Annotated in this window: 42 protein-coding genes and 2 pseudogenes; 24 read left to right on the top strand and 20 right to left on the bottom strand. The window is 69.5% G+C overall.

Translation table 11 applies throughout. The annotated features are described in order from the left end of the window. The first annotated feature begins 897 nt into the window (after positions 1–897). Both NOD94_RS19715 and lepB read left to right on the top strand, forming a co-directional pair. Positions 898–1359: a hypothetical protein gene (locus NOD94_RS19715; protein ID WP_281207301.1), complete on the top strand. Its 462-nt coding sequence runs from the start codon at positions 898–900 to the stop codon at positions 1357–1359. 398 nt (positions 1360–1757) lie between these two features. Further along, positions 1758–2474: a signal peptidase I gene (gene lepB / locus NOD94_RS19710; RefSeq protein WP_281207300.1), complete on the top strand. Its 717-nt coding sequence runs from the start codon at positions 1758–1760 to the stop codon at positions 2472–2474. Positions 2475–2689: 215 nt separating this feature from the next. On the opposite strand, the gene NOD94_RS19705 is transcribed toward lepB, so the two are convergent. The 3 genes from NOD94_RS19705 to NOD94_RS19695 form a co-directional block, all read right to left on the bottom strand. Further along, complete coding sequence (locus NOD94_RS19705; RefSeq protein ID WP_281207299.1) at positions 2690–3148, bottom strand: hypothetical protein; 459 nt, start codon at positions 3146–3148, stop codon at positions 2690–2692. 884 nt (positions 3149–4032) lie between these two features. Then, positions 4033–4680 (bottom strand): hypothetical protein, encoded by a 648-nt coding sequence (locus NOD94_RS19700; RefSeq protein ID WP_281207298.1) that lies wholly within the window; start codon positions 4678–4680, stop codon positions 4033–4035. Between the two features lie 375 nt (positions 4681–5055). Continuing rightward, entirely contained in the window at positions 5056–5550 is a 495-nt protein-coding gene (locus NOD94_RS19695) for an HIT family protein (protein ID WP_281207297.1), read from the bottom strand. Between the two features lie 390 nt (positions 5551–5940). On the opposite strand from NOD94_RS19695, the gene NOD94_RS19690 reads away from it, so the two are divergent. Further along, positions 5941–6243: a hypothetical protein gene (locus tag NOD94_RS19690; protein WP_281207304.1), complete on the top strand. Its 303-nt coding sequence runs from the start codon at positions 5941–5943 to the stop codon at positions 6241–6243. 42 nt (positions 6244–6285) lie between these two features. Here the strand turns inward: NOD94_RS19690 and NOD94_RS19685 are convergent. Continuing rightward, positions 6286–6393, bottom strand: a pseudogene (locus NOD94_RS19685) (IS5/IS1182 family transposase); the annotation flags it as partial. Positions 6394–6505: 112 nt separating this feature from the next. On the opposite strand from NOD94_RS19685, the pseudogene NOD94_RS19680 reads away from it, so the two are divergent. The 4 genes and pseudogenes from NOD94_RS19680 to NOD94_RS19665 all read left to right on the top strand — a co-directional run. Further along, positions 6506–6601 (top strand): annotated as a pseudogene (locus NOD94_RS19680) (DNA-binding response regulator); the annotation flags it as partial. Positions 6602–6758: 157 nt separating this feature from the next. Continuing rightward, positions 6759–7412 (top strand): DUF6357 family protein, encoded by a 654-nt coding sequence (locus tag NOD94_RS19675; protein ID WP_281207296.1) that lies wholly within the window; start codon positions 6759–6761, stop codon positions 7410–7412. Positions 7413–7484: 72 nt separating this feature from the next. Further along, positions 7485–8747, top strand: coding sequence for a DUF6357 family protein (locus NOD94_RS19670; RefSeq protein WP_281207303.1), 1263 nt, complete (start codon positions 7485–7487; stop codon positions 8745–8747). A gap of 63 nt (positions 8748–8810) precedes the next feature. Continuing rightward, positions 8811–9119: a hypothetical protein gene (locus NOD94_RS19665; protein WP_281207295.1), complete on the top strand. Its 309-nt coding sequence runs from the start codon at positions 8811–8813 to the stop codon at positions 9117–9119. Positions 9120–9288: 169 nt separating this feature from the next. Here NOD94_RS19665 and NOD94_RS19660 read toward each other — a convergent pair whose 3' ends face one another. Next, positions 9289–10329: an AraC family transcriptional regulator ligand-binding domain-containing protein gene (locus NOD94_RS19660; protein ID WP_281207294.1), complete on the bottom strand. Its 1041-nt coding sequence runs from the start codon at positions 10327–10329 to the stop codon at positions 9289–9291. A 321-nt stretch (positions 10330–10650) separates the two neighbouring features. Here NOD94_RS19660 and NOD94_RS19655 point away from each other — a divergent pair, with 321 nt between their 5' ends. From NOD94_RS19655 to NOD94_RS19645, 3 genes are all read left to right on the top strand, one after another. After that, a complete protein-coding gene (locus tag NOD94_RS19655; protein WP_281207293.1) occupies positions 10651–11187 on the top strand; it encodes a hypothetical protein in 537 nt (178 codons plus the stop codon). 362 nt (positions 11188–11549) lie between these two features. Then, complete coding sequence (locus NOD94_RS19650) at positions 11550–11864, top strand: hypothetical protein (RefSeq protein WP_281207292.1); 315 nt, start codon at positions 11550–11552, stop codon at positions 11862–11864. Between the two features lie 689 nt (positions 11865–12553). Then, complete coding sequence (locus tag NOD94_RS19645) at positions 12554–14065, top strand: SpoIIE family protein phosphatase (protein WP_281207291.1); 1512 nt, start codon at positions 12554–12556, stop codon at positions 14063–14065. Positions 14066–14288: 223 nt separating this feature from the next. On the opposite strand, the gene NOD94_RS19640 is transcribed toward NOD94_RS19645, so the two are convergent. Next, positions 14289–14654 (bottom strand): helix-turn-helix domain-containing protein, encoded by a 366-nt coding sequence (locus NOD94_RS19640; protein ID WP_281207290.1) that lies wholly within the window; start codon positions 14652–14654, stop codon positions 14289–14291. A 91-nt stretch (positions 14655–14745) separates the two neighbouring features. On the opposite strand from NOD94_RS19640, the gene NOD94_RS19635 reads away from it, so the two are divergent. Together NOD94_RS19635 and NOD94_RS19630 are read left to right on the top strand one after the other, a co-directional pair. Further along, positions 14746–15585: an NAD(P)H-binding protein gene (locus NOD94_RS19635; RefSeq protein ID WP_281207289.1), complete on the top strand. Its 840-nt coding sequence runs from the start codon at positions 14746–14748 to the stop codon at positions 15583–15585. 511 nt (positions 15586–16096) lie between these two features. Next, on the top strand, positions 16097–17524 hold the full coding sequence (locus NOD94_RS19630) for a PHB depolymerase family esterase (RefSeq protein WP_281207288.1): 1428 nt from the start codon (positions 16097–16099) through the stop codon (positions 17522–17524). 140 nt (positions 17525–17664) lie between these two features. Here the strand turns inward: NOD94_RS19630 and NOD94_RS19625 are convergent, their stop codons facing one another. Then, complete coding sequence (locus NOD94_RS19625; protein WP_281207287.1) at positions 17665–18021, bottom strand: hypothetical protein; 357 nt, start codon at positions 18019–18021, stop codon at positions 17665–17667. A 201-nt stretch (positions 18022–18222) separates the two neighbouring features. On the opposite strand from NOD94_RS19625, the gene NOD94_RS19620 reads away from it, so the two are divergent. Genes NOD94_RS19620 through NOD94_RS19605 form a run of 4 tightly spaced genes read left to right on the top strand, consistent with a single transcriptional unit; the run spans position 18223 to position 20917 of the window. Beyond that, the gene (locus NOD94_RS19620) at positions 18223–18738 is read left to right on the top strand and encodes a hypothetical protein (RefSeq protein ID WP_281207286.1); all 516 of its coding nucleotides are present in this window, start codon (positions 18223–18225) and stop codon (positions 18736–18738) included. Further along, positions 18735–19079, top strand: coding sequence for a transcriptional regulator (locus NOD94_RS19615; RefSeq protein ID WP_281207285.1), 345 nt, complete (start codon positions 18735–18737; stop codon positions 19077–19079). Before NOD94_RS19620 ends, NOD94_RS19615 begins: the two co-directional genes overlap by 4 nt. Further along, entirely contained in the window at positions 19076–20026 is a 951-nt protein-coding gene (locus tag NOD94_RS19610; protein WP_281207284.1) for an ABC transporter ATP-binding protein, read from the top strand. Before NOD94_RS19615 ends, NOD94_RS19610 begins: the two co-directional genes overlap by 4 nt. Before the next feature lie 12 nt (positions 20027–20038). Beyond that, positions 20039–20917, top strand: coding sequence for an ABC transporter permease (locus tag NOD94_RS19605; protein ID WP_281207283.1), 879 nt, complete (start codon positions 20039–20041; stop codon positions 20915–20917). Positions 20918–21514: 597 nt separating this feature from the next. Here NOD94_RS19605 and NOD94_RS19600 read toward each other — a convergent pair. Next, a complete protein-coding gene (locus NOD94_RS19600) occupies positions 21515–21856 on the bottom strand; it encodes a hypothetical protein (protein WP_281207282.1) in 342 nt (113 codons plus the stop codon). 304 nt (positions 21857–22160) lie between these two features. On the opposite strand from NOD94_RS19600, the gene NOD94_RS19595 reads away from it, so the two are divergent. Both NOD94_RS19595 and NOD94_RS19590 read left to right on the top strand, forming a co-directional pair. After that, entirely contained in the window at positions 22161–23513 is a 1353-nt protein-coding gene (locus NOD94_RS19595; protein WP_281207281.1) for a GAF domain-containing SpoIIE family protein phosphatase, read from the top strand. A gap of 28 nt (positions 23514–23541) precedes the next feature. After that, entirely contained in the window at positions 23542–24177 is a 636-nt protein-coding gene (locus NOD94_RS19590; RefSeq protein ID WP_281207280.1) for a DUF4240 domain-containing protein, read from the top strand. Positions 24178–24373: 196 nt separating this feature from the next. Here the strand turns inward: NOD94_RS19590 and NOD94_RS19585 are convergent, their stop codons facing one another. Beyond that, a complete protein-coding gene (locus NOD94_RS19585) occupies positions 24374–24952 on the bottom strand; it encodes a fasciclin domain-containing protein (RefSeq protein WP_281207279.1) in 579 nt (192 codons plus the stop codon). 759 nt (positions 24953–25711) lie between these two features. On the opposite strand from NOD94_RS19585, the gene NOD94_RS19580 reads away from it, so the two are divergent. Continuing rightward, positions 25712–26389 carry a methyltransferase domain-containing protein gene (locus tag NOD94_RS19580; RefSeq protein ID WP_281207278.1) on the top strand — a complete coding sequence of 226 codons (678 nt, stop codon included), beginning with the start codon at positions 25712–25714 and terminating at the stop codon, positions 26387–26389. Here the strand turns inward: NOD94_RS19580 and NOD94_RS19575 are convergent. After that, on the bottom strand, positions 26359–26898 hold the full coding sequence (locus tag NOD94_RS19575; RefSeq protein WP_281207277.1) for a hypothetical protein: 540 nt from the start codon (positions 26896–26898) through the stop codon (positions 26359–26361). The two genes, NOD94_RS19580 and NOD94_RS19575, sit on opposite strands and share 31 nt — an antisense overlap. Next, complete coding sequence (locus NOD94_RS19570) at positions 26895–28166, bottom strand: molybdopterin-dependent oxidoreductase (RefSeq protein WP_281207302.1); 1272 nt, start codon at positions 28164–28166, stop codon at positions 26895–26897. The genes NOD94_RS19575 and NOD94_RS19570 overlap by 4 nt, the downstream gene beginning before the upstream one ends. 505 nt (positions 28167–28671) lie before the next feature. Between NOD94_RS19570 and NOD94_RS19565 the strand changes: the two genes are divergently transcribed. Together NOD94_RS19565 and NOD94_RS19560 are read left to right on the top strand one after the other, a co-directional pair. After that, the gene (locus NOD94_RS19565) at positions 28672–28911 is read left to right on the top strand and encodes a chaplin (protein WP_281207276.1); all 240 of its coding nucleotides are present in this window, start codon (positions 28672–28674) and stop codon (positions 28909–28911) included. Between the two features lie 432 nt (positions 28912–29343). Then, complete coding sequence (locus NOD94_RS19560; protein ID WP_281207275.1) at positions 29344–29487, top strand: hypothetical protein; 144 nt, start codon at positions 29344–29346, stop codon at positions 29485–29487. 901 nt (positions 29488–30388) lie between these two features. Here NOD94_RS19560 and NOD94_RS19555 read toward each other — a convergent pair. From NOD94_RS19555 to kdpF (NOD94_RS19515), 9 genes are all read right to left on the bottom strand, one after another. Continuing rightward, complete coding sequence (locus tag NOD94_RS19555) at positions 30389–31660, bottom strand: APC family permease (protein ID WP_281207274.1); 1272 nt, start codon at positions 31658–31660, stop codon at positions 30389–30391. Between the two features lie 191 nt (positions 31661–31851). Next, positions 31852–34398: a sensor histidine kinase KdpD gene (locus NOD94_RS19550; protein ID WP_281207273.1), complete on the bottom strand. Its 2547-nt coding sequence runs from the start codon at positions 34396–34398 to the stop codon at positions 31852–31854. 38 nt (positions 34399–34436) lie between these two features. Further along, positions 34437–35126, bottom strand: coding sequence for a response regulator (locus tag NOD94_RS19545; RefSeq protein WP_281207272.1), 690 nt, complete (start codon positions 35124–35126; stop codon positions 34437–34439). Positions 35127–35248: 122 nt separating this feature from the next. After that, positions 35249–35965 carry a potassium-transporting ATPase subunit C gene (locus NOD94_RS19540; protein WP_281207271.1) on the bottom strand — a complete coding sequence of 239 codons (717 nt, stop codon included), beginning with the start codon at positions 35963–35965 and terminating at the stop codon, positions 35249–35251. Between the two features lie 6 nt (positions 35966–35971). Beyond that, positions 35972–38077, bottom strand: coding sequence for a potassium-transporting ATPase subunit KdpB (gene kdpB / locus NOD94_RS19535; RefSeq protein WP_281207270.1), 2106 nt, complete (start codon positions 38075–38077; stop codon positions 35972–35974). Further along, entirely contained in the window at positions 38074–39738 is a 1665-nt protein-coding gene (gene kdpA / locus NOD94_RS19530; protein WP_281207269.1) for a potassium-transporting ATPase subunit KdpA, read from the bottom strand. Before kdpA ends, kdpB (NOD94_RS19535) begins: the two co-directional genes overlap by 4 nt. 8 nt (positions 39739–39746) lie before the next feature. Further along, the gene (gene kdpF / locus NOD94_RS19525; RefSeq protein ID WP_037633766.1) at positions 39747–39836 is read right to left on the bottom strand and encodes a K(+)-transporting ATPase subunit F; all 90 of its coding nucleotides are present in this window, start codon (positions 39834–39836) and stop codon (positions 39747–39749) included. 239 nt (positions 39837–40075) lie between these two features. Beyond that, a complete protein-coding gene (locus tag NOD94_RS19520; protein ID WP_281207268.1) occupies positions 40076–40354 on the bottom strand; it encodes a hypothetical protein in 279 nt (92 codons plus the stop codon). Between the two features lie 34 nt (positions 40355–40388). Beyond that, a complete protein-coding gene (gene kdpF, locus NOD94_RS19515) occupies positions 40389–40478 on the bottom strand; it encodes a K(+)-transporting ATPase subunit F (RefSeq protein ID WP_267724319.1) in 90 nt (29 codons plus the stop codon). Positions 40479–40722: 244 nt separating this feature from the next. Between kdpF (NOD94_RS19515) and NOD94_RS19510 the strand changes: the two genes are divergently transcribed. The 3 genes from NOD94_RS19510 (at position 40723) to NOD94_RS19500 (ending at position 47083) form a co-directional block, all read left to right on the top strand. Then, the gene (locus NOD94_RS19510) at positions 40723–42627 is read left to right on the top strand and encodes an APC family permease (protein ID WP_281207267.1); all 1905 of its coding nucleotides are present in this window, start codon (positions 40723–40725) and stop codon (positions 42625–42627) included. A 221-nt stretch (positions 42628–42848) separates the two neighbouring features. Beyond that, positions 42849–44999 (top strand): potassium-transporting ATPase subunit KdpB, encoded by a 2151-nt coding sequence (gene kdpB, locus NOD94_RS19505; protein WP_281207266.1) that lies wholly within the window; start codon positions 42849–42851, stop codon positions 44997–44999. A 146-nt stretch (positions 45000–45145) separates the two neighbouring features. Beyond that, positions 45146–47083, top strand: a complete 1938-nt coding sequence (locus NOD94_RS19500) for an amino acid transporter (protein ID WP_281207265.1) — start codon at positions 45146–45148, stop codon at positions 47081–47083. Positions 47084–47188 lie beyond the last annotated feature (105 nt).

Raw genomic sequence — 47188 nt, 5'->3', positions numbered from 1 at the left:
CGGCATCTCCCAGATGCAGATCTCCCGCATCCTCACCCGCACCCTGACCCGGCTCAGGGAAGGCATGCTCGCCGACTAGTACTCCCGCCAGGATTTCGCTTTCCGACCTGGTCTTTCGCCGGGTGGCGGGGGTGTAGCGGCACCTGGGGCGTGCGGGGGCGGTCTCATGGCGACCACCCCTCGATGAGCAGCTGACCTCGCCGGCCGCCGGCTCGGTGCTGATCCTCGGAGAGGGCGGGCAGACGGGCCGGTACGCGCAGTTCCCGCAGAGTGGCGAAAGGGTGGAGGCCGCACAGGTCGGCGATCACCACCTCGACCCTGTGCCGCGCGCCGGCGAAGCGGGCTGGCGGCTGACCGCCGAGGCGGGCTGGCGGCCCGCCCGAGGACACCGTCCACGGCCACAACTGGTGGACCGAGCTGCACTGGCCGTCGTCATCGGTCGCCTACCGCGAACCGGCGGGGATGATGGTGGCAGGACTGCGTGACGGCCTACGGATCGCCGGCGAGTCCCGCGCGTCCGGCCATCCGCAGGCGCTGGTCCACCAAGCAGGTGAGGGCGCAAGGGCGATCGTCCCCAGACCTCGCCCCTCCTGGGCCTCACTGCGCAAGGCTGACGAAGGGCGGCGAGCGACGGTATGTCCGTACAGGACGCGACAGCGCAACTGCTTCCCGACGCCCAGCCCTCAGCTCCACGAGCCCACTCTGCTCCGGGCCTGCGTCACGCTCGGCGACTCGCTCGGGGCGCCGGCGGCGGACCGGCTGCGCGGGATGTTCCGCGAGGCGCTGAGCAGGAAGCCGGCACGCTGGTCGGATGCGCCGAGGGGAGCCGTGGAACGGGCTCGGGCGCTATGGCGGGTCACGGGTGACCCAAATGAAGTCCTGCCCGGACTATGGGAGTTGACGGCACGCAGCGCAATCGAAGCCTTCCGGACCCCGGGAAGCGTCGAGGTCGTGGTGCTGCTCGCCGAGATAGCCGCCACCCATCCGCCCACCGCGGAACGCGCCGCGCAGCAGCTCGCTGCCACCGCCGGGGAACGAATCAGGCACCTCAACCACGTCGACGCGATGAAGTGTGTCCAGTACCTCTGGCAGCTCACCTCGGACCCCCGGCAAGTAGTCCCCGCCCTGATCGACCTCGTCCGGATCTCCCCGCCACCCGGCAGCCCCAGGCCCGGGCCCACGATCCTCGCCCCCCCCTGCAACTCCTCGCCGAAGTCGCCGCCACCGACCCGGCGTCCGCCACCCCGGCGATGCCGGCTCTGCATGCCCTCCTCGACCCGGACGAACGTCCCGTACGTCATGACCATTGGGGTGCCGTTCGGGACGACGAGGCCCGGCTTACGGCGGTTCGAGCAGTAGTGGATGCCGCCGCCGTGAAGGACGCCACCGGCACGGCGGACCCTGGGCACGAGAAGGTGCCGGGAACTCGAAACCACATGGCACCTGCAGATCAGGCTCGGGCAGCGCGTCACGAACACGATCGGGCATCGCGCATCCTGGGGTCTTGATGCCGCCCCCACGTGGAGTTCCGCCCGCCTGTAGAACTCTCGCTCGGGCAGCGTCTGACGACTCTGGGCGGGTCTCGACAACCAGGGCAAGCCCGGTCCATCCCGACGAGTCGAGCGTGGACGACCAGAGGCGGGTCTGCCCCGGCTGCCGGTGCCGCGCGGGCTGGGCCCCGCCTTCCCTCTCCCGCCAGCAACCCCGTCGGAGCCGGATCGTAGGGTTCCCGTATTACCGGGAGAAGGAAGCACAACATGGGGCAGTCCGAGAAGGCCGAAGTACGTACACCGGGGCGGTGGCTGCGGAGGGCGGCCGTCTCGACGCTGGCCGTCGGCACGGCCGGGTTCTGCCTCGGGTTCGTGCATTCCTTCTTCGCGCACTCCTACACCTTCACGAGCCGGATGAGTGACGATTCCATGGCTCCGGCCCATCCGCGTGGCGAGGTCTTCTACGCGGAAACCATCACGGGTGACGAGGTGCGCCACGGGGACGTCATCGGTTTCGATGTGACCGTTGAGCATCCCGACGGAGGATCGACCGTCGGCAGGGTGGTCGCCCTGGGTGGAGAGACGCTTGCCTACCGGAGCGGCGAAGCCCATCTGACGCTGAACGGGAAGGTCCTCGCCGAACCGTACGTGGATCACGCGGTCGTGAGCGGTGGTTCGGCCGACTTCGAGGTGAAGGTGCCCGGGGGGAGACTGATCGTCCTGGCGGACACACGTACCAGTCCGGTCAGCGACCAGTTCGAGCCCGAGGAAGGGGCGGCGGCCACCGAGACCGGTACGTTCCCCCTCTCGGCGGTGCAGTACCGCGTCGTTGGCACGGAGGGGGATCCCACGACGGCAAGGGTGGCCGGCGAGGTGGCCCTCTTCGGCGGCCCGGTCCTGATCGTCGTGAGCGGGGCCCTGGCGTGCGCCTCGCGCGTCGTCCGCAGGCGGGCCGAGCGGGCGGTCGTCCACCCCTGGAGCTGACCGGGAGGAGGTGGTGCCGCTCAGCCTGCCCATGACGTCGAGACGGCGGCGCTGCTGCGATCTCTCGGTCTCGTGTTCGCGCTCGTACTGCCTCCGGCTGCGATGTCCACGAGTTCACCGACCCGGACGTGCGCCGGCACGTCATCGGCTCACCTGCTTGAACTGCACCGCCATGGGGCCCTCTCCTGGCCCGTCAGGACCGGCTGAGACGCAGGTCAGGGTGCTGCCCGGCGCAGGGACAGGGCGAAGGCGCAGCTGGTGACGGTGAGGACGATGATCGGTGGCGGGGGCAGGAAGAGGGCGGATATCGCCAGGCCGACGAGTGAGGCGGCGAGGAGTGTCCACCCGAAGGCGGTACGCCGTTCGATCAAGGCGGGGGAGTGTCGGGCGGCGAAGAGGGAGAGGAGCGCGCAGGAGATGACGAACAGGGCCATGACGGAACTCATGCCGTGGACGACATCGAGGGTGGTTCGTTCCAGACCCAGCAGCGTCATGGTCGTCGCCCGCATGGCCGCCGACGAGGCTTCTTCCTGCGGGGTCGGATTCCCCCAGGCCGTTGCGGCGGCAAGGGCGAGGTGTCCCGTGCCCAGGAGCAGGAATCCGCCGACCCCCACCTTGAAGGGTCGTAGCGGCTCGGGCTTTTGCCCGAGGACCGCGGAGGTCGTCGCGCTCATCGTGACTCCTTGAGGATGGGTGAGGCCACCCTCTACATGTGTAGAGGTTCCGGTTGAGTTGCACTCTACATCCGTAGAGGGGCTCCGGGGTGGGGAGGTCCGTATCGGCCATGCCGCAGTACTCGGTTCGCGCGATGCCGCTTGTGAGGCCGCCCGCTCCTTCGCATTGGAAACTGACACCTGTACGGCCGGATCGGCGACCCTGAACGGGAACGCCGGCCAGGCCGTTCACGGGGGCGTCACTGCCATGGCAGCGGCCTCCACCCGTCATCCGTACGGCTGTCCCAAGCGACAGGGGGCCGGCCCCCTTTGGGTCGCGATCCCGCTCACCGCCACGCCCCCCGGGCAGGCCGGCTGTCGCCGGAAAACGCGTGACGTTCTCGTGGCAGACGGCATCAGCCGTCGTGAGCGGTCGCGGCGGCGCACGCGTCGTCCCGGCCGCTGACGCATCTCCAGACGGATCACCGCGGCGTCCGGTGGGAGGCCCGGCCGATCTTCATCCCTCAGTCGCTGCGCCCGACGTCACGGCCCCTGGACCACAGGGAGAGGCCGGAGAACCTTGGAGCCCGACGCAGATCAAAGCCGGCCGAGGCACGATGCGAGCGAAGAGGGCCAGTTGTCCGCGCGATGGGGTGGGGGTTCATGCCGAGACGGGCCGGGCGCACCGGGAACAGCCCGCCGCCGCACTGTGAGGTAAGCCAGTTGGTCGTCCGATGCTGTGTCCGCGGCCTACGGACAGAGTTCGCGCTGAACGCGCGTAGTCGTCTCCCCACCGCGCTGCGACGTGGATTCCGGACCGAACCGGATGCCTCCCGAGACGGTGGACAACTGCCTTCATCGGGAGTGAGAACGCTCCGGGGTCCCTCGCGCCGCCCGGCTCTGGACTACGCCGGTTCCAGCAGGACCGCGGGCAGGGCGCCGTGCACGATCGGGTCTTTCGGCAGCGAGAGTCCGAAGAACGTCTCGACGACGTTCAGCGCGGTGCGGTGCACCTCCCTTTGGTCGCGCTCCGGGTCCGGGAGCCCGGCGGCGGTGAGGAGCTCCTGCAGGCGGGCGGCCGTCGCGGGGTCGCCGTCGACACCCTGATAGCCCCAGGAGGCGTCCAGATGCAGGTTGAAGGCGCTCAACAGGCGTCCGTCGTGGAAGTACTCGAACCGAGGCGGGACCGGCTTGCCGTTCTCCTCCTCGTACTCCAGGAGGCAGACGTGCGCACCGTCTCGCGAGATCGGTGCCGGCGGGCCGAACTCGCCCGGCCAGCCGCCGTACGCGACCGCGTACGTCCAGTCACCGGCGTGTCCGAGACGCAGGCCGATGCCGTCGAGGGGGTCACCGTAGGTGTTGTCCATGAGCTCCAGAAGAGAGTCTCCGGTATGTTCCCCGACCGCCTCGATGACGTGCTCGGCCTCGTACAGCAGAGTCGCGGCGAGGCGGTCGGCGAGCTCTTGCGGTGACAGCCCGCGGGCGATCACCACGTGGTAGCCCCCGAAGGCAATGGAGTGAGGTGCAGCAAGCCAGGTCGTTCCGTCCGTCATGACCGCCATTCTGGCCGCTGCCGCTGCCGCTGCCGCTGACATGGCCGGGCAGGGTTCAGGCCCGGCGGCCACGCCCATCGGGATCCGTACCCGAGTCGCCACTCGGGACGGGGTGCGTCCGGCTGTCCCCATCAGCATCCACGGTTCCGCGGAAGGGCGATACTTCATGCTGCCCCCCGTCGCCGGTGCACCGACGGTCCTGCCTCCGTGATGCTCGGTGGGGCGCTATCGCAGATCTCTCACGCGCCGCGACTCAGTACTTCCTCGGGCCGCGACGCGTGCTGCGCGTGGCGCGTCAGGAAGCGGATGAACACGGTTTCGGCCATCGGAGCCGTCAGGTGTGCGGCCGATCTGGCGACGGCCGGAGGCCGCCGGTCATCCCGGCTTGAGTACTCCCCGGGCGGTGACCGCCTTACGCAGGTTTGCAGCCATCGCTGCCGCTTGGTCCGGCGGCAGTGCCAGGACCCCATTTTCTGTCATCAGCGCGTGGAACTGCTGCTCGGCGTAGGGGACGCCGGGTGGCAGAGCGGCGATGTGCCAGTGCAGGTGCGCGTTGCCCTGCCGGCTGCCGAGCGAGTAGAGGTACGTGCGCTCCGGCTCGCACACGGCCTCGACGGCGAGGGCGATCTCCCGGACGAACAGCATGAGCCGGCTGTAGGCCGTTTCGTTCAGGTCGCGCACGGCGTGCTCGATGTGTGCCTTGGGTGCGACCAGGACCTTGCCCGGCACTGTGGGCCACCTGTCCAGGAACGCTACGTGATCGGCATCCTCAAAAACCGTCTCGTGCGGGTAGTTCGGGTTCCCGGCCAGGAACGCACAGACGAAGCACGGGCCGGTCCGCGTCCGCTCCACGTAGGCCTCAAGGTCCATTGGGATTCGCTCCGTTGACACACCTGGGCGCCTCTCGGTGGGGGTGGAACAGTCTGCCGCAGGTCCGCGAGACTTTCCAGCGCGAAGGAACACCAACGGTCTGCCGGCTGGAGATATGTGTCCGTGGGCGGCGCCGCAGGGGGTGGTGGGCGGTGTCGTGGACCGATCGTGTGGCGATGCCCCCCTGGCCGCTGTTTCGGTGGTGGCCGGTACGTTCCGTACGGGTCCGGCTCCAACTCCGGGTCCGGGTTCGGGTTCGGTTCGGGTCCGGGTTCGGGTCGGTTCGGCGAGGCTTGGGGCGGGGTAGCCGTGCCGAGCGCCGACTCGTCACTTACGTGGTCGTGGTGGAGCGAACGCGTAGAGCAGAGGCGGTCGGTTAGCCTGCCCGGCATGTCAGTGAACATTGAATTCAGTTTCCGCGTGTCGAACGTCGTCGACGAGGCGCAGGCTCAGGCGGTTGTCGAGGAGCTCCGGGAGTTGCTGCGCGACGAGGGCATCGCGGACCAGGTTCGGGTGGCGATGGAGGGGGAGGGCGGTGTCTGGCTCGTCGTGGGGGAGACCGATTTCCCGCTCATCGTGAGCCGCTCCTACCTGTGGTGCCCGAAGTTCGAGGCGTCCGTCGCCTGGTACGTGAAGGAGGTGGCGCCGTCGGCGACGGTGGCGCTGGAATGGAACTATCCGGACGAGGCGTAATGAGCCCGTTCCATCTTGATCAGGTGGCGAGGGTTCGAAGGCGACGGTGGCTCGGACGACGGCGGTGCTACTGGTGGCGCCGCAGCGGAGCTTCCGCAGGCGGCGCCAGGACTTGAGGGTGGCCATGGCGCGTGCACCGAGGCTGCGGATATCGGTGTGATCGCGGGTGTCACGCCGATGCCGATGCCGATGCCGCCCGCGCAGACCCTTGCCCCGGAACGGCCCTCCAACTCCGACGTCGGGCTGCGCCTGCACTTGGTCGGTCGAGGGCACGGTGAAGGCCCGCGCCAAGGCCTCCCTCGGCAAACTCGGCGTACGCAACCGGCTGGAGCCTGCCATCGCCGCCTACGAGGCGGGGCCTACGAGGCGGGGCCGACGGGGCGCTACGGCTGCCGGGGCGCGGAGGCAGGCCGATCTGCCAGTTCTCCCGGCTGTTCGTCGGCGATGGACGGCAGGTCCGTCCGCTCTGACTCGACTACGCTGGTGGATCTCTCACACGTGAACGAAGGACGCATATGGCTCGCCCCTACAACCCCGGACCGAAACAATTCGTCTTCGCTGTCGGTGATGGCAACGACCAACAGGTCTCCGTGGGTGACCCTCAGGAAGCCTATGTGGCGTTCTCCGAGTTCTTCCGTGATCGACATTCTGATACCTACACCATCAATGACGAACCGTCGGGACAGAGTTTGGTACTCATGCCCGGCCAAGGTGTTATCTCCCGGATCCAGGACGCGGACCAACCCCGGTCGGAATACCTCCTGGTCGACAGGGCCAATCGCTACCTTCCGAGCGCGATGCTGTTCTTCGAGAACGGATACGCCGGCCTCGACCGCTTCGGCCAGTGGTTCTCCGACCTCGCCGACCTCGACGCGTCACCGGAGACTCGCGGTGCCGCCCGCGCCGCCACGATCACGACGGAAGCAGCGGCGCTCGAAGAAGTCGCTCGGATCTGGGCAGATTCGGGCTTCGTGGACCCGAGCGACCAGTACTACGTCTTCTTCGACTCGCATGGTGTCGAGGATGACCGAGCCGAACGAGCCGTACTGCTCAAGTTGATCGAGTTCCTCGGTATCGAACGAGTCGACGCCCCGTCCGAGGCCGCCGGGGGCGAAGTCTGGGTGCGCACCGACACACGCCTCGACGCCGAATGCGCACGGTGGTCGTGAACGGACGGTGCGGGGTGGGGCCGCGCCATCGCCGTGACGCCGACCGGTGCCGTTCCGGGGAAGAGTGAGTTCATGAGAGACATCGTTTTCACGCGCCAGAGCGGCTGGATCCCGAACGTGATCCGCGAGGACGGCGAGCTGAAGCTGATGCTCGGTGCCGGAGCCGACGCCAACCACGAGCCTCGCACGTTCACGTTCCCGATCAGCGAAGCCCATCTCGCGGTGATCCGGAATGACCTGGCCAGACACCTGATGCTGTGGAGTGCGGTCCTTCCGCTGTGCGACGCCGCCGGAACCCGGGGCCGGCTCGACGAGGAAGCTGCCGTCGCGCTCCTGGACCCGATCCTCCTTGCCGCGCCCGCGGACGTCGACGCGCTCTTCCGGCGGATCCGGTGGGACAGGAGCCGGCTCATCGCCCACGGGGCCGACATCGGTCTACTCGAACGCGGTCAGGTATGCGCGGCGATGCGCGCGGCGACGGAGACACCGAACGGGAAACGAGCTCAGGAGTACCACGCTGACCGCCGTCGCGCCGAGCGCGGAGCCGTGCTCGGTCCACTCGACGCCGCGATGCTGAGGTACACGGGCCAGTACCTGCACGGAGCGACGGTTCCGCGGCGGATGCCCGATGCCGTCGATTCCGCGCTGCGGCCCGAGGTCATGCGGGTGATCGCCACTGCGGAGCAGGCGTGCGCCGGCATGCGGATCGGCCGCGACCCGCGACGGGGAAACCGCGCCACGGACAAGCGCGACTGGGAGCGGATGGAGACGACGGTCCAAGCGGCCGTGCGCCGTGCACACCCTGAGCTCGTCGATGACGCGGTGCGTACCGTGAGCTTCCTGATGTGCTCGGAGGCCGCGGACCGCTCCAGGAACACACCCATGGAGGATGACGAGGAGGCTGCCGGCCACCGCGCGGACTTCCGCGGGAGTGGGAGGAAGACTGCCCTGTCGTTCACCGACGACAAGGGCGTCGAGAAGAAGTGGCTACGGGACGGTCCCCGCACTGCCGCCGCGGAGTTCTGGGAGTTCGTCGGCGATCGCTCTGCCGGGGACAATGAAGTGTTCACCATCGAGGACGAGGAGATGGGCGAAGGGATCCAGCTCCACTTCTACGCGGACTCCATCGCCCGGATCACGACGTTGCGCGAGGGTGACGGCAGGTCGGATCCGGAGTACCGGGTCGAGTACCGCCTGGTCGACGGGATCGGCGGGTACCGGAACCTGGTGGGCGCCTTCGTCCGCGGCGGCTGCGCCGCACTCGAACAGCACGGTCCCTGGATGTCGGACGTCGCCGAGTTCGAGCGCGCGCGCCGGCGGCGCGACGCCCGGTAGTACGTCAGGGCGCGGCTCGCGGTGGTCGGGATCACGCAACCCCAGTGGTGGGTGCCGCACCAAGTGCTCCACAGTGAGAACGGTGTCACCCGGGACGAGGTGATCCGCGCTCAATACGCCGACTTGGACGTCGGCGCGGGTCTGGCCCCCCACATCGACCTCCTGTTGGAGCGGCGACTGCTCGTCCTGCACACAGGTGGCGGGCTCCGGATCACCGAAGAAGGCCGGGTGCTGCATCGGAGTGCTGCCCAGACGCAGCAGGCCGGCCGGAGGCAGGTGCACACCGGTATCTCGGACGAGGAATACCTGACCACCATCCAGGTTCCGCAGCGCATGATTCGCAACTCGGGTGGAGACGTCTCGCAGACCTGACCTCGCGGTCGCCTGCCGGACGAGGTTTGCGTTCGAGGGCAACTCTTTGCGCTCGACGCGCGACTGTCGCATGTACTCCATGTTCGCGGTGCGACCCGAGGCGGTGATCTCGAAGGCCGTCCTGAAGCGGCGCGGGCCGCGCACAACGAGCGGCTCGGAGAAGGGCAATTCAACCGGGGACTGTCGAGCGGGCCGTGCTGCGTATATCGCCGGGGGTTTGTCCCTCCCAGCGGCGTACGGCTCGCCGCAGTGCACGTGCATCGCTGTACCCGACGCGGCCCGCGACCGACTGGAGCGGTAGGTCGGTGGTGCGTAGAAGGTCGAGTGTGTGCTGCTGTCGTACGGACTCGACTTGCTCGCGCCAGGTCGTCCCGTTCTCGCACAGTCGCCGCTGGAGCGTGCGGGGGCTCAAGGACAGGCGCCGCGCCACCTTCTCCAGACTCACAGTGTCCTCGCGGAAGGCGGTGGCCAGGGTCATCCGGAAGCGATCGTGCCACCGCAGTACGGGCCGGGAGGCCGCCAGGAGCAGTTCCGCGTGCTGGACGAGCAGCCGTTCCAAGCCAGGCTGGGCCTTGGGCAGCGGGGCGTGCGCGTCGTCCTCGGTGAAGGCGATCGAGTTGTACGGCGCGCCGAACATGATCCGGTCGGTACCGAACAGTTCGGTCAGTTCCCGCGACCGGGCCGGCGGCCGATGGGTGATGGTCACGTAGGACGGGATGAGGTGACGCCCGACGGCAGCCCGGGCGCGGTCCAGGAAGAGGGCGAGGGCGAACAGGTCGATTGCCTCGACCACGTCCGGCCCCCAACTGCCGGTGGCGTGCCGTAGGACGACGCTGCGTCCGTTCTCTTCGACGAGGAGTTGCTCCGCGGCCGGGTCGCCGAGCGAGGCGAGGTGTTCCACGGCTCGCCTCAGGGACTGGCCCAGGGTGGGGCCGCTGGTGATCAGGTAGTCCCAGACTCCGAAGGTACCGATCGGTGCGTTCCCCAGGATCCGTGGACCGATGAGCGTGCGTGGCTCAGTCAGGACGAGTTGTTCCCACACGGTGAGGAGCGACTGGGTCGATGTCCTGGCGAGGTCGTCGCGCAGGACGTCGGGACCGAGGTCGGACAGGCGGGAGAGCCTGCCCGAGTCCGGTCCGGGGACGGCGTCGATGAGGAAGCGCGCGAGGTGCGTCGAGACGGTACCGGCGCCGACTGGGGGTTGCTGCATAGGGCCGATGAGTTTATCAGCCGACGTCCGGAATTCGACCGGTCAACGAGCGTCCGCAGGTGGGCCTGCCGGACGGGCCCGCGCGAGCCCGCGGGAGCCTCGACACGTTGCGGGAGGAGCACCACGTGCCCGGTACGATCCTGGCCGTCTCCGTCTCCGTCTCCGTCTCCGTCTCCGTTCCGGGGCCGGCTCCCCGGAGTCGGCCGCCACCGCCGTGTCCACGGCGGGATCCGTTCAAAGGGACCGTGCCACCTGCTACAAACGACGAGTCGGGGGTTCAAGAGGGGCGAGACCTGAGCCCGGAACGGAAATCGCGGAACCATGGACCACACCACTCTGCTTGGACTGCTGCTCGCCGCCGATCCGTCGCAGGCGGCCTGCTCGTTCCGTACGGTCTTCGCTGAGGGGGAGACCGGCGAGACGGGTACATTGCGCTACCTGGCGACCGACCGGTGGATCCTGGACGTCGACCAGGGCGGGCGCACCGTCAGCACTCCGCACGGCTCCCGCTGCACAGGTCCCGACGGGAACGTCCGCACGGACCTTCCCACCACCCCCTCGTTCACTTCCGCGGTGGCACTGCTCGTGCCCCGTCATCGCGGGATCGAGGGTGGACAAGGTCACGATTGGACCCTGGACTTCTCGGTTCCGGTCACCGAGACCGCCGACGGGTCGCTGCGGGCCGTGCTCCGGCACACCGAGCGCCGCGACTACCAGGCGGAGGTCACCGTCCACCCCACCCTCCATTCCATCCTCATGATGCGCACCCCCGCATGGACCGCGGAACTCCTCGATCTCCGGACCGTACTGAGTGAGCCCGAACTCAAGGAGATGGAGCAGGTCCTCGACGAGATCTGAGACAGCCGGCGCGCCGCCCACCCAGAGACGGCTGACGCTCCCACCGAACTCGTGGGTGACGGGCGGGGACATCGGCCGACCTGTGCCGGTGCGGGGCGCTCGGATATGGGTGCGGGGGTTCGCACCCTTTGCGGTGATGGGTGATGTCCGGGAGCGGCCGGCCGACGGCCGGTGGTGGCTGGGTTGTCCTGGTCGGCCCGGTCGAGCTGCTGGTCCTTCTGCTCGTGGGCCCTCCACGAGCCGTGTTGAACGTGTTCAGAAAACCTGGCAGCATGGCGGGCGGAAGGGCTGCCAGGCCAGAGGGACGTGGATCCGTCTGCCTTCGGCACGAGTTGGTCGTGAGATCCGGGGGTCGGTACGACATGATCATCGCCTTGCTCGTCATTGCGTTCCTGGGTTTGATGGTGGCCGTCGCGCCGGGTTTGCTCATCGGGTACGCCTTCGTCGCGGTGAGCGGCAAACTGTCGCTCACCGCGAGGGTTTCGTTGCTGGTGGTTCTGGCGATGGGTACGGCGGCGCTGTGGTTGGGCCTGGGTGAACCCGCCAACGTCCTGCTGCCGCTGGCCATGCTGGTGTCGTTCCTGACGACCCTCGCCTCGGGAGCCACGTTCCTAGGGCTCGAAGCCCGCAAGCGGCGCGCACCTCGCTACCCCGCCCCGGCATGGCAGAGCTGGTAGCAGGGACACCGAGGGCGATCGCCACGGGTCGCCCGGCTGGCTGTCATCGTGGTCTGTCGGTGTTGTTGCTGTTCAGCGTGCCCGGTCGACGCCGAGTTCGATGAGTGCCCGGATGGGTGCTCGGTGCTCGGTGCAGGCTGCTGGGCAACCCGACGGGCCCACCCCGGACGCGGCGTCACTGTGCGTAGTCGACGTGGGCCGGTGTGCGGTTCGTGGCAGCCTCGCGCCCGGACATGGGTGCGGATGACGTGCCCTGGTTCGGGGCACGGGCTTGGCGACCGTGCTGCTGCATGGCACGGGGCGAGTGCACTCCTCGCGCACATACCGGTCAACCCCAAGTGGGAGTCCGTCCCGTCCATCGTCCCCCGACTACCCGCCCATGTCGAAACGTGACACAACAGAGGACGACAGTGATGTGCGGAGCTCGGGCTGCTCCGGGACAGCGGCGGGTCTCCCCGCCCGAACCTGCGGAATGTGCACTACCGGCTCCTGCGCGACTGGTTCCGTTTTCCCTGCCAAGACTCGTTCGATCCGCCCGGCCCGAACGTGCTGGGCGAGTCCGGGGCAGCGTGGCGCGCACGTGAGGCCGGTGGAGGGGGACGATGGGAGGGTCGGGGGCGGAGAAACCGATACCCGGCCCCGGCCTGGCAGGACATTGCGGCCGGAGGCGGCTGGAAGGAGTCCCGAGGATGGGTGCAAGCGAGCCTTTGCGGGGCGAGGCCGACGGGGTGCGGGCCGCTGGGTCCGGGCCGAGCGGCCTGCTCGATGTGCTGGGTGTCGCGGCCGTTCTCCTCGATGCCGAGGGCAGGATCGACCTGTGGAGCCCGCAGGCCGAGAACCTGTTCGGTTACACCGCCGAGGAGGCGCTCGGCGAGTTCGCGGGCCGCCTGCTGATCCATGAAGAGCACCTGGCGGTCGTGTTGGACATGTTCGCGCAGGTCATGGCAGGTAAAGGCAACTGGGCCGGCACTTTTCCCATCCGGCACAAGGACGGCAGTACGCGCATGGTCGAGTTCCGCAACATGCGTCTGCTGGACTCCCAGGAGGACTACTACGCCCTGGGGCTGGCCGCGGACCAGGCCACGGTACGGCAGGTCGAGCGTGACCTGGCGCTCTCCGCTCGGCTGGTGGCCCAGTCGCCGATCGGACTGGGCGTGCTCGACACCGACCTTCGGTACGTCTCGGTCAATCCCGCGGAAGAGCGACTCAACGGTGTGCCGGCCGCCGGGCACATTGGCCGCCACGTCCATGAGGTGCTGCCTGCCGTGGACGCGTCCTTCGAAGAGGCGATGCGCGAGGTCCTGACCACCGGCATCCCCATCGTGGACCAGTACACCGTCGGCCGAACTCCCGCCGACCCGGACAACGACCACGCATGGTCCATCTCGTTCTACCGACTCGAAGCCCCCAACGGAAACGTGCTGGGCGTCGCCACCTCCAGCGTGGATGTCACCGAACGGCACCGAGCCGTCGAAGAACAACGCCACACCGCCCTCACCCTCCAGCACAGCCTGCTGCCCCACACCCCACCGCGGCGACCGGGCCTGGAAGTCGCCACCCGCTACCGGCCCGCCCAGGCCACCATGGAAATCGGCGGCGACTGGTTCGACGTGATCCCCCTCAGCGACGACAAGACCGCCCTCGTCGTCGGCGACGTCATGGGAAGCGGCGTCGCAGCCGCGGCCACCATGGGCCAGCTGCGCACCGCCACCCGAACGCTGGCCGATCTCGACCTCGACCCCGCCCAGGTCCTGCACCACCTCGACCACATCACCGAGGGCCTGGACACCATCGCGACCTGCGTCTACGCCGTCTACGATCCCCGGACGGCACAGTGTCACCTCTCCCTCGCCGGACACCTACCGCCCGTCCTCCTCCACCCGGACGGCACCCGGCGACTCCTCGACCTGCCCACCGGCGCGCCACTGGGTGGCTGCGGCGTTGCCTTCCACACCACCAGCCTCGCCATGGGGGCAGGAGCGCAGCTCGTCCTCTACACCGACGGCCTGGTCGAGACCCGCGACGATCCGATCGACACCCGCCTCGGTGTCCTCCTCGATGCCCTCGACGATCCCCACCGCTCACTGGACGACACCTGTGAACAGCTCCTGAAAACCCTTCGCCATCCGGGCGACCACGACGACGTAGCCCTGCTCATCGCCCGAGCCACACCCACGGCAGGACAGTCCGATCGCGGGTGAAGCGCACGGGAGACCTGGCGGGAACGAGGACTGCCAATCCAAGGGGTTCGGTCGCCGGGTGCGCAGGCGAACTGTGAAGGTCCTCCTGCGGTACCACGGCGAATGACCCTGAAGCGCCTCGCGGCCCTCGCGGCCCTCGGCGACCCGCGTCGCAGGCCCAGGTCCGCGCGGATCCTTCGCGATCACATACCACCGGGCTACCGCCGTCAGGGCCCCTCAGTAGTCAGGGCCGCGGCGGCAGTTGGCGTGTGATCCGGTTGAACAGGTCAGTGAGCGGTTCGCTGATGTCCTGTCCGAAGTCGGTCAGCCCGTAGGTGACTTGCGGGGGCGTCGTCGGTTCGACCTCCCGCCAGATCAGATTGTCCTGGACCAGGGCGCGCAGGGTCTGGGAGAGCATCTTCTCGCTGATGCCCTGGATGCTCTCGCGCAGCTCATAGAACCGGAGATTGCTGTTCCGAAGTGAGATCAGTACCCAGATGCCCCATCGGCTGGTCACATGGTCGACCACATCGCGTGCCGGGCAGTCCGTGTGAAACACGTCATACCGGTGTCCTGCCTCGGCCTGTCCGTCCTGCATGCCTTCCGCCACGTCATGAGCTTACCTGGAGGTACGTCCTTACCAAAAGTTAGCCCTGTTCGTAGCGTCAAGGGCACAGACACACTCCGACAAGGGGCTAATCATGATCATGGTGACCGGAGCTACCGGCAACATCGGCCGACCGTTGACGCGGACGCTGGCCCAGGCGGGCCAGCAGGTGACCGCCGTGTCACGGCACGCGGCGGCGGTGCCGGACGGGGTCCGCCACGTCGTGGCAGACCTGGCCGAGCCGGCCGGCCTCAGGCCCGCGCTTATGGGGGCGAAGGCCCTGTTCCTACTGTTGTCCGGCGACCTGCACGCCACCGGCGCCGGCCCCGCCGACATCATCGGCGAAGCCGCGGCCTGCGGGGTCCGACGCGTTGTCCTGCTCTCCACGCTCGGCGTGGTGACCCGGCCCTACGGCCCGACACGGATCGCGATGCGCGCACTGGAGGAAACGCTGCGCGAGTCCGGCCTGGAGTGGACCATCCTTCGGCCGGGCGGCTTCGCCTCCAACGCGCTGTGGTGGGCCGAGTCCGTCCGCACGCGACGGGTCGTCGCCGCGCCCTTCGGCGACGTCGGGGTGCCGATCATCGACCCCGCGGACATCGCCGAGGTCGCGGCCGCATGCCTGCTGGACGGCCGACACGCCGAAGGCGTCCATGAGCTGACCGGCCCGGAGGTGATTACTCCGCGCCAGCAGTCGCAGGCCATCGCCGCCGCAATCGGCTCGCCGGTGACATTCCACGAGCTCACCCGCGACGATGCCAAGGCCACCATGACCCGGAACATGCCGCCGGAGCTCGCCGATGACACCCTGGACATTCTCGGTTCCCCGAACCTCGCCGAACTACGTGTCAGCCCGGACATCCAGCGGGTACTCGGCCGCGCCCCGCGCCCCTTCACCGACTGGGCCGCCCGCAACGTCGCCGCGTTCCGCTGACACCACGCTGACACCACGCAGGCGCCACCGGAAGCGCCCTGCCCGACCAGCGAACCCCCTGTAGAGACAGGTCGGTAACCTGGCCGGAAGTCGACACTCCCTCCCGTCAGCCCGGCCAACCGTCGGGGTGACGGGGGGCCGGCTGAGGCCATTCGGGCGAGAGTGCAGGAGACGGATGGAGCCTTGACACGTCGCGTCCAGGTGACCAACCCCCATCGACGGGAGGCCGATTGTGGCGATCCTCGCCATGAGCACGCGGACCCGGCCGCGGTTACGTTCCCTTTCAGCCACCCCTCGGGGTGATCTGACTCCCATCCAGGAGGGGTTCGTGTACACGATGCTCAGCAGGTTGGCTGCGCGCGGCAGGGTCGCCGCCGTCTTGGCTCTGGTCACTCTTGCGGCCACTGCGGCCCCAGCAGTGGCGGCGCCGGCGGTCCCACCTTCACCGGGCGAGCTGAAACCCTACGCGGTCGACGGGGTCTACAGCGCCGGAGTCTCCTCGGGTGGGTACATGGCCACTCAGCTCCACGTGGCCTACTCGGGCACGTTCGATGGTTCGGCGGTCTTCGCGTCAGGTCCCACCCATTGCGCGCAGGGCAACCTCGGCACTGCCCTGAACGCGTGCATGAACACCACGCAGGACCTCCAACTGGCCAAGCTCAAGCAGACGACGACCGACTGGTCGGCCCAGGGCCTGATCGATGACGCGGCGGGCCTGTCCGGCGATCCGGTCTACGTCTTCAGCGGTTCGGGCGACTCGACGGTCAAGCGGCCCGTGGTCACCGCCCTCGCCGACTACTACCGCCACTTCGGCGCGGACGTCCTCTACGACCAGAGCACCGCCGCAGGCCACGCCTGGATCAGCCCGCTCGGCCCGAACTCCTGCGGTGTGACCGCGACCCCGTTCATCAACAACTGCGGCATGGACGCCGAGCGCGACCTCCTCAGGCATCTGCTCGGTACGGTCAGCGCCCCTGCCGCCGCGCTCGGCGGCTCGCTGATCCAGTTCGACCAGAACGAATACGTGCCCGGCGGACAGGCCAAGCCGGTCTCCATGGACGAGAAGGGCTTCGTCTATGTACCCCGCAGCTGCGCCGACGGTGCCGCCTGCAAGGTTGTCGTCACCTTGCACGGCTGCAAACAGGGCTACTCGTACCAGGGCTTCGGCACCACGTTCATCGACAAGGCGTACATGAACGAGTACGCGGACACCAACAACCTCATCGTTCTCTACCCTCAGGCCATCGCCACGACCACGCTGGACAATCCCAACGGCTGCTGGAACTGGTGGGGGTACCTGGGCGACTCCGCCTACGCCAAGCACGGCGGAAAGCAGCTGGAGGCGATCATGGCCATGGTCCGTGCGCTGGGAGCTGACGGCGGAGATACGACGCCGCCGCCCGCCGGCAGCGTCACCTTGCCCAGCGTCGACGCGGAGGATGGCTATGCCAAGGCGGCAGGCGACGGCTCCGGCGCGGCCGTGGGCACCCTTGAGGGCACGTACGGTCTGGCGCTGGGTCGCGGCAGCGACAGCAAGTTCAACCGGACACTCCTGTCCTTCGACACCACGGGCATCCCGGCCGGGAAGACCGTCACCCGGGCCTATGTGACGCTGTCCAGGAGCAGTGGCTCGGGCGACCCGTGGGCGAGCCCGGCCGGCAACCGGCTCCTCGTGGACATCCAGAACGGCTGCCTGGGCGGCTGCTCCGTCGAGGCTCCCGACTGGGCCGCCACCACGACGGCCCAGGGCGCCGCCGAGATCGGCCCGTTCTCCTCGGGCAGCAAGGCCTCCAGCAACCTCACGTCGGCCGGACTGGACGCGATCAACCGTTCCGGCCGGACCCAGGCGCGTCTGCGCTTCGAACAGAACCAGGCCACGACGGCCCACCTGTTCGTGAACAAGGACACGCAGGCGACGCTGACGGTCGAGTACCGCTAGGACCCGTGTGATGGCGCGATCAAGGGGCCGGCTTCTCGGTCGCGGCGTCCCGATCGCCCTGACACCCGACACGGAGGCCACGGACCCGGCCGTCGTCGATCAGAGCGCCACGGACGGGCAGTTGGCAGCTGGGGGAGAGGTCAGTCCCCGAAAGGCTCGGGGTAGTGTCTCCGCTGGTAGAGCGCCACATCGGAGATCAAGGACACGCGTACTCGTATGACGACGCTGTCTCGCCGTCCGGTGGCGAAGCGGGCGTCGGCGAGTTCTTCCTTCACCGCCCAGCCCGCGGCAGCCGTCACCTCGGCCGCTCGCCGCCCCATCTCCGCCGGGGGCAAGGTATCGGGCCGGGCGCCACGAAAAGTCATCGCATGACGGAACTTCAGCGGTTCATGCCAGTCGGAGACGGCAAGTACACCGGGTTCCTCGGGGAGAACCTTCGCCTCCGGCGTCAACCGTGACACCAGCTCACGTACCTGCGCGTGCGTGAACTGTCCCAATCGTTCCAGTTCCGCTCGCGGCCATTGCCCTGCGCCCCGGGCCTCGGCCCCGGGCCTCGGCCCCGGGCCTCGGCCCCGGGCCTCGGCCCCGGGCCGAGCGTCACGGATCCCGTCTCCCGGAATCGGCGAACCTCCGACTTGCCTATCAGGAAAGCCAAAGGTAACTTTCCTTGTGGGAAAGTAATCGGGGACGGGAGGGCGATGACCGTGAGCATGCCGGTGGATGCCGAACAGGCATGGAAGGATCTCCAGCGCATCCGAGTGCCGCAGGAGCGGGTGTACGACGAGTACGAGCGCTCCGCGTCCGGCGGGCGCGGAATGACCTACGGCACGGCCGCGCTCATGTGGGTGTTCCTTGCCGGCGTCGGCATGGACCTGCCCGGGTGGGGCGTCGGACTGTTCCTGGGCGCCTACGTCGGCCTGTTGAGCGTGCTGATCGTGATGAACAGTCGCAGGAGCCGGATGCAACTGCACCACACGCGCTGTACCGGGCGTATGTGGGTCACGTTCGGTGCGGCGGGGGTGCTGGTCGGCGGGACGATCGTGCTGGCGGACCACCTGACCAAGCCGCTCGGGCCGCTCTACGCCGGCCTCATCCAGGCCACGGTCGCGGTGGCCGTTTACCTGCTGTTCCTCGGTCCCGCCAACCGCTGGGCGGCTGAATCGGTGCGGAGCGGCGGCGAACCGGCGGTCGCGGACGAGGAGGCGGGCCGATGAGCACCCCCGCGGGCTTCGACGAACTGATCCACCCCGCCACCCGACTGTCGGTGGTCGCGCTGCTCGCCGCCACCGAGTGGGCGGACTTCGCGTTCGTCCGCGACAGCCTCTCGCTCAGCGACTCCGCTCTCTCCAAGCAGCTGCACACCTTGGAGGGGGCCGGATACCTGGCGATCCAGAAGGAGGGCGGCGGCCGCAACCGCCGTACGAAGGTACGGCTGACCGACCGCGGCCGCACCGCCTTCGAAGGGCATGTGGCGGCACTCCGGGCCATCGTCGACAGCGCCGGACCCGCGGCCGGGGCGGCACGACAGCAGCCCCACGCGGAGGCGGGCCGATGACGCCGCTCGCGGGCGCCGACGTCCGGCCCGTGATCCAGGCACGCGATCTGACCATGGCGTACGGCGATGTGGACGTCCTGCGCGGCGTCGATCTGGACATCCACCGCGGCGAGGTCTTCGCGCTGCTCGGGCCCAACGGCGCCGGGAAGACCACCACCGTCGAGATCCTGGAAGGCTTCCGGCAGCGCTCCGGCGGGGAGGCGAGCGTCCTCGGTACGGATCCCGAGCGGGGCGGTGACGCGTGGCGAGCCCGGATCGGCCTGGTCCTGCAGTCCTGGCGCGACCACCGCCGCTGGCGGGTCGCCGAGCTGCTGACCCACTTCGCGACCTACTACCCCGACCCACGCGACCCGGCCGAACTGCTGGCCCTGGTCGGCCTCACCGACCAGGCCCGCCGTCGGGTGGACCGCCTGTCCGGCGGACAACGCCGGCGCCTCGATGTCGCGCTCGGCATCGTCGGCCGCCCCGAACTCCTCTTCCTGGACGAGCCGACCACCGGCTTCGACCCTCAGGCGCGGCACGAGTTCCACGTCCTGGTCGAACAGCTGGCCCGCGACGAGGGCGTCACCGTCCTGCTCACCACCCACGACCTGGCGGAGGCCGAGCGGCTCGCCGACCGGATCGCCATGCTGGTCCGCGGCCGGATCCGGGCCTGTGGCACACCCGCGGAACTGGCCCGGCGAGCCGCCGCCCAGGCCGAGGTCCGCTGGACGGCCGACGACGGGACGCCCCGCAGCGAACGCACCGAGGACCCCTCACGGCTGGTCTGGGAACTCCATCGGCACGCGGACGGCCCCATCGCCGACCTGGAGGTCCGCCGCCCGACGCTGGAGGACACCTACCTGCACATGGTTCACCGGGAGGTCGACGGCACGGACGAAGCCGACAGGGCGGTCGAAGCCGACGGCACGGACAGGGACGCGGACGAGCAGGCACGGGTCGCATGAGGGGTGGCACACATGACGAACAGCGCTGACAGCACCAACCGTACGAACAGCCGGCGTGCCGGGCTACAGCGCGGCGGAATCGAGCTGCGACACCTCCTGAGCAACGGCAAGGAGATGTCCGGCCATCTGACCAACGTGGTCGTCGCGTTGCTCGTCGCCGCCTACATCGGCGACGACGTGCCCGGGACCCGAACCCCCATGACTCATCTGGTGCTGGCGGGCTTCGCCGCCTACCTGCTGTTCCAGGCCGGGCTGATCAACCTCCCGCAGATCCTCGTGACCGAGCGGGAGGAGGGCACCCTGCTGCGGCTGCGCGCGACGCCCGGCGGGATACCGGCCTACCTCATCGCCAAGTGCCTACTGGTGGTCGCCCTGGCGGTCGGCAGCCTGGCGCTGCTCCTGGCCGCCGGAGCGCTGCTGGTGGACGGACCACTGCCGCACGGGCCGGGCGACTGGCTGACGCTGCTGTGGGTCACCACACTCGGGCTCCTCGCCGTCGTACCGCTCGGCGCGGCCATAGGCGCCGTACTGCCCAACCCCCGCGAGGCCCTCGCGTTGATCATGCTGCCGACGATGGGGCTGTTGCTCACCTCGGGGGCGGTGTTCCCGATCACCGCACTGCCCGTGCCGGTCCAGCAGGTGGCCTCGGTCTTTCCGCTCAAGTGGATCGCGCAGGGCCTGCGTTCGGCGCTGCTCCCGGACTCGGCACGGACCGCCGAGGTGGCCGGCTCCTGGGAACTGCCCATGGTCGCCCTGGTCCTCACGGCCTGGGCGGTCCTCGGGTTCCTCCTTGCGGTACCGCTCTTGCGCCGCGCCGCCCGCCGCGAATCCGGCTCGCGGATGACCGCCCGCCACCGCAAGGCGGTACAGAGCGGCGCGCCGGCCGCGTAGGCGGCCCCGCGCCCACCGGGCCACGCCGCGGCCCGCCTCGACGGCACGGCCCCCCCCTACGCGTTCGGCGTACCGCGTGACCTGCGGGAAGGTGGCCGGCACGTTGCCCGTGCCGGCTGCTGCCCGGACGGGCGAAAATGATCAGGGCCCGTACTTCCGCATGACTGCGGAAGTACGGCGAATCTGAAGCAGCCGGACGGTGATCGCGGCCCGGAGCAGGGCGAGCCCGAGGGCCAGGACCGTCACGGGGATCACCGTCCGGCCGACGTCAGGCGCGAAGAGGAGAACCTGGCGCAGGTCGGGGCGATCAGGCCCGTGTGCCGATGCGGCCGGCAAGGTGGGTGGAGGCGGGGCTGCGGAACGGCCGGCCGGTGCGTCAGAAGAAGAGTTCCCCGTCCGGGTAGCCGTTGCCGATCCGGGTGTGCGGGCTGTAGGAGCGGCCGCCGTCGCCCTGGTAGAACCAGATACCGCCGTTCGCGTCGCGAACCCGAAACCGCGCGGCTCGGAGATGGCGACGGCCTCGGACAGCGCAGACCGAGACCTGCTCAGGTCAGGGGTGGGCGTCCCCCGGACGGCTGCCGCCGGTGGGTGCCCCGCTCAAGCCGAGGACGGGCTGCCGACCGTCAGCTCCACGGCGTCGCCCGTGCGGACACACTCACGGATCGGCCAGGTGCGGCCGGCGACTGCGGTGCCGGCGTCCGTGGTGTAGGCGGGGACGGTGAGTACGGGTCCGGCCGGGTCTCCTGTGCGCAGTTCCGCCTCGGTGACCACGTCGTCGGAGAAGCACAGCTCCACTTCGATCGGCCACGGGCCCGCCGCGAAAGCATGGGGGTCGACGAGCCCCTGGATGCGGCAGCGGGCACCTGGAAACAAGTGCGTGTGACCGCATACGGCCAGGAAGGCGGCCTCTTCGGCGGGACCGGTGGAGGACTGGGGCATGGGGACTCCGGGATGCGTTGGCGACGGGTCTCGGTCGTATTCCCAGGCGCAGGTGATCACGCGGGCATGGTCGATGTCCGGGAGCACGGTCAGCGCTGTTCCATGGAGAGCCCCCTTGTCGTCCGTCTTCGGGGAGGCACTGGTTCCGCGGGTCCGGCTTGGTGGTCGGATCGTCGCGACGATCAATCTGAAGGTTACGTGCAGCCGGCCGGTCCTGGGTGTCCGGTGGAGTGCGTGATCGGCCCGCGGCTGGAAAGACGAGAGGGGTGATCGGGGCGTGTGATGCGGCCCCCAAGGGGAAGACGTGGGGGCCGAAGTGGCTGGTGTGACGGTGCGCGAACGCGAGCGGGACCGAGAGGCCGTCCTACCGGAGCAGCTGTGGGATCGGGCCCGGCTGGGCGCGGTGGAGGCGACCGGACTCCTGGACACCGGCCCGGAACGGGTCTTCGAGGACCTGGCCGATCTCGCCGCCCGGGTGACGGTCTCGGGGCGGGCGTTCGTGACCCTGGTCGATGAGCGGCGTTCGTTCTGGAAGGCGTGCGTCGGCGTCGACGCCCTCGACATCGCCGATCGACAGCAGCCGGTCGCGGACAGCTTCTGCTACCTCCTCATCGGCCTCGGCGGTGCCCCGCTCATCGTGGAGGACGCCCGGAGAGACCCGCGCACCCGCGAACACCCCGCCCTCGCCCCCATGAACATCGGCGCCTGGGCCGGATTCCCCCTCCTCGGCCCGGGCGGCGAGGTCCTGGGTAGCTTCTGCGTCATCGACGACAGGCCCCGCCCCTGGTCCCCGACCGATCTGATCACCCTGGAAACCCTCGCCCGCGCGGTGAGCGCCGAGATCGAGCTACGCCAATCCCTCGCCGACGCGCAGAAGGCCCTGGCGCTGTCCGCGGACCTGGCCCATTCGCTCCAGCAGGGCCTGCTGCCCCCGTCCCCGCCCCGGATCCCGGGCATCGAGGTCGCCGCCTCCTACACCCCGGCCTCCCGCGCGGGGCGCTCCGACATCGAGGTCGGCGGCGACTTCTACGACTTGTTCCGCACCCGAGGCACCTCCTGGGGCGTGGTCCTGGGGGACGTCTGCGGCAAGGGCGTCCAAGCCGCCCAGGTCTCCTCGATGGCCCGCTACACGATCCGCGCGCTGGCCACCGACAACCGTGCCCCCGCCGACGTCCTGGACCACCTCAACACCGCGATGCTCACCCAGGACTCGCCCCGCTTCCTGACCGCCATCTACGCCCGCTTCCGCCCCACCCCCGGCGGCATCGCCGGCACCCTCGCTCTGGCCGGGCACCCGCCCGCCCTGATCCGCCGGGCCGATGGCACCGTCCACCCCGCCGGCACTTCCGGCATGCTGCTGGGAGTGTTCGAACCCAGCCGCCTGAGGGACGTCCGCTTCCGCCTGACGCCCGGAGACCTTCTCCTGCTTTACACCGACGGGGCGACCGAGGCTCGGGCCCGTCCGGGGGCAGGACAAGGAAAGCGGGACGTGTTCGACGACTCGGACCTGGCCCGCACCCTCGCCGCCACGGCGGGCATGGACGCGACCGGCACCGTCGACCACATCAACGAGGCCTTGGCCGCCCGACACGGGGGATGGGCCAGCGACGACACCGCCCTCCTCGCCCTGCGCGTCCCCGATCTCCACCGACCCTGAGGCTTGCGCCCTCCCGCTCATCGTGTGCGTGGGCTCCCTCGAACACACCGACGCCGTCCTCCTCGGCCTGCTCCTGGCGGCCCGAACCCGAACCCGCCTCCACCTGGTGAGATTGGTGGTTGTGAGTAATCGTCAGGCCGGCACGGTGAAGTGGTTCAACGAGGAGAAGGGCTTCGGCGCAAACCAGGTGACCCGGCGGACAGCACTGTCAGACCGCTGCGGCATGCTCGCCGGCATGAACGAAGACGCCTTCTGGCAGCTCATCGAGGACTGCAGGCCCACGGAACCCGACCCTGACGCCGAACTCCTCGCCGCCACAGTGACCGAACGCCTTTCCCAGTCCCCGGTGTCGCTGGTCATCGGCTTTGCCGAACAACTGTCATGGGCGCTCTATCGATTGGACCGCAAGGAATACGGACACGACCTGTCCGATGACGCCTTCCTCTACACCCGTGCCGCGATCGTCGCCGCCGGCCGCACCGTATTCGACAGCGTCCTCCAAGCCCCTGCGGTCTTCACTCCTTACACCACCGACCTCATCTGGGCCGAACGCCTGCTCTACACACCGGACCGGGCGTACGAGCGCATCACGGGGGAGGAGTGGGACCGCGCCACGCGCTACTCCTACGAGTCGTGCTCGAACACCGAGGGCTGGGCTGATTGAACGGCATGTCCAACGGTAAGAGCCGGGCGAGGACGTGCGGATCAGAGTCTGCCGACGGGTCGGCTGCCTGTTCGAAGCCTGCCGCGCCACCTCGTGCGATCACCCGGTGAACCTTCGCGGTTACAGGTGATCCGCCTCTGCGGGCGACACGGCCGGCGCGTGAGGGGCTGCACTCGGCCCGGTCCGCGGCCTCGACTCACATGGGTGTGAGGACCGTGTCGATGAGGTTGACCTTGGCGTTGGCGGTTTGGACGTCGCCGCAGACGATCTTCGCCTTTCCGTTGACGGTGAACGATTCTCCGGATCCTGCCGTGGTCAGGGTGCCGCCTTCGAGGGTCTTGAACGAGCCGTCACCGAGCTGGTTGGGCGTGATTTCCTCACCGACGACGTGATAGGTGAGGATCTTGGTCAGTTCGGCCTTGTCGGCCAGGATCTTGTCGAGTTCTGCCTTGGGGATCTTCGCGAATGCCTCATTGGTCGGTGCGAACACGGTGATGCCCTTGGCGTTGTTCAGGGTGTCGACCAGACCGGCCTTCTTGACGGCCGTGACGAGGGTGGAGAGGGCCGGGTTGTTGGACGCCGCGGTGGCGACCGGGGCCTTCGCCATGCCTTCGAGGCTGCCGGACCCTTCCTTGGGCACCGACGCGCAGGCCGGGCCGTACGGTTCGGCCTGCTGGGAGCCGGCGAATGCCGGGGCCGTCGCACCCAGGGCGATGGGAAGAGCGAACGCCGCTGCCGCGACTGCGGCGCGACGGCGGATGTGTTGAGTGTTCATGCGTCCTCCTCATGGAGGCGGGCTTTCCGGGCTGCCCCGCCGCAGCAACCGGATGGCGGCGGGGGAGGGGGAGGCAACGACTCGCCTGCTATGCACGGGCGGGGCTTTTCACCCTCTACCCCTCATTCGGCGCGGTGCCGGCTATCGGTTGCTGGAGAAAGCTACGAAGAATCCCCCGAATGATCTGCTCGTTGAAGTCGCCGTCATCGAACAATTGACGTCTGACGCGCAATTCCTGGAAGCGTGCCCGGCCAGGGACGAAGCCCACAGCGTGCAGCCGCAGCACGCAGCTGCAGCCGCCGGTCTTGGACCCGGAAGTCGATCCCTACGATTTCCCGTCCCCGCTGAGGCCGGTGTGCCCGGGGAGACGATCACGCACAGAGGGGCTCATCCCTCCAGCCCTACGACGGCCGGTGACGATGAGCGGGAGTCCGCGCCACTTGGGCATCGCGAAGCCCCACGCCTTCCGTATGACGGCGGTAAGTCGACACCCCAGGTCCAGGGGCAGGGACACGTCGACGATCTGCGCCGCGGTGGCGAAGGCGCCGGTGGCCCAGGCCTGCGAAGCCCTGGTTGTCGCCCATCCGATGTACCCGGCAGGCGACCTGCGCAAGGGCGGCCTAACGTCGGCCAGAAGTGCGGGCACACCGACGACGGCTCCCCGGACCGCGTTGCCGGCTGCCTCATCCCGCAGGTACGACACCGTCCGTCTGCCCAATCACCTGCGGGCGAGGCAGTCCTTGGCTGACAGGAGTGGGTGTGAGCGCCGCCGCCTCGAAGTGGATCAGCGGTCCTGAGCCCTGGCGGCGGGGCCCGTACGCAAAGGCGATCAGCGCCGCGCGGGGCGGGCTCACGCTGCGGGATGCCGAGGGCTGGTGCCTGGCATTGGACATTCGCCGATGGTGCGCGCAGGCCGACGCCGCGGACCGTGGCGTCGTGGACCGAAGCGTGGGTCGGGTTCTGGACATCGGGTGCGGGGCAGGGCGCCTCGTAGAGGAACTCGCCCGGCGGGGACACCAGGTCCTGGGGATCGACGTGTGCCCGACCGCCGTCATCTCCACCGTTTGCCGGGGCGGCAGGGCAGCCAGCCGGTCCGTGTTCGAGCCGCTCCCGGGGGAAGGGTTCTGGGACACGGCGTTGCTCGTCGACGGGAACATCGGTATCGGCGGTGACCCCCGCCGCCTGCTGCACCGCGTCCGTGATGTGGTCCGTGATCGGGGGCTCCTGATCGTGGAGACGTCCCCGACCGACGTTGACGAGCGGCGCCGGGTGAGGATCCATGCCGGGCAGACGGTGGCGAGCCCCGTCTTCGCCTGGGCCACCGTCGGCACCCGAACCCTGGTCCGGTACGGCCGGATGGCGGGCTGGAAGACTGTCGAAGAGTGGGTCGTCCCGTCGGGGGAGCGTCATTTCGTGGCCTTGCGGGCCCTCGCCTGAGCTCGGGCCTCGTCGCGTTCGGGCCGCAGGCGAAGCCAGGTCCGTACGAGCAGGACGATCCCCGAGGTGACGAACAGGCCGGCGGTGATGAGGAGCCAGCGGGCGAGGAAGCCGTCGGCGGACAGGGCGGTGTAGGCGGTGTAGTTGCCACCCTGCCGCAGGATCAGCGGCCACCAGACGAGGAACAGCACGCCCGAGACGAACGCCGGGACACGGAGGTAATTCACGCTCGCCCGCGGCATGCTCCCGGCTGTCGCGGTCCGGCCCCGGATGATGAGCTGGGCGGCGCGGTCGGTGACCGAGTAGAGGGGGAGCAGGACCAGGTCGTGGAGCAGGGCCGCGCCGACGAACCAGATCGCCACCCCGATGGTGTCGCCCCTCAGGAGACGGATGCCGGCGTAGAGCGCGAGGGCGAAGCAGGCCAGGGTGAGCAGGAGGTGCAACGGGGAAGCGCCGTAACGCCTACGGAAACCGGAATCCCGGGCCGCGCCCTTCGTAGGGTGGCTCATGCGGGTTCTCCGAAGGTGAGGCGGGCGACCCACTTGGTGTTGTGGACGCCCGGGGCGGCCGGGATGATCACGCGTGCCGGGTAGCCGTGGTCCGGCGACAGGTCCGCCCCGTTCACGCGCACCGCGAGGAGCGAGCGCTCATCACGGGCCTGGTTGGCCGCCAGGACCACCGAGGAGAACGAGCCGCCGCGCTGGACGGACTCCACCAGGACCCGAGGGGTGTCGATGCCGAGTCCGACGAGAGCGGCGAGGTCGGTGAGGCGCACACCGGACCACTGCTGGTCGGGGGTGGACCAGCCCTCCACGCACGCGATCGGCAGCGCGGCTTCCCGCTGGGGCATCGCCAGCAGCATGTCCCGGGTCAGCACCGCCTGGCGGCCGCCACCGCGCACCGTCAGCCGCCAGGCGGGACCGATATCGCTGGGCCGGATCCCGCTGGACGCGGCGGTCTTGTTGATCTGAAAACCGTTCGGGCCGGTACCCGGGTCGCGACCGTGGGGGGCCAGCAGGGCGGTCTCGCGCCACCAGCCGCCGATGCTCTGGCCGGCCGTCACCGCCAGCAGGGCCAGCGACCCCGCTCCCACCATGGCGACGGCTCCACGCCGCGAGATCGTCGCCGGCGCGGGATCGGGGGAGACCAGCCCGGCCGCCTCCCGCGATTCGGGTGCCGGCCGGTAGCCCCGGCCGGCTCGGACGGCACGAACGGCGCGCGGCAGCCGGAAGGCGACGTGGACGACGAACGCGGCCATGAACACCCAGGCGCTGTAGAAGTGCAGGGTGTAGAAGGAGCCCGGAAAAATGTAGTCCAGTTGGATGTTCAGGATCCCGGTGACGAACGTGAACCCCGCCCCTCCCACCAGCAGGAGCAGCGACAGTCGTTCGAGAGCGTGGGCTGCCGAGCGCACCGGAGGCCACTCGAACAGCTTCGGGATCACCGACCACAGCTTCGCCAGGAGGACCGGGACGAGGACCACACCGAGGACGGTATGCACGCCCTGCGTCAGCCGGTACAGCCAGTACGGCGAGGTGGGCCAGGTGAACAGGTAGAAGCCGAGCAGGCCCTTGTCCGGCGTCTGATCGTTGCGCGCGGCGAGGCCGGGGTTGTAGGCCGCGTACGACAGCAGGCCCGTCACGAACAGCACCACGACCCCGAACAGCAGCAGGAGCCCGAACAGGCCCGTCAGCCACGGCCCTCGCAGCGGACTGCGCCAGAACCCCGGGCGGGCCGGGCCCGGCGGCGGACCCGCCTCCCGCACCCGGCCGACCAGCTCCCGCACCCGTTCGGCGACCGACGTACGCGTCGGCTTCCCGGGCAGCGCGGAGCCGGACTGCCGCACGGGCACGCCATCCGGCTGGTCACTCTCACCGCTTGGATCCATCCGGCACAACTCCACGCGTCTTCGGCTCATCGGGCATGAGCGTCCGGGAGAACATCCCGCGCTCGCGTCCTTCGTCGGACCCGTGACACGCAGGCACCATCCTTACGGCTCCACCGCCCCGTCGAAGGCACGCCGGAGCAGTCACGACGTCGCTGCCCCGGCCGCCCCGGCGGGGCACATTCGAGCGGAGGCGCTGCCTACACGTCCAGGGGTCCTGGGCATGAGGCCGGCAGGCAACACCGCACCCATGAGGTCATTCGATCGAGCGAACCCGGCCCCCACCGCCCGGCCGCCGTGCCCTCGGCACCGAAACCCGTGCTGAGGCCGGCCGGCAGTGCCTCCCCAGGGTCCGATAGGGGCTCCGGACCCGGAATCTTGTTCTCTGGAGGCAACCGTGTCCCGTGTTCTGAAGAGTGCTGCACTGGCCCTCACCGTCGCGGCCGCCGTGCTCGGCGCCGGGTCGGCGGCCTTGGCCGATGCCGGTGCCGGGGGCGTGGCCGCCCATTCGCCGGGCGTCGGCTCCGGCAACCTGATCCAGATCCCGATCCACATCCCGGTCAACGCCTGCGGCAACTCGATCAGCGTCATCGGGCTGCTGAACCCCGCCTTCGGGAACACCTGCGTCAACGCCTGACCCCCACCCGCTCCGGCCCGCTGCCTACAACGGGAGTCACGGGCCGGACGATCCCCGCTCGACGTGCTTCGGGAGTGTCCGGTGGACTCCTGTGCCCTGAGGGGTGAGCGCGATGGAGGGGGATCCGCTGCGGGTGGCGGTCGGCACCGCCACCCGCGGCACCGTCCGTCTCGGACGAGGGGAAGTGCCCTTGCCCGAAGAATGTGCGCGGCGTCTTTCCCGACGCGCCTGCGGCCTCGCCTCGCCCAGGCGGCAGCGATCCGGCGGAGCCGGCCTCCTCAGGGTCCCGAGCCGTCGGCGAGGCCAGGACACGGTGATGCCGCACCACCAAAGAAGCTCACACCCGGTTCGCGGCGCCGGCGGCCCAAGGCCAATCCTGCGGCCGTCGTGCCGCGAATCAGTCATGAGGAGAGTTTCTGTGAGGTGGGCCCCATGACCGACGAGGAGTTCGAACAGCTCCTGGCGCAAGCGCGGGCGGAGGCGCGCCGGATCAGCTTTCCGCCGGCGGCCTCCGACGAGGATGCGGAGTACGGCTTCCACCCGCAGCACGCGGAATTCGGAGCGTCCGCGCACTGACGGGCCTGCGACGGCCGCGTTCGTCCCCTCGGAGCTCCACCGGAATTCCGAATCGTCGGACGTCAACATGCCGGAACTGCCGTTCGCCGGCGGGGTGGAGTGCGTGATACGGGGAACCGGCCGCAATGGCACCCATATGTCGGGCCGAGCCGGCGACGCGGGCATCCAGCACCCGGATTTGGTTATTGCACGCCATATGCAACAGTCGGGCTGGTCCCCATTCGGGCCAAGAGGGTGCTGATGTGTCGCATTTGATTTCAGCACGTGTTTCCGGCCCGTTCTGCGGCTTTTACCAGGACATTCGATGCGGGGGACGCCGAGGAACCGTCGCCGGGCGGCCGGAGTGGTCGTCGAGTCGGCTTCCGGCGTGCCTTCCTGCCGTCTGCGCAGTCATGCGTGGTGGTGTGTTCCGGAGTGGCGGCCCCGTCGCCTTCCCCGCCAGTCCTGGACAGTGCGAGTCCGCTCGCCACGCTGCCGACCGTCATTCCACCTTCCCCGCCTCCCTTTGCCGTGCCCCGTGGGCCGTCCGCAAGAGGGGGCTTCACGCTGGAAGGAACCCTGTGAAGGCAACCGTCAAGCCCCGTTCGCGACGCCGCCTGGACCAGCGGGACACGGATCGCGATGCTCGCTCCAGGGGAAGTTCGGCCTGGATGGTGAAGCCGCCCTTGCTGCGCGGGGTCCGTCCGCAACCGGCCTCCGAGAACGGTGACGCGTGTGATCGGAGGTCCTGTCCTTGCCCGACCAGCGGCAGCACACACCTCGGTCCGGTCTCTCGCCGCCACCGTCCACGACTTCAGCCTCGGACGGCTCGGGGCCACACCGGCCTCGGCGGTCGGGCTCCGGGGCGTTCCCGCCGAGCCGGCTGACCGGAGCGGATAGACATGCGGTCCAGCTCCGTGGGTCATGCTCTGCGGGCGGTCACCGCGCGGCGTATTCCGTAGGCAGCGGCGCCCGCTGCGAGAACGGTGGCCCCTGAGATCACCGAGGAGGCCGGGAGGGCGAAGGCGAGGACGAGGCAGCCGGCCAGTCCGACGACCGGAATGATCCGCGCCGGTCGGCCCTCCTCCGGGGTGAGGGTCCAAGCGGAAGCGTTGGCAATGGCGTAGTAGGCGAGCACGCCGAAGGAGGAGAACCCGATCGCCCCGCGTACGTCGACACTCGCGGCGAGCACGGCCACGACGGCGCCGACCACCAGTTCGGCACGGTGCGGCACCTGGAACTTCGGGTGCACGGCGGACAGGGCGTGTGGCAGATGCCGGTCGCGGGCCATGGCCAGGGTCGTGCGCGAGACCCCGAGGATCAGGGCGAGGAGCGAGCCGAGTGCGGCCACGGCCGCGCCCACCCGCACGACCGGCGCCAGCCAGTCCGCGCCCGCGGCCCGTACGGCATCCGACAACGGAGCCGTGGCGTCGGCCAGTTCCCGTGGGCCCAGCGCGACCAGGACGGCGACGGTCACGGCAGCGTAGACGGCGAGGGCGATGCCGAGAGCGATCGGGATGGCCCGCGGAATCGTGCGGGCGGGGTCGTGGACCTCTTCCCCGAGCGTGGCGATGCGGGCGTATCCGGCGAAGGCGAAGAACAGCAGGCCCGCTGCTTGGAGCACCCCGCCGAACGTCGCGTCGTCACCGATGGCGAGCCGGGTGGTGTCCACGTCGCCGCCGGTGACGGAGACGACGACCACCGCGGCCAGGACGGCCAGGACGATGGCGACGATGGCCCGGGTGAGCCAGGCGGACTTCTGCACCCCCGCGTAGTTGACGGCGGTCAACGCGACCACGGCTGCGACCGCCACCGCGTGTGCCTGATCGGGCCATACGTAGGACCCGACGGTAAGTGCCACGGCGGCGCAAGAGGCGGTCTTGCCGACCACGAACGCCCATCCGGCGAGGTAGCCCCAGAACTCGCCCAGCCGCTCCCGACCGTAGACGTACGTTCCTCCCGAGGCGGGGTGGCGGGCGGCCAGGCGGGCCGAGGACGTCGCGTTGCAGTACGCCACCACCGCGGCCGGCGCCAGGGCGAGCAGCAGCCCCGACCCGGCCGCGCCGGCCGCAGGGGCCAGGGCAGCGAAGACGCCCGCCCCGATCATCGCCCCCAGACCGATCACCACGGCGTCGAACACACCCAGGTGCCGCTTCAACTCGCCCGTGCCCGCAGGCTCCGATACCGCACCCATCGTTCGCTCCCCGACCACACTCCGGCAGATCTACCGGCGCACCGTATAGGAGCGAGGTGACGAGGCGGGGGCGGGGCAGGCTGAACGGTACCGGCGGCGCGCTGCCCCCGCCCACCGAGCAAGCCACGAATTCCCCGACATGGTCGGGGCCCGCCGGCCACGAACGCCGCCCCTCCGCCGGCGGCACGGAGTCAGGTGACCGCCGAGGTCGGAAGTTCCGCGCTGACCGGGGGAGCGCTGCCCGCCGTGGGGAGGGTGATGACCATGGTGAGGCCGCCGCCGGGAGTGTCCTCTGCCGTGAGGGTGCCGCCGATGGCCTCCGTGAAGCCGCGGGCGACGGCGAGGCCGAGCCCGACCCCGGCGCCCCGTGGAGCGTCGCCGTGGCGCTGGAAGGGCTCGAAGATCCGGTCCTTGGCCTCGTCCGGGACCCCGGGCCCGCGGTCGACGACCCGCAGTTCGACCCGCTTGCCGAGGGCGCTGGCGGACACGTGGACGGGCCGGCCGTCGGGGCTGTACTTCACGGCGTTCTCGACGATGTTGGCGACGGCCCGTTCCAGCAGACCGCGGTCGACGGCGATCATCGGGAGCGTCTCGGGGATGTCCAGGTCGACGCTGTCCTCCGGAACGCCGCCCAGGGCCATCGGGACCACCTCGTCGAGGTCCGTCTCGCGGATCAGCGGGACGACGGTGCCGGTGTTGAGACGGGACATGTCGAGCAGGTTCCCGATGAGGGCGGCGAGGCGGTCGGCACCGTCCTCGATGCCTTCGAGGAGCTCGGCCCGGTCTTCCTCGGACCACTCGACGTCGGCCGAGCGGAGGGAGGTGACGGAGGCCTTGATGCCGGCGAGCGGGGTCCGCAGGTCGTGGCTGACGGCGGCCAGGAGGGCGGTGCGGATGCGGTTGCCCTCGGCGAGCGCCCGTGACTTCTCGGCCTCGTCGACGAGGCGCCGGCGGTCGAGGACCACGGCCGCCTGTGCGGCGAAGGCACCGAGGACACGGCGGTCCTCGGCGGGCAGCACCCGGCCGGTGAGAGCGAGGGCCATGTCGTCGCCCATGGGCAGATCCACGTCCGCCTCCTCCGGACGTCCGACCGGGCTGGTGCCCACGGAAGCAGCCGTGGTCCAGGGGTCGACTTCGCTGGTGCGCTCCAGGAGGGCGACCGACTGCATGGCGAAGGTCTCGCGCAGGCGTTCAAGGAGGGCGTCGAGGGAGTTCTCGCCGCGCAGGACGCTGCCGGCGAGGAAGGAGAGGACTTCCGACTCGGCGCGCAGCCGGGCGGCCTGGTGGGTGCGCCGGGCGGCCAGGTCGACCACCGAGGCGACGGACACCGCCACACCGACGAAGATGGCGATGGCGACGATGTTCTTCGGGTCGGAGACGGTGAACTCGTGCAGCGGCGGGGTGAAGAAGTAGTTCAGCAACAGGGAGCCGAACGCTGCCGAGGCCAGTGCGGGGAGCAGCCCGCCGAGCAGTGCCGCCGCCACCGTGAAGGTCAGGAAGAGCAGCATGTCGTTGGCCAGGCCCAGGTCCGGCACGACCAGGTTGAGCAGGACGGCGAGCAGCGCGGGCCCGGCGATGCCGGTGAGCCAGCCCCAGATGATGCGGGAGCGGCCGAGGCGTGCGCCCCGTGCGACGGGCAGGGTGCGTCGGCCCTTGGCGGCCTCGTCGTGGGTGACGATGTGGACGTCGAGGTCCGGGCCGGATTCGCGGGCGACCGTGGCGCTGACACCGGGGCTGAAGACGGACTGCCACGACCGTCTGCGGCTGACGCCCAGCACGATCTGGGTGGCGTTGCACCCGCGGGCGAACTCCAGCACCGCGTCAGGGACGTTGTCGCCTATGACGTGGTGGAAAGTGCCGCCGAGGTCCTCGACCAGCGTCCGCTGGACGGCGAGTTCCTTGGGGGAGGCGGAGGTGAGGCCGTCGCTGGCGGCGATGTAGACGGCCAGGACCTCGCCGCCCGCCCCCTTCTCGGCGAGGCGGGCCGCGCGGCGGATGAGCGTACGGCCCTCCGGGCCACCGGTCAGGCCGACGACGATGCGTTCGCGGGCCTGCCAGGTGGAGCGAATGTTGTGCTCGCCCCGGTACTCCTGCAGGTACTCGTCCACGCGGTCGGCGACCCAGAGCAGCGCGAGCTCGCGCAGGGCGGTCAGGTTGCCGGGGCGGAAGTAGTTGGAGAGGGCCGCGTCGACCTTGTCGGGCTTGTAGACGTTGCCGTGGGCCATCCGGCGGCGCAGCGCCTGCGGCGACATGTCGACCAGCTCGATCTGGTCGGCGCGCCGCGCCACCTCGTCCGGGACGGTCTCGCGCTGCCGCACACCGGTGATCGTCTCGACCACGTCGCCCAGCGACTCCAGGTGCTGGATGTTGACGGTGGACACGACGTCGATGCCGGCCTGGAGGAGCTCCTCAACGTCCTGCCACCGCTTGGCGTTGCGGGATCCAGGGACGTTGGTGTGCGCCAACTCGTCCACCAGCGCCACTGCCGGGCGCCGCGACAGGATCGCGTCCACGTCCATCTCGGTGAAGGTGGAGCCCCGGTACTCGATCTCGCGCCGTTCGACCAGTTCCAGGCCGTGCAGCATCACCTCGGTGCGGGGCCTGGAATGGTGCTCGACGAAGCCGACGACGCAGTCCGTGCCCCGCTCGATCCGGCGGTGCGCCTCGGACAGCATGGCGTACGTCTTGCCGACGCCCGGCGCCGCGCCGAGGTAGATGCGGAGCTTGCCGCGTCCCATGTTCCGTCTCTTCTTCTTGGTGGGAAGGGGGGTGGCGATCAGGGTTCGAAGCGGTATCCCATACCGGGTTCGGTGATCAGATAACGGGGGTGGGAGGGGTCCGCTTCCAGTTTGCGCCGGAGCTGGGCCATGTAGACGCGCAGGTAGTTGGTGTTCTCCCCGTACATCGGCCCCCACACCTCCAGCAGCAGTCTGCTCTGGGTGATCAGACGACCGGGGTGGGTGATGAGGATCTCCAGCAGGTGCCATTCGGTCGGCGTGAGCCGCACGCCGCGCTCGCCCCGCCGCACCTTCTTCGCGGCCAGGTCGATGGTGAACCCGGCGGTCGTGACGACGGAGACCTCGGTGGCCTGCGAGGCCGCCGGGGCCTCCTGTCTACGGGTGGCCGCTCGGAGGCGTGCCAAGAGCTCGTCCATGCTGAACGGTTTCGTCACGTAGTCGTCGGCGCCGGCGTCCAGGGCCCGGATCTTGTCCTCGGAGGTGTGGCGTGCGGAGAGGACCAGGATGGGGACCTTGCTCCAGCCGCGGACGCCCTTGATGACGTCGATGCCGTCCATGTCGGGCAGGCCGAGGTCCAGCAATATGACGTCCGGCTTACGCGCCGCCGCGAGCCGGAGGGCCGATCCGCCGTCGCCGGCCTCCTCGACCTCGAACTTGCGCGCCTGGAAATTGATCCTCAGCGCGCGGACGAGCTGAGGATCGTCCTCCACCACCAGCACCCGGGTCATCGGTGTGCAGCCCTTCCTTCGGTACGGACACGGCGGGAGCCGACGGTGCGTTGCCGGCCCCCGGCCGGGGGCCGGGGGAGCGGCGCGCCCCGCCGGCTCCCGGAGACGTGCGTTGTGGAACATCAGCTCTTGGAGAGCGCCTTCAGGGCGATGTTGAGTTCGAGGGCGTTGACGCGCGGTTCGCCCATGAAGCCGAGGGCGCGGCCGGTGGTGTGGTCGGCCACGAGCTTCTCGACCTGCTTGACGTCGAGCTTGTTCTGCTCGGCGACCCGGTGGACCTGGAGCTTGGCGTACTCGGGGGAGATGTTCGGGTCGAGGCCGGAGCCGGAGGAGGTGACGGCGTCGGCGGGGACGTCCTGCGGCTTGACCTGGTACCCGGCTGTGGAGTTGTCCGCGATGACGGCTTCCTTGGCGGCGACGACCTGGGCGCAGAGGGTGCCTTCCTCGGCGTCCTTGGTGCACTGGCCGTTGACCGCGCCGTTGTCGGCGGACCGGTTGGTGGCTCCGGACAGGATCAGCGAGTACCGCGTGTTGACGCTGTTGCTCCCGAGGCCGTTGGAGGGGCGCGGCTGGAACCACTTCAGGTCCGGCCGGGCCGCCTCCTCGGCGTCGTTCGGATCGGTCTTCGGGAGGTTGTACGTCTGCCCGATGAGGGAGGAGCCGACGACCTGGCCGCTCTTGTCCTTGATCTCGGAGCCGTTGGCCTTGTCGCTGAACAGGGCCTGGGCGATCCCGGTGACGGCGAGCGGGTAGATGACCCCGCAGAGCACGGTCAGGACGAGCAGGGCGCGCAGGCCCGCCCCGAGCAACCGTGCCGCGTTTCCTACAGAGTTGTTCATCGCAGATCAGCCGATTCCGGGGATGAGGGAGATGAGCAGGTCGATGAGCTTGATGCCGATGAACGGGGCGACGAGGCCGCCGAGTCCGTAGATCCCGATGTTGCGGCGGAGCATCCTGTCGGCGCTGGTGGGCCGGTACTGGACGCCCTTGAGGGCGAGCGGGACGAGCGCGATGATGATCAGCGCGTTGAAGATGACGGCGGAGAGGATCGCCGACTCCGGCGAGTGCAGGCCCATGATGTTGAGCTTGTCGAGGCCCGGGTGGACCACGGCGAACATGGCCGGGATGATCGCGAAGTACTTGGCGACGTCGTTGGCGATGGAGAACGTGGTCAGCGCGCCGCGGGTGATCAGCAATTGCTTGCCGATCTCCACGATCTCGATGAGCTTGGTGGGGTTGGAGTCGAGGTCCACCATGTTCCCGGCCTCCTTGGCGGCCGAGGTGCCGGTGTTCATGGCTACGCCGACATCGGCCTGTGCGAGGGCCGGGGCGTCGTTCGTGCCGTCGCCGGTCATCGCGACGAGCTTGCCGCCGGCCTGCTCCCGCTTGATGAGGGCCATCTTGTCCTCGGGGGTGGCCTCGGCGAGGAAGTCGTCGACACCGGCCTCTTCGGCGATGGCCTTGGCGGTGAGCGGGTTGTCACCGGTGATCATGATGGTCTTGATGCCCATGCGCCGCAGCTCGTCGAAGCGTTCGCGCATGCCCTCCTTCACGACGTCCTTGAGGTGGATGACGCCCAGGACCCGGGCACCCTCGTCGTCCTTGACGGCGACCAGCAGCGGGGTGCCGCCGGCTTCCGAGATCCGGTTGGCGAGGAGGTCGGCGTCGTCGGAGACCTGGCCGCCCTGTTCCCGCACCCAGGTGATGACCGATCCGGCCGCGCCCTTGCGGGTCTGCTTGCCGTCCACGTCGACACCCGACATGCGGGTCTGGGCGGTGAACGCGATCCACTCGGCGTGCGCCGGCTCGCCCTGGTGGCGCTCGCGCAGCCCGTACTTCTCCTTCGCCAGGACCACGATGGAGCGGCCCTCGGGGGTCTCGTCGGCGAGGGAGGACAACTGGGCGGCGTCGGCCAGTTCGGCGTCCGTGGTGCCCTTGACCGGGACGAACTCGGAGGCCTGGCGGTTGCCGAGGGTGATGGTGCCGGTCTTGTCGAGCAGCAGGGTGGAGACGTCGCCGGCGGCTTCCACCGCACGACCGCTCATCGCGAGGACGTTGCGCTGCACGAGCCGGTCCATGCCCGCGATACCGATGGCGGAGAGCAGCGCGCCGATCGTGGTCGGGATCAGGCAGACCAGCAGGGCCGTCAGCACGATCATCGACTGCTCGGCGCCCGCGTAGATCGCGAACGGCTGCAGGGTCACCACGGCCAGCAGGAAGACGATGGTCAGCGAGGCGAGCAGGATGTTCAGCGCGATCTCGTTGGGCGTCTTCTGCCGGGCCGCGCCCTCCACCAGGGCGATCATGCGGTCGATGAAGGTCTCGCCGGGCTTCGTCGTGATCTTGATGACGATCCGGTCGGAGAGGACCTTCGTACCGCCGGTGACGGCCGAGCGGTCGCCGCCGGACTCGCGGATGACCGGCGCGGACTCGCCGGTGATGGCGGACTCGTCGACGGACGCGACGCCTTGGACCACGTCACCGTCGCCGGGGATGACGTCCCCGGCCTCGCAGACCACCAGGTCACCGATGCGCAGCTCGGCTCCCGGGACCTGTTCCTCGCTCCGGCCGTCCTTGCTCAGGCGGCGCGCGACGGAGTCGGTCTTGGCCTTGCGCAGGGTGTCGGCCTGCGCCTTGCCGCGGCCTTCGGCGACGGCCTCCGCAAGGTTGGCGAAGATCGTGGTCAGCCACAGCCAGCCGGTGATGGCCCAGCCGAACCAGTCCGTCGGATCCTTGACCGCCAGGACGGTCGTCACGACCGAGCCGATCAGGACCACGAACATGACCGGGGACTTGATCATGACGCGGGGGTCGAGCTTGCGCACGGCGTCCGGGAAGGACCTCAGTAGCGCCTTGGGGTCGAACAGCCCCCCGCCGACGCGGCCGGCAGGCGGCTTGTGGCCGGTGGGCAGGTCGTCGTGCGGAGCACGGGTCCGGGTGGCGGTGCTCATGAGGCGAGCCCTTCGGCGAGCGGTCCCAGCGCGAGGGCCGGGAAGTAGGTCAGACCGGTGATGATCAGGATCGTGCCGACGAGCAGGCCCGCGTAGAGCGGCTTGTCCGTGCGCAGGGTGCCGGCCGTCTCCGGTACGGGCTTCTGCTCGGCCAGCGAACCGGCGAGGGCCAGCACGAACACCATGGGAAGGAAGCGGCCCAGCAGCATCGCGATGCCGATGGTGCTGTTGAACCACTGCGTGTCGGCGTTGAGGCCGGCGAAGGCGGAGCCGTTGTTGTTGGCGCCCGAGGTGTAGGCGTAGAGGATCTCGGAGAATCCGTGCGCGCCCGAGTTCGTCATCGAGTTCGCCGGGGTGTCCAGCGCCATGGCCGCCGCGGTGAAGCCGAGGACCAGGGCCGGGGTGATGAGGATGTAGCAGGCCGCGAGCTTGATCTGCTGGGTGCCGATCTTCTTGCCCAGGTACTCGGGGGTCCGGCCGACCATCAGGCCGGCGATGAACACCGCGATGATCGCCATGATCAGCATGCCGTAGAGGCCGGAGCCGACACCGCCGGGCGCGATCTCGCCGAGCTGCATGCCCAGCATCGCGATGCCGCCGCCGAGCCCGGTGTAGGAGGAGTGGAAGGAGTTGACCGCGCCCGTGGAGGTGAGGGTGGTCGCGACGGCGAAGATCGACGAACCGCCGACCCCGAAGCGCGTCTCCTTGCCCTCCATCGCCCCACCGGCGACGTCGAACGCCGGGCCGTGGTGGGCGAACTCGGTCCACATCATCAGCGCGGTGAAGGCGATCCAGATGATGCCCATCGTCGCGAGGATCGCGTACCCCTGGCGCAGGTTGCCGACCATGCGCCCGAAGGTGCGGGTCAACGCGAACGGGATGAGCAGGATCAGGAAGATCTCGAAGAGGTTCGAGAAGGGGGTGGGGTTCTCGAAGGGGTGGGCGGAGTTGGCGTTGAAGTAGCCGCCGCCGTTCGTACCCAGTTCCTTGATGACTTCCTGCGAGGCCACGGCCCCGCCGTTCCACTGCTGTGTGCCGCCCAGGAACTGGCCGACCTCGTGGATGCCGGAGAAGTTCTGGATGGCGCCGCAGGCGACCAGCACGATCGCGCCGATCACCGAGATCGGGAGCAGGATGCGGACGGTGCCGCGGACCAGGTCGGACCAGAAGTTGCCCAGCTCACCGGTGCGGGAACGCGCGAACCCCCTTACGAGTGCCACCGCGACGGCCATGCCGACTGCGGCGGAGACGAAGTTCTGCACCGCGAGGCCGCCGGTCTGAACGACGTGGCCCATGGCCTGCTCGCCGTAGTACGACTGCCAGTTGGTGTTGGCGACGAACGACGCGGCGGTGTTGAACGCCTGGTCCGGGTCGATCGAGGAGAAGCCGAGCGAGCCCGGCAGGCTGCCCTGCACGCGCTGCATCAGGTACAGGAACAGGACGCTCGCGGCCGAGAAGGCGAGGACGGCGCGCAGGTAGGCGGGCCAGCGCATCTCGGCCGACGGGTTGGCGCCGATGGCTTTGTAGATCCACTTCTCCGCGCGGTAGTGCTTCTCCGAGGAGTAGACCTTGGCCATGTGGTCGCCCAGCGGGCGGTAGGCCAGCGCGAGCGCGGCGATCAGCGCGAGGAGCTGGAGCACTCCAGCGGTTACGGGGCTCATGTCAGTGCTCAGAACCTCTCCGGGTACACGAGGGCGAGGACGAGGTAACCGAGCAGGGAGACGGCGACCAGCAGGCCGACGATGTTCTCGACCGTCACAGCTTGGTCACCCCCCGGGCGATGAAGGCCACCAGCGCGAACACCGCGAGCGTGGTGACGACGAAGGCCAGATCGGCCATCGTGAGCTCCTGGATGAAGAGGGAAGTAATGAATCGGCCAGACGGCCGATAACGAGATAACCGTGTCTTCAGCCCGGCGTTAAGACGCCTTGACGGCCTCCATACGGACGCCGGGGAACTCTTGACGCCGTCCTGACGCGCGAGGCCGTGAATCGCAGATCAGCCCTGGTGGGACAGGCCGGCCGTGTCCAGGGCGGCGCCTGCCCGCGTGGCCGGGGCGACGGACACCAGGCGGGCCCCTTCGGGCGGCAGGGGGCGTCCGGGGAGCCCCACCCGGGTACCGAGCGCGGCGACCGCGACCACCACGACGACCATGATCAGAGCCTCGTTCGTCGCGGAGAGCTCCGTGCGGAACGGCACGAGCGCGAGCGCCACGAGGAAGGGGGCCACGAGCCCCGCCGGCAGGGCGGCGGAGTCGTGGAGTCGGTACCCGGACATGTGAAGCCTCCTGTCCGGAGGGCAGAGCATCGGATCAGAACTTCTCGGGCCTGATCAGAGCCGCCACGAGATAGCCGAGCAGGGCGAGGGCCACGATGAGCCCGACCACGTTTTCCGCGTCCATCCGCTGCTTCTCCTTCGGTGTGTGAGCTCGGGCTGCGTCGCCCACTTCCAGCGTGCCCCCGGACGCCGGCGCAGCCACGCACCCTGGCGGGCTCTTGACGCACCTCATACGGCATTCGGGCCCCGGCGTCAGGAACGCGTGAAGAGTGGGCCGGTGGGCGTATGGATCACGCCAAACACCATGGTCATCCGGCCACGACGTCCGGACGCTGTCCTCACTTTGCCCAACGGAGGAAACAGCGAAGATGGCTATGCACATGCGAAAGCCGGCCGCGGCAGGACAGGCGCCGAGCACGGAGGAACCTCCTGATACCGGCGTCGCGGCGCCCGCCGCGGGGGACCGGCACCGGCTGACCGCCCTCCAGGGCCTGGCCGCGCTGTCGCTGGACGCGATGGCCTCCGTCGCCTACGGGCCCGAGTCGATCGTGCTGGTCCTGGCGGCGGCCGGTGCCTACGGCCTGGGGTTCACCCTCCCCGTAACCCTGGCGATCGCGGCGCTGCTCGCCGTACTGGTGGCCTCGTACCGGCAGGTGATCGCGGCGTTCCCGGACGGCGGCGGTTCGTACGCCGTTGCCAAGAAGCACCTGGGCCGACGTACGAGCCTGGTGGCCGCGGCCTCGCTGATCCTTGACTACGTCCTGAACGTGGCCGTCTCCGTCACCGCCGGCGTCGCCGCGCTGACCTCGGCCTTTCCCGAGCTGTACGGCGAGCGGGTCTGGATCTGCCTCGGGATCCTGGTCCTGGTCACGGCGGTGAACCTGCGGGGTGTCGTCGATTCCGCCAAGGCCTTCCTCGTCCCGACGGCCGTCTTCGTCGGGTCGATCCTGACCATGGTCGCGGTCGGGCTCTTCCGCGACGGTCCGGTGAGCACCGCCTCGGCCGCCGGACACCCATCCGCCCTGGGGGAGGGAGCCACCGCGATCGGCGCGCTCCTGCTGCTGAAGGCCTTCGCGGCCGGCTGCTCCGCCCTGACGGGCGTCGAGGCGGTCGCCAACGCCGTGCCGTCCTTCCGGGCCCCGGCCGCCCGGCGCGCCCAGCGCACCGAGGTCGCCCTCGGTGCCCTGCTCGGCGTCATGCTGATCGGGCTGTCGGTGCTGATCGGCCGTTTCCACCTCCAGCCGGTCGGGGGCGTGACCGTCCTTGCCCAGCTCGCGGACGCCTCCTTCGGCCACAACGCGGCCTTCTACGTCGTCCAGTTCGCGACCATGGTGCTGCTGGCGCTGGCCGCGAACACCTCCTTCGGCGGGCTTCCGGTGCTCATGAGCCTGCTCGCCCGCGACAACTACCTGCCGCACGTCTTCGCCCTCAAGGCGGACCGCCAGGTGCACCGCCACGGGGTCGTGTGGCTGGCGCTCGTATCGGGTGTCCTACTGGTGTTCTCCGGCGGCGACACCAACACCCTTGTCCCGCTCTTCGCGATCGGCGTCTTCGTCGGCTTCACCATCTGCCAGGTCGGCATGGTCCGGCACTGGTTCGGCGAGCGCCCCAAGGACCGGCGGGCGAAGGCCGTCCTCAACGGCTTCGGTGCCCTGCTCACCGGCGTCGCGGCAGTCGTCGTGACCGCCACCAAGTTCACCGAGGGCGCCTGGCTGATCGTGCTCGCCCTGCCGCTGCTCGTCCTCGGCTTCGAGAAGGTGCGCCGTGCGTACGCGCAGATCGGCGAACGCCTGGAACTCGGCCGCATCCCGCAGCCGCCGCACCGCACCCGCTCACTGGTCGTGGTACCCGTTTCCGGGCTCTCCCGCCTGACCCGTCAGGCGCTCACCGCCGCCCGCTCGCTCGGCGACGAGGTCCGTGCCGTGACCATCACGCACTCCGCTCCGGAGGACCGGCAGGCAGCCGAAGCGCTCCGCCGTGACTGGGAGTTGTGGAAACCCGGTGTCGAGCTGACCGAGATCACCTCGCAGAGCCGCTCGCTCGGCCGGCCCGTGTCGGCCTACGTGCGCGAACTGGCCCGGACGCACCCGGACGCCCAGGTGACCGTCCTCATCCCGGAGATCGAGCCCGCCCACCTGTGGCAGCGGATGCTCCAGAACCAGCGCGGCTCGGTCGTCGCCCACGCCGTACGCCGCGACACGGACGCCGTCATCTGCCGACTGCGCTTCCGCATCACCGACGACGCACGCCGACCTGCGTTGACGCGCCTTTGACGGCGACCTGACGCGCCTCGTGCGCCGCCGTCAAGAAGGTGCAAATTCCCCCGCCCGGATGGGGGATCACCCATGAACGGGCAGTAGTTTCCTGCCTGTTGCGCCGCCGGGGACCTCGATCACTCACATGACGGCCGAGGGGGTCCATGCGAGACGGTTCCCGGCGGCGACACCCCTCTCCCGCACCCCGCACCCCATCGATCTCGTCAGAAGGTCGCTCCATGCCTACCGCCGCCGCGCAGCACGTTCCCCCGGGTCTCGGCACACCTCCGCGGACTCCGGTCAACCGTCCGTCCCGGAAACGCGCCGGCCAGGCGAACGTGCTGGAGCCCGAACTCCTCGCCGCCTCGGCCCGGGAGGCCGTTGCCAAGCTGCACCCGCGTGAACTGATCAAGAAGCCGGTGCTGTTCGTCGTCGCCGTCGGATCGCTCCTCACCACGCTCTCCGCGCTGATCCACCCCTCCGTCTTCACCTGGGTGATCAGCGTCTGGCTCTGGCTGACGGTCCTCTTCGCCAATCTCGCCGAAGCCGTCGCCGAAGGCCGCGGCCGCGCCCAGGCCGAGTCGCTGCGCAAGACGCGCACGGAGACTGTTGCGCTGCGCCTGAACCACTGGACGTACGGCGCGAACCTGCGCCGCGCCGAGACCGAGGTGGTGACCCCGGCCGAGCTCCAGCCCTTCGACTTCGTGCTCGTCGAGGCCGGCGAATCGATCCCGGCCGACGGGGACGTCGTCGACGGGGCGGCGATGGTGGACGAGTCGGCCGTCACCGGTGAATCGGCCCCGGTCCTGCGGGAGTCGGGCGGTGACCGGACCTCGGTGACCGGTGGTACGACGGTCCTCTCCGACTCGATCGTCGTGCGGGTCACCTCGCGCCCGGGGAACAGTTTCATCGAGCGCATGATCGCCCTGGTCGAGGGCGCGTCCCGGCAGAAGACCCCGAACGAGATCGCGCTGAACATCCTGCTGGCGGCCCTGACCGTGATCTTCATTCTGATCGTGGTCAGCATCCAGCCGATGGCCGCCCATGCGGGAGCCGCCCAGTCGACGACCGTGCTGGTCGCCCTCCTCGTCACCCTCATCCCCACCACCATCGGCGCCCTGCTCTCCGCGATCGGCATCGCCGGCATGGACCGCCTCGTCCAGCGCAACGTCATCGCGCTGAGCGGCCGCGCCGTCGAGGCCGCGGGCGACGTGGACACCCTCCTCCTCGACAAGACCGGCACCATCACCCACGGCAACCGCCAGGCGGTCGAGTTCATCCCGCTCCCGGGGACCGACCACACCAAGCTGGCCGACGCCGCCCAACTGTCCTCTCTCGCCGACGAGACCCCCGAAGGGCGATCCGTCGTCGCTCTGGCCCAGCGGTACGGACTCCAGCCGGCCGCCGCCGAGGACCTCAGCAACCCCCGCTTCACCGAGTTCACCGCCCGCACCCGGATGAGCGGCGTCAACCTGAGCTGGGACAACGGCGCCGGCTGCGCCATCCGCAAGGGCGCGGTGGTGGAGGTCATGGACTGGGTGGTGATGCGCGGCGGGACCGTACAGGCGGAGGCCGCTGCCTGGTCCGCTCAGGTCTCGCAGTCCGGCGGAACCCCGCTGCTGGTCGCGGTCCACGACTGGGACGGCCCGCGTGTCCTCGGCATCATCCACCTGAAGGACGTCGTGAAGGACGGCATCCGGGAGCGCTTCGCGGAACTCCGGGCCATGGGGATCCGTACGGTCATGGTCACGGGCGACAACGAGCTGACGGCCCGCGCCATCGCCGCCGAGGCAGGCGTGGACGAGTACCTCGCCGAGGCCACACCCGAGGACAAGATGGCCCTCATCAAGCGGGAGCAGGCCGGCGGCAAGCTCGTCGCGATGACCGGCGACGGCACGAACGACGCCCCGGCCCTCGCACAGGCTGATGTCGGCGTAGCCATGAACACCGGCACCTCGGCCGCCAAGGAGGCCGGGAACATGGTCGACCTCGACTCCAACCCCACCAAGCTCATCGAGATCGTCGAGATCGGCAAGCAACTCCTCATCACCCGGGGCGCCCTGACGACCTTCTCGATCACGAACGACGTCGCGAAGTACTTCGCGATCATTCCGGCCATGTTCACCGCGGCCTACCCCGGGCTCGAAACCCTCAACATCATGGGCCTGAGCAGCCCGACGTCCGCGATCACCTCGGCGATCATCTTCAACGCGCTGATCATCGTCGCCCTGATCCCGCTCGCCCTGCGCGGCGTCCGCTACAAGCCCGCTTCCGCGCACGACCTCCTGCGCCGCAACCTCGGCGTCTACGGCCTCGGCGGCCTGGTCCTGCCCTTCGTCGGCATCAAGCTCATCGACCTCCTGGTGTCCACCGTCCCCGGCCTCGGCTGATCGCCCCCGCCACTCATCTGGTTCGTCCGCGTTAAGGACGCGTCAGTATTGCCTCACTCCCGCGTAAAAGGGATCTCGCTGCGTACGCTGACTCGGCCGTCGATGTCGATGGCTGATTCTTTTCCGTACGACAGGAGGCCCCCAAGATGGCCACCCCTGCCCGCACGTCACGCCTGCGCGCGTGGATGCTGGAAGGCTTGACCGCCGAGAACAGTTCGCCCGCCGCCAAGGAGGCGGCCGCCCAGCCGCACGGACGGCCGTGGTGGCGGGTCATGTGCCTGACGGGTCTCGACTACTTCTCCACCCTCGGCTATCAGCCCGGCATCGCGTTCCTCGCGGCCGGGCTGCTGTCACCGTTGGCGACCATCGTGCTCGTGCTGCTCACCCTCTTCGGAGCGCTGCCCGTCTACCGGCGCGTGGCAGAGGAGAGCCCGCACGGCGAGGGCTCCATCGCCATGCTGGAGCGGCTGCTGACGTTCTGGAAGGGCAAGCTGTTCGTCCTGACCCTCCTCGGGTTCGCCGCCACCGACTTCCTCATCACCATCACCCTCTCGGCGGCGGACGCCACCGCGCACCTGGTGGAGAACCCGCACCTCACCAGCACCCTGCACGGCCATGAAGTGCTGATCACCCTCATCATGATCGCGCTCCTCGGGGCCGTGTTCCTCAAGGGGTTCAGCGAGGCCATCGGCGTCGCGGTGGTCCTCGTCTTCACGTATCTCGGCTTGAACGTGGTCGTTGTGGCGGTCGGGCTGTGGCACGTGTTCACCGCACCACAGGTCATCACCGACTGGACGGAGGCGTTGACCACCGAGCACGGCAATCCGTTCATGATGATCGCCATCGCGCTCGTCGTGTTCCCGAAGCTGGCGCTGGGTCTGTCAGGCTTCGAGACGGGTGTGGCGGTCATGCCGCACGTGAAGGGCGATCCCGACGACACGGCTGCGAAGCCCGCAGGCCGGATCCGTGGTGCGAAGAAGTTGCTGACCACGGCAGCCGTCATCATGAGCGTCTTCCTGATCTGCTCCAGCCTGATCACGACCCTGCTGATCCCGGCCGCCCAGTTCCAGCCGGGCGGCGAGGCCAACGGACGCGCGCTGGCCTACCTGGCGCACGACTATCTGGGCTCCGCCTTCGGTACGGTCTATGACATCTCCACGATCCTGATCCTGTGGTTCGCCGGCTCCTCCGCGATGGCGGGCCTGCTCAACCTGATGCCGCGCTACCTGCCCCGTTACGGCATGGCCCCGCACTGGGCCCGCGCCCTGCGCCCCATGGTCATCGTGTTCACCCTCGTCGCGTTCCTCGTCACCTGGATCTTCGACGCCGACGTCGACGCCCAGGGTGGCGCATACGCCACCGGTGTCCTCGTCCTGATCACCTCGGCGGCGGTCGCCGTCACCATCGCCGCCAGGCGGGCGGGGGAGCGGGGCTGGACGATCGGCTTCGGCATCATCTCGGCGGTCTTCATCTACACGACTGCGGTCAACATTGTCGAACGCCCCGACGGCGTGAAGATCGGCGCCTGCTTCATCGCCGGCATCATGGCCCTGTCCCTCCTCTCCCGTCTCGCCCGCGTCTTCGAGCTGCGCGTCACGCACGTGGAGTTCGACGACATGGCCCAGCGGTTCATCCGCGACACCGCCAACCGCACGATCCGTTTCATCGCGAACGAGCCCGACAACCGGGACCGCGAGGAGTACCGGCAGAAGAAGGAACAGATCCGCGCGGACAACGACATCCCCGCCGGGGACGACGTGATGTTCGTGGAGGTCACCGTCCTGGACGCCTCCGAGTTCGAATCCGGCATGCGCGTACGCGGCGAAGTGCTCCATGACCGCTACCGCGTCCTGACCCTGGAGAGCTCCAGCATCCCCAACGCGTTGGCCGCCCTCCTCCTCCACGTACGCGACGCGACCGGCCAGCGGCCGCACATCTACTTCGAGTGGACCGAGGGCAACCCGTTCGCCAACTTCTTCCGCTTCTTCCTGTTCGGACAGGGAGAGGTCGCCCCCGTCACCCGCGAGGTCATCCGCGAGGCCGAACCGGACCGCACCCGCCGCCCCCACGTCCACGCGGGCTGACCCCGGATCCGGCGTCAGGATGCCGACAAGAATCGGGGGGGGGGGGGGGGGGGGGGGGGGGGGGGGGGGGGGGGGGGGGGGGGGGGGGGGGGGGGGGGGGGGGGG

The sequence above is a fragment of the Streptomyces sp. Isolate_45 genome (assembly GCF_024721315.2).
GTDB lineage: Bacteria > Actinomycetota > Actinomycetes > Streptomycetales > Streptomycetaceae > Streptomyces.
This window is presented reverse-complemented; position numbering and strand designations above follow the sequence as displayed.

Coding starts and splice junctions, on each gene's coding strand:
- NOD94_RS19585 (WP_281207279.1), bottom strand. CDS start 24,952: ATGAACACTCAACACATCCGCCGTCGCGCCGCAGTCGCGGCAGCGGCG.
- kdpF (WP_267724319.1), bottom strand. CDS start 40,478: ATGGACGCGGAAAACGTGGTCGGGCTCATCGTGGCCCTCGCCCTGCTC.
- NOD94_RS19670 (WP_281207303.1), top strand. CDS start 7,485: ATGAGAGACATCGTTTTCACGCGCCAGAGCGGCTGGATCCCGAACGTG.
- kdpA (WP_281207269.1), bottom strand. CDS start 39,738: ATGAGCCCCGTAACCGCTGGAGTGCTCCAGCTCCTCGCGCTGATCGCC.
- NOD94_RS19660 (WP_281207294.1), bottom strand. CDS start 10,329: ATGCAGCAACCCCCAGTCGGCGCCGGTACCGTCTCGACGCACCTCGCG.
- NOD94_RS19620 (WP_281207286.1), top strand. CDS start 18,223: ATGACCGTGAGCATGCCGGTGGATGCCGAACAGGCATGGAAGGATCTC.
- NOD94_RS19575 (WP_281207277.1), bottom strand. CDS start 26,898: ATGAGCCACCCTACGAAGGGCGCGGCCCGGGATTCCGGTTTCCGTAGG.
- NOD94_RS19550 (WP_281207273.1), bottom strand. CDS start 34,398: ATGGGACGCGGCAAGCTCCGCATCTACCTCGGCGCGGCGCCGGGCGTC.
- NOD94_RS19500 (WP_281207265.1), top strand. CDS start 45,146: ATGGCCACCCCTGCCCGCACGTCACGCCTGCGCGCGTGGATGCTGGAA.
- NOD94_RS19690 (WP_281207304.1), top strand. CDS start 5,941: ATGTCAGTGAACATTGAATTCAGTTTCCGCGTGTCGAACGTCGTCGAC.
- NOD94_RS19630 (WP_281207288.1), top strand. CDS start 16,097: ATGGCCACTCAGCTCCACGTGGCCTACTCGGGCACGTTCGATGGTTCG.
- NOD94_RS19540 (WP_281207271.1), bottom strand. CDS start 35,965: ATGAACAACTCTGTAGGAAACGCGGCACGGTTGCTCGGGGCGGGCCTG.
- NOD94_RS19520 (WP_281207268.1), bottom strand. CDS start 40,354: ATGTCCGGGTACCGACTCCACGACTCCGCCGCCCTGCCGGCGGGGCTC.
- NOD94_RS19545 (WP_281207272.1), bottom strand. CDS start 35,126: ATGACCCGGGTGCTGGTGGTGGAGGACGATCCTCAGCTCGTCCGCGCG.
- NOD94_RS19695 (WP_281207297.1), bottom strand. CDS start 5,550: ATGGACCTTGAGGCCTACGTGGAGCGGACGCGGACCGGCCCGTGCTTC.
- NOD94_RS19560 (WP_281207275.1), top strand. CDS start 29,344: ATGACCGACGAGGAGTTCGAACAGCTCCTGGCGCAAGCGCGGGCGGAG.
- NOD94_RS19600 (WP_281207282.1), bottom strand. CDS start 21,856: ATGCCCCAGTCCTCCACCGGTCCCGCCGAAGAGGCCGCCTTCCTGGCC.
- NOD94_RS19610 (WP_281207284.1), top strand. CDS start 19,076: ATGACGCCGCTCGCGGGCGCCGACGTCCGGCCCGTGATCCAGGCACGC.
- NOD94_RS19555 (WP_281207274.1), bottom strand. CDS start 31,660: ATGGGTGCGGTATCGGAGCCTGCGGGCACGGGCGAGTTGAAGCGGCAC.
- NOD94_RS19700 (WP_281207298.1), bottom strand. CDS start 4,680: ATGACGGACGGAACGACCTGGCTTGCTGCACCTCACTCCATTGCCTTC.
- NOD94_RS19650 (WP_281207292.1), top strand. CDS start 11,550: ATGATCATCGCCTTGCTCGTCATTGCGTTCCTGGGTTTGATGGTGGCC.
- kdpB (WP_281207266.1), top strand. CDS start 42,849: ATGCCTACCGCCGCCGCGCAGCACGTTCCCCCGGGTCTCGGCACACCT.
- kdpB (WP_281207270.1), bottom strand. CDS start 38,077: ATGAGCACCGCCACCCGGACCCGTGCTCCGCACGACGACCTGCCCACC.
- NOD94_RS19655 (WP_281207293.1), top strand. CDS start 10,651: ATGGACCACACCACTCTGCTTGGACTGCTGCTCGCCGCCGATCCGTCG.
- NOD94_RS19510 (WP_281207267.1), top strand. CDS start 40,723: ATGGCTATGCACATGCGAAAGCCGGCCGCGGCAGGACAGGCGCCGAGC.
- lepB (WP_281207300.1), top strand. CDS start 1,758: ATGGGGCAGTCCGAGAAGGCCGAAGTACGTACACCGGGGCGGTGGCTG.
- NOD94_RS19675 (WP_281207296.1), top strand. CDS start 6,759: ATGGCTCGCCCCTACAACCCCGGACCGAAACAATTCGTCTTCGCTGTC.
- NOD94_RS19635 (WP_281207289.1), top strand. CDS start 14,746: ATGATCATGGTGACCGGAGCTACCGGCAACATCGGCCGACCGTTGACG.
- NOD94_RS19615 (WP_281207285.1), top strand. CDS start 18,735: ATGAGCACCCCCGCGGGCTTCGACGAACTGATCCACCCCGCCACCCGA.
- NOD94_RS19705 (WP_281207299.1), bottom strand. CDS start 3,148: ATGAGCGCGACGACCTCCGCGGTCCTCGGGCAAAAGCCCGAGCCGCTA.
- NOD94_RS19605 (WP_281207283.1), top strand. CDS start 20,039: ATGACGAACAGCGCTGACAGCACCAACCGTACGAACAGCCGGCGTGCC.
- NOD94_RS19645 (WP_281207291.1), top strand. CDS start 12,554: ATGGGTGCAAGCGAGCCTTTGCGGGGCGAGGCCGACGGGGTGCGGGCC.